Consider the following 44,601-nt stretch of genomic DNA (forward strand, 5'->3'; position numbering starts at 1 on the left):
CTCGCATCTCGCATCTCGCAAGCATAAAAAAACGCACAACCTAAGTCATGCGTTTTATATTTAAGCCTTTGATTTATCAATCACTTCGTTAGTGCATGACCTCTTCTTTAGCACCAACATAGATGAAATCCAATTCGTCTTTTTTCAGGGATACTTTAACCGTACCGCCATCAACCAAGCTACCGAACAGTAACTCGTTAGCAAGTGGTTTCTTAAGCTTCTCTTGAATCACACGTCCCATTGGACGAGCACCCATGGTCTTGTCATAGCCTTTATCAGCTAACCAGTGACGAGCATCCTCAGAAACCTCTAAAGACACGCCACGAGCGTCCAGTTGAACCTGAAGCTCGACAATGAACTTATCAACTACTTGGCTAATCACACTTGGGTCAAGGCTGTTGAACCAAATGATATTATCAAGACGGTTACGGAACTCAGGAGTAAATACCTTCTTGATTTCGCCCATCGCATCTGGCGCATGATCTTGTTGGATCAGGCCGATCGATTTCTTCTCGGTTTCAGCCACACCTGCGTTGGTCGTCATCACTAGAATCACATTGCGGAAGTCCGCTTTGCGACCATTGTTGTCAGTTAGCGTGCCGTTATCCATTACCTGCAGTAGCAAGTTAAAGATATCTGGGTGAGCTTTCTCGATTTCATCCAGTAACACAACAGAGTGCGGGTTCTTGATTACGGCATCCGTTAGCAAACCACCTTGGTCGTAACCAACATAACCAGGAGGCGCACCAATCAAGCGGCTCACTGAGTGTCGCTCACCGTACTCAGACATATCAAAGCGCAGAAGCTCAATACCCATCAACTTAGACAGCTGAACAGTCACCTCTGTTTTACCGACACCAGTAGGACCAGCAAACAAGAATGAACCAACAGGTTTATTGTCTGCACCCAATCCAGCACGGGTCAGCTTAATTGCTTCACTCAATACATCGATTGCAGGGTCTTGTCCGAATACCAACATTTTCATGCGCTCATCCAGTTTCTGGAGTGTATCTTTGTCTGAAGACGATACTGACTTTTCAGGAATACGCGCCATTTTCGCAACCATTGACTCAATATCAGCCACGCTTACCGTTTTCTTACGACGGCTTGCAGGTGCCAAACGACTACGAGCGCCCGCTTCATCGATTACGTCAATGGCCTTATCAGGAAGGTGGCGTTCATTAATGTATTTAGCTGACAGTTCCACAGCGGCACGCAACGCTTTGTTGGTGTAGCGCACTTCGTGGTGAGCTTCGTATTTTGGCTTCAAGCCAATCAGGATCTTGGTCGTATCGTCTAGCGATGGTTCAATAATATCTATTTTCTGGAAGCGACGAGCTAAAGCACGCTCCTTCTCAAAAATACTGCTGTACTCTTGGTACGTTGTTGAACCGATGCAACGTAATTTGCCACTGCTTAGTAGTGGTTTAATTAAGTTTGCCGCATCAACCTGGCCACCCGATGCAGCCCCGGCACCGATAATGGTGTGGATCTCATCGATGAACAGAATCGCGTCTTCTTCTTTCTCCAGTTGCTTAAGAATCGCTTTAAAACGTTTCTCAAAGTCACCACGATATTTGGTTCCGGCTAACAGTGAACCGATATCTAGAGAATAAATTACGCTGCTCTGAATGATTTCAGGCACTTGTCCTTCAACGATGCGCCATGCAAGACCTTCCGCGATGGCAGTTTTACCTACCCCCGCTTCACCCACTAACAGAGGGTTGTTCTTACGACGACGACACAGAACTTGGATAGTGCGTTCTAGCTCTTTGTCACGACCGATTAGTGGGTCAATATTGCCCTGCTTTGCGACTTCGTTAAGGTTAGTAGCAAAATTTTCTAAACGGTCTTCAGAGTTAGCTTCTTCAGCATTTTCTGCACCACCAAATGAATCGGATGATGAAGGACTGTCGCCTTCGTTGCTGGCTTTGGTAATACCGTGTGAGATGAAGTTAACAATATCTAAGCGACTAATGTCGTTTTTCTTAAGAAGATATGCCGCGTGAGATTCTTGCTCACTAAAAATAGCCACAAGTACGTTAGCACCTGTTACTTCGCTGCGACCTGAAGATTGAACATGAAAAACAGCGCGTTGAAGTACTCGTTGAAAGCTCAACGTAGGCTGAGTTTCGCGAGTTTCATCGCTTTCAGGGATAAGTGGGGTCGTTTGATCGATAAAAATATCGAGCTCATTGCGAAGAGCATCGAGATCAGCCTGACAAGCTTGGAGCGCTTCCTTGGCCGCATCATTTTCTAATAATGCTAGTAGGAGGTGTTCAACAGTCATGAATTCATGTCGCTTGTCTCGCGCACGAGCAAATGCGCCATTTAAACTCGTCTCTAATTCTTTATTTAGCATAAGTACCTCCTAAGGGAACAACAGTGTTGTTCGAGCAATTTATACTTGCTCCATTGTACATAGTAGCGGATGCTCATTTTCCTTTGAGTACATCGTGACCTGCGCTACCTTTGTTTCCGCTATTTCAGCACTGTATGTGCCGCATATAGCTTTACCTTCATAATGAACCTTGAGCATCACTTCCGTTGCTTTTTCGATATCTAGTGAGAAGAATCGCTCTAGGATCTCGATTACAAAGTCCATGGGCGTGTAGTCATCGTTATTCAACACAACGTTATACATCGCCGGTGGCTTTACTTTTGTTGCTTCTTTCTCCAGTAAATCTGAGCCTGGAGATGCCCATTCAAAGTTTCTGCTCATATCGCTTTGCTAAGGGTTATTTTTCGGAAGTCGTGAGTGTTTACCTAACTCAAATTTACCACATTCACGCTTTACCGTGTACTAAGAAACTGCACCTAGAAACAGTACCAAAAAATATTCCTCTATACTGAGCCTAATCCACCATTTCCATCGCTGCAAATAAAAGATCTCGATTAACAAGATTAACATATGTGATTGATTAAAAAGACGCCATAACTATTGATACTAACGATAAGATTACCGCTAAGTTACTATTTAGTTAATAGTTTGCGGTTAATCTCGAATGTGATTTGTTATTAAAATTGATCACTTTTATACCAATTTACTATTGACTGTGCTCAATCATTAGCTACATTGGAGCTAAAAGGTTTTTTAATACACTTTTGCAACATGAATTAAAATCAGTAACACGCTTCAAAAATTAACAATAAGGAATAATTACGCAGGGTAGCGTTAATTTCCGTAAGCAATGTACGAGATTCAAGCTATTAGCTGAAATTCTTTAGCTGGTAGGAATGATATCAATCGCACTTACAACAATTGATATAACAACGTTAGTAACAAAATGCATGAGGGATGTATAGCATGGCTACAGGTACAGTAAAATGGTTTAACAATGCCAAAGGGTTTGGCTTTATTTGTCCAGAAGGTGAAGACGGCGATATTTTCGCGCACTACTCCACAATACAAATGGAAGGTTATCGAACCTTAAAGGCTGGTCAGCAGGTCGACTATGAAGTAGAAAGTGGACCTAAAGGCTCGCATGCTAGCTCCGTTGTTCCTGTAGAAGGCAGCGCCGCAAAATAGGCGAATGCAAACTCATGTTAACCTCCATCAATCGTCATTAACGGCTGACAGGTAAACAGAATATTGAAACCGCTCATTTAATACCTGTAACACAGGATTACGTGAGCGGTTTTTTTCGTTTTGGGGGCTCTAAAGTTGCTCACTGGACAATGAGCTCGAAGAGCTACTCCCCTTAAGCTAGGTCTTAAGAAGTATTAGACAGAAAAAAGACGCTTTAACATTATCGTTAAAGCGTCTTTCGTTTTGACTTTATCTATAACTTAGCTATCAGCCTAAGCAACTCGTTAGCAAATCACGTTCATGAGTGACTAACGATGAGTCCAATCACTATGCATCAATAAACGCGTTTAGCGTTGAGCTTGGGCGCATTAGTGTTGAAACCAATGCATCGTCAAGTAGGTAGTAACCACCTAAGTCGCCAGCCACACCTTGAGCGTTGTTCAGCTCTGCAACGATCGCTTCTTCACTTTCAGCCAGTTGACTTGCCACACCTGCAAACTCAGCAGCAAGATCAGCGTCAGCCGTTTGCTCAGCAAGCGCCTTAGCCCAGTATGCCGCTAGATAGTAGTGGCTACCACGGTTATCAAGCTCACCTACTCGACGTGAAGGAGACTTGTTGTTATCAAGGAACTCACCCGTCGCTTTATCAAGCGCATCAGCTAGAACTTGTGCTTTAGCGTTACCTGTTACTACGCTCAGGTGCTCTAGAGATGCCGCTAGTGCCAAGAATTCACCTAGAGAATCCCAACGCAGGTGGTTTTCTTTCTCTACTTGTTGAACATGTTTAGGAGCAGAGCCGCCAGCACCTGTTTCAAACAGACCACCACCGTTCATTAGTGGAACAATCGATAGCATCTTAGCTGATGTACCAAGCTCTAAAATCGGGAACAAGTCAGTTAGGTAATCACGTAATACGTTACCAGTAACCGAAATAGTATCTAGGCCTTCTTTGATACGAACCAGTGAGTATTGAGTCGCTTCAAGTGGAGCAAGGATCTTAATTTCAAGACCATCGGTATCGTATTCAGGAAGGTATGCTTCAACTTTCTTGATAAGCTGAGCATCATGTGCGCGTGACGCATCTAGCCAAAATACCGCTGGAACACCCGATGCACGAGCACGCGTTACCGCAAGCTTAACCCAGTCTTGGATTGGTGCATCTTTAACCTGACACATACGGAAGATATCGCCTTCCTCTACGTCTTGCTCAAGAAGCACAGCGCCTGAAGCGTCAACAACTTGAACCTGACCAGCAGCTTCAAGGATGAAAGTCTTATCATGAGAACCGTACTCTTCCGCTTTTTGAGCCATCAAGCCAACGTTTGGTACGCTACCCATCGTTGTTGGATCGAACGCGCCGTTCTCTTTACAGAAATCAATAACCGCTTGGTAAATGCTCGCGTAGCTACGATCTGGGATCATTGCTTTGGTATCTTTTTGCTTACCTTCTGGATCCCACATTTGACCAGAAGAACGCAGCATTGCAGGCATAGATGCATCCACAATGATATCGCTTGGTACGTGTAGGTTAGTAATGCCACGGTCCGAATCAACCATCGCTAGTGGTGGCTGAGTCTCGTATACCGCTTGCAGGTCAGCTTCGATTGCTTCTTTCTGCTCTTGAGGAAGCGCATCAATCTTCGCGTAGACATCACCGATGCCGTTATTTACATCAACGCCTAGCTCTTCAAACAGCTGACCGTGTTTAGCAAATACGTCTTTGTAGTAAACCTTAACCGCGTGACCAAAGATCACTGGGTCAGATACTTTCATCATCGTCGCTTTCAAGTGAAGAGAAAGCAGTACACCTTGCTCTTTAGCCGATGCGATTTCTTTTTCGAAGAATGCAACCAAAGCGGCCTTATTCATCACTGACGCATCAATGATCTCTTTATCTTGCAGTGCAAAAGCTGGCTTCAATGTTTTCTTCGCACCATCTTTGCCAACGAATTCAATGCTAACTTCTGTAGCACCTTCAATGGTTACTGACTTTTCGCTACCGAAGAAGTCTTTGTCGTCCATACTTGAAACGTGCGACTTAGAATCTGCAGACCAAGCACCCATTGAGTGTGGGTTCTTCTTCGCGTAGTTTTTAACAGAAAGTGGAGCGCGGCGATCCGAGTTACCTTCACGCAATACTGGATTTACTGCACTGCCTTTGATTTTGTCGTAAGTCGCTTTTACTGCTTTCTCTTCGTCAGTGTTTGCTTCTTCTGGGTAATTAGGAAGTGCGTAACCTTTTGACTGTAGCTCTTTGATTGTTGCTTGAAGCTGAGGTACAGATGCAGAGATGTTTGGAAGTTTGATAATGTTTGCTTCTGGTGTCTTAGCCAATTCACCTAGTTCTGCTAATGCATCACCAATACGTTGCTCTTCGTTCAAATAGTCAGGGAAGTTGGCAATAATACGCCCTGCAAGTGAAATGTCGCGAGTATCAACGTTAATACCAGAAGAAGCTGTAAAAGATTGAATGATAGGCAGCAGAGAGTATGTTGCTAGCGCCGGAGCTTCGTCTGTAATGGTATAGATGATCGTTGGTTTTTCAGTAGGCATGAAATTTCCCTATAGTTCTTACAAGCTCATTTAAAGTAGTGAGCGTGTTATAAATTGACCAGTAAGCCACTCTAAGAGTGAAAACTGCTTACTCGATAGTCGTACTCTATCTTATTTTTCATACAATCTTGATGACAGCATGAACCAAATCCGTGAGTGCGTTGTTATAATAAAACACGAAGGTATAATTAAACAAATCAGGCTTAAGAGTCCATCAACTTGTTCTATTTTGTGTCTTTTAGGCGCGCAAATGATAGCTCAATTCCGTTTCAGTGAAAACTTTTCAGCACACTTCGTTTACATTTTTGCAAGGTAGTTAACATGTCTACTCGCTCACGCAGCGCATCTCGTTCAGACAAACCGGCTCGTTCTGGTGCAACATTAAAACAAAGCGGTAATAGACAAAGCCGAAGCAGTGATAAGAATAACACTGGCAATTCGCACAACAAATCTCACTCAAGCAAGCACCGATATAAAGGCAAGCCTACCAATGCAAAACCTAAGGTTGCGCTCGAAGATCGCAAAGTAATTCTGTTCAACAAGCCTTTCGATACTCTAAGCCAATTTACAGATGGCGAAGGGAGAAAAACGCTAGCGGACTTTATTCCAGTGAAAGACGTTTATGCTGCAGGTCGCCTTGACCGCGACAGCGAAGGGTTAATGGTCTTGACCAACGATGGTATTTTTCAAGCTAAGCTAACTCAACCAAACTCAAAATCCCCAAAGACTTACTGGGTACAGGTTGAAGGCGCACCTTCTGAGGAAGATTTAGATAAATTGAGAAAAGGTGTCGAACTAAAAGACGGCATGACACTGCCCGCTCAGGTTGAGGTGATGTCTGAACCTGTTGTGTGGGATAGAAATCCTCCAGTACGCTTCAGAGCCGCGATACCGACAACATGGTTGGCTATTACAATCATTGAAGGACGTAACCGTCAGGTAAGACGAATGACAGCCAATATCGGCTTCCCTACCCTGCGTCTTATCCGTTACTCAATGGGTAATATGAATGTGGGGCAGCTGCAGCCTGGTGAGTGGAAAGAGATTTAACTCATAGCAATATATTAAAGCGAGATTTACGTCTCGCTTTTTTGTACGTGAAGATTGATTACTTTTGGTCAATTAACCATTTTTGGAATGCTTTACGCTCTTCTTCATTTGCTCTTGAATACCATAGCTTAAGTTGAAGCGTATTTTCAGACTCTTGCACAGTACTGTCGCCAGCTACCGTTGCTCCAACTACTGCACCAGTTTGTACCGCCGCTAGCTCTTCTTTCAACGAACGAATCTTGCCTGAATCAAAAACTAAGCCTCTTTCTTGGTTGTAGTCTTTAACCAACTGAGGGATATCGCTGTAAGGCAGTGCACCTTGAGATGGAGGCAAAACTTCTTGCACGACTTCTGCATCATCACCGTTTACAGAGATACTGAATATAGGAAGTTCTCTGTCTACATTTTTTTCGATTTTAGCGTACTTTCTACTTAGAAGATCAATATCAACATCAGCATTTTCGGGAACATTAACTACCATAATGTAAGGAACTGTACTGATAAACTCGCGTTTGCCTTTATCGCTCAAATACCCTGTGTAATCTAAAACGAGTTGGTTTTCACCTGAGGTGAATACAGCGTCTTCCACACTTTCAACAACCTCACCGTTCAAAGTATTTAGCGAAATACCAGAAGCCAAATCAAGAGCAGCCGTTGCGTATGGTGCAGAGAATAGACAGACAAAACTCAAATACCACTTGTTCATGTACGATTCCTTAATCAATAAATGTAAAAAAGCCAGCTAATAGCTGGCTTTTGTATAGCATAGTTAACTACAGATTAGAATGTGTAGTAAACACCAGCGATAACGCCGTCAGCATCTAGAGTTTGTGATGCGTATTCGAAATCAGCAGTTTGGTATTCAGCTAGGAATAGGATGTTGTCACGGAATGCGTAATCAACACCAACAACTAGGTTAGTAGAGTCGATATCAGAGATCTTAGAAGTACCCGCTGCTGTAGCGATTTCGTCAGTTGTTGCTACAGAGTATGTAGCGTATAGACGAACAGCGTCGATTTGGTAAGCAGCTGCGATACCCATAGTTTCACCGTTGCCGTAAGAATCAGCAGCGATGTCAGATAGGTCCCAGTAACCGTAACCTTGGTTGCCTTCAAACTGTGCGTAAGTAAGCGCTAAGTAAAAACCACCAAATTCAGCAGAAGCAGAAACACCAGCAAGAGAGTAATCTACATCTTTAGCAGCGTCACCAGTGATGTAAGAAGCACCGATAGAGAAGTTGCTGAATGCGTAATCTGCAGAGATACCGTAAGTGTTGTCAACGTCTTCAGTAGAATCAGTGTTAACGTCAGCTACGATGGTGAAACCTTCAACGAATTGACCTTTGAATACAGCGCCGTGGCCAGAAGACTCGCGGTGGTGACCACCAGTAGAGCCCATGTAGTTACCTTCGTTTGTGATATCATCTTTCTGGATAGCGTCAGCAGATTCTGCTAGGTCGCCAGTTTCACCGAAAGCCATACCCCAAGTGTCAGTTTTAAAACCAGCTAGAACGTCATCGAACTTAGCGTTGCTGCCGTCAGTTTCGATTTCGAAAGATGCGAATGCTGTGAACTGGTCGTTAAGCTTCTGCTCAGCGTCTAGTTGAATTTTAGCCCAAGTAGAAACGTCAGCTTCGTTTTTAACTGTTTTAGTTAGAGTCTCGTCTACTTCAGATTGTTGTAGGTAGATATCTACCTCGCCTTTTAGGCCAACTTTAGTATCGTCGTTAGAGTAAATTTCTGCTGCGTTTACAGAAGTTGCTGTAGCTGCGATAGCTAGCGCTAATAGAGTCTTTTTCATAATAAATCCACTGCCTTTTCTAAGAATGGGAGATCCTTGCCCGGTTCCCTTTTATTTTTATGACTGGTCATTACCACTCTTTGTTGGTTAATCACCGTCACTAAATTTCGAGGTCTAGATTGCAAAAGATTATCCTGCGTGTCAAATAAACTAAAAACAAACCTAAAAAAAACACAAAGCAATCAAAATCAACCACTTACATTTTTTTTCATAGTTTTACGAGCAGCTTATCCTTAGTTTTATCAGGAAATATAATAATCCAAAAAAAGAACAAAACAGCATTTAACACCACAAACAACTTGTAAAAACGCCACATCTCAGGATTTAACACCTACAAGCAAGTCTTTTTTAATATTTATATTTCGCAACATAAATAAAATAGTTAAGTTCCTGATGGTTCAGTTTTTTTTTGTGAACAAGATCTACCTTTGATTCAAAAGCAAGCTATTTCACCGTAAATGTACCGACTAGTGATATGTGCTACTATCCTCGCTCCGTTACGTAGGTCACAGTATGCTAACTACTAAAATTCAAAAATCTATTCGCACCAGTTATCAAAACCTCCAAGATCAGTTGGACAACTTTGTACCTCGACGTGCTCAAAATTACCTTGTTGCAGAAATAGCGAAGACACTTTGTGGTCAATACCACAAAAGTAATCGCATGATTGTTGCAGAAGCGGGAACCGGGATCGGGAAATCACTGGCTTATTTAATGGCAACTATTCCTGTCGCTGTGCTCAATAACCGAAAAATAGTCATATCAACGGCGACGGTTGCGCTACAAGAACAGCTCGTCAATAAAGATCTCCCTCTATATAGAAGACTGACTGATCGAGAGTTTTCTTTCATATTAGCGAAGGGCAGACAGCGTTATTGTTGTTCCGAAAAGCTAGCCGCTGCCTGCGGGGTTGATGGCGGACAAATGGCCATGTTCGAATCTAAGCCAAAGAAGAAGGATATCGACCAACTTCAAACCATGTATCGTAGCCTAACCCAAGGTAAATGGGATGGTGACCGTGATTCGTGGCCAAAACCCATCGACAACATGATTTGGCAGATGATTGTCAGCGATAAGCACAGCTGTAACAACAGTATGCCTACGCATAGAGACTGCCCTTTCCAGAAAGCTCGCTCAGAGCTAGATAAAGCAGACGTGATTATCGCCAATCACAGTTTAGTGATGGCTGATGCAGACTTAGGCGGCGGCGTGATACTGCCTGAACCAGAAAATAGCATCTATATATTCGATGAAGCTCACCATTTACCGCATGTAGCCAGAGATCACTCTTCTGCGGCTGCGAGCTTAAAAGGCGCAGCATCGTGGTTGGAGCGTTTGAATCAATCAATCACTAAACTTTCAGGCCTCGCTGACGAGAAACGTGTCCATCGATTTCGAAATGAGCTGCAAGACTCAGTGCAACAGCTGATCCCTACCCTGACTCAAATGAGTAAACAGTTTGACGCTAACCACTTTGAAGACGGCTTGTATCGCTTCGAACATGGCGACTTACCTGAGTGGCTTGAGAATGAATCAAAAGACCTCAAGCAACTCACACAAAAGGCGAGCCAAGCAGTTGCGAAGATTGCAGACCTGATTGCGGAACGAGTTAAAGACGGCGAGCTTTCAGCAAAGCTTGCAGAGCCGGCACTGGCAGAAATTGGCTTCTATATACAAAGAACAGAGAACCTTGCTCAAGTTTGGCGCTTAATGGCTGAACCGAAGAGAGAAAAAGGTGCTCCTTTGGCTCGTTGGCTCGAACTTAACAAAGAAAGCGAAGGCGATTTCGTTGTGAATGTTTCGCCACTAGAGGTAGGTTGGCAACTGGATCAACAAATCTGGAGCCGCTGTGTGGGTGCCGTATTAGTATCTGCGACCATGAGGGCGCTCAACTCTTTCAGCTTTTTCTGTCATCAAGCAGGTATCAGCCAAAAAGCAGAAGATGGCGTACAATTTTTGGCTTTGGCATCACCGTTTGATTACCAGAATCAAGCTGAGCTGATCGTTCCGGCAATGAAGTACGAACCACAAGCACCTCAGTTTACCGAATATCTTATTGAAATTTTGCCTAAGGTAATAGAAGACAAAAAAGCCAATCTCGTTCTATTCTCTTCTTACTGGCAAATGAACAAAGTTGCAGAGGCTTTAACAACAGATTTCGTTAAAAAGTCGTGGGCATTGCAGGTTCAAGGCGATACTTCACGAACTGAAATTCTAAAAAAACATAAAAAGCTAATAGACCAAGGTAAAACCAGCGTTCTTTTTGGAACTGGCAGCTTTTCTGAAGGTCTTGATCTACCGGGTGAGCTTCTTGAAAACCTCGTTATTACCAAGATTCCTTTTGGTGTTCCTACCTCTCCCGTAGAGCAAGCACATTCAGAATATATTGAATCACGCGGTGGTAACCCTTTTATGCAGATTACTGTTCCAGATGCGAGTAAAAAGCTTATTCAATCTGTGGGTAGACTACTGCGTAAGGAAAGAGATTCTGGTAAAGTCACGATCCTTGATAGACGCATAGTAACGAAGCGATACGGAAAGTCCCTACTCGATTCACTACCGCCTTTTAAAAGAACAATAAAATACTAATATCCCCTGCCCTTGAGGTAGTTATGGGCCTTCATCGCTAGGCCCTTGCATTCACAACCCAACATGACTAATCCATAGATTTTTCATGTGGCTGCCCTATCAGCCGATAACGAGAACACTAGCTATTTATGGAAATGATTGAGCCAACCATGTTGGTCATACTTGCTCTGGTTGCATTTGCAGCAGGCTTTATTGATGCTGTCGCAGGTGGCGGAGGGATGTTAACCGTTCCAGCTTTACTGTCACTTGGTTTACCGCCACACATCGCATTGGGTACTAACAAGCTTGCAGCAACCTTCGCTTCATCTACAGCTGCATTCACTTACTACCGTAAAAAGCTGTTCAAGCCTGAGTGTTGGGTCAATGCATTCATATCTACTTTAATAGGTGCGACCATCGGCACACTCACTGTTGATGCCATTAGCACCGAGTGGTTAGAGAAGGTATTGCCGTTAGTCATTCTTGCCGCAGCGGTCTATACCATTTTTCATAAGACTCCAGATGTGAGCCATAATGTGTCTCCTAAGCCATGCCCTGTGCTTAAGAGAAAACAAAAGTACCAAGGATTCATTCTTGGCTTTTATGATGGGGTTGCTGGCCCAGGAACTGGCGCGTTTTGGACGGTAAGCTCTATGGCGCTTTATCGCTTAAACATCTTACTTGCCTCTGGTCTATCCAAAGCCATGAACTTTACCAGTAACTTTACCTCTTTGGTGACCTTCGCGATTCTTGGTCATATTGATTGGGTTCTAGGTTTAACCATGGGCCTTTGTTTGATGGCCGGTGCATTTGTTGGCGCTCACTCTGCTATTCGGTTCGGTGCTACATTTATAAGACCTGTGTTTGTTACAGTTGTAAGCGTACTTGCAATTAAACTGGCATACGAAGCTTGGTTTGTGAACTTATAGGCAGTAGCCAACGGGAAGTGAAATGAATCAATTTTCAAAGCTAAAAAGTGTTATTGATACCTTGATTGGCCATTGCTCGCAGGTTGACAAATCTCGAGGGGCTTATCATCAAGCCTTGTTTGACCGAGCCTTATTTAAATGCGGCGCCTCTGTTTTGCTTCCCTATGCACTTGAAACTCAGGCAACGTACCGCACCATTGTACGTGAACAAACCTCAAATCAACTGACCGCGTCCAGAGCCAACTACCTGACAGAAAAGCTGACCAATCAGATTGCAGCAATCCAAAGAGAGTTAGCCAACCACGATTTACGCTTGGACCGAAAAAGCAAGTCAGGGAAAACCCTGAACGACCTATACAACGAACTCGCCCAGCACCAAGACTGGCAAAAGCGATTGGTCGATTTAGTACGAGTACGAAAGTTAACGTTTGATTCTGCGCCTCGCCACAGTAAGAAAAAAGCGGAAGAGGCTTGGCAGTTAGCAAAAGAGCGATTAGAACGCTGTGAAGACTCAATGAAAAATATTGAGAGACTGATTAACTTAGAGAACCCTAAGCGAAATGAACACTGATAACACACCATCACCACTGGATAACGCACCAGAAGAAGTTAAGTTAGCTGTCGACCTGATCTATCTGCTCGAAAGCAACGAAATCGATCCAAAAGTCGCGTTAGAAGCAATCAAAATTGTCCAGCAAGATTTACAAGCCAAACTAGCATCTAGCATCTAGCATCTAGCATCTAGCATCTAGCATCTAGCATAAAAATATACAGGATTCACATGTACCAACTCAGCTTTTCTATGCCCGAGTTTCTTGAAAACTACTGGCATAAAAAACCAACCATCTTAAAGGGTGGCTTCCAAAACTTCGTCGACCCAATTTCGCCGGAAGAACTTGCTGGTTTATCGATGGAAGAAGAAGTGGATTCTCGCTTTGTCTCTAACCTCGACAATCAGTGGACTGCAGAACACGGCCCATTCTCTGAAGAAAAGTTTGGCGAATTAACCGAAACTCATTGGCAACTGATCGTTCAAGCAGCGAACCACTGGCACCAAGGCGCAAATCAGCTGACTGAGGCGTTCCAAGCGTTACCAAACTGGTTATTCGACGATCTCATGATCTGCTACTCAGCACCTGAAGGCGGCGTAGGCCCACATATTGATCAATACGATGTCTTCATCATTCAAGGTCAAGGCAAACGTCAATGGAAGGTTGGCGCTAAAGATGTTGGCCAATACAAAGAGACTGTTCAAGCGTCTGCACTTCGTCAAATTGAAGGTTTTGACCCAATCATTGATGAAACTTTAGAGCCGGGCGATATCCTTTATATCCCACCAGGTTTCCCACATGAAGGGAACACGTTAGAGCCGTCAATAAGCTACTCTATTGGCTACCGCTCGCCTAAAGAACAAGAACTGATCAGCAACTTTGCCGATTTTGTGCTTGCTCATGATATGGGTGACGTACACCTGCACGAGCCAGAATTCAAAATGCAAGAAGGCTACGGAAAAATTCGTTCATCGGATTTAAGCAATCTCACAGACATGTTGAAATCTGCACTAGAGCAACCTGAAACCATCAGTGAATTCATGGGTTGTCTGCTAAGCCAATCACGCCACCAGCTTGATATCGTTGCTCCAGAGCCACTATGGACTCAAGAAGAGATCGCTCAACACTTAGAGTCTGAAGGTGAGATTCACCGAGTATCAGGCTTAAAGGCGCTCTACCACGAAAATGAAAGCAACACCGCTTACATCAATGGCGAAGTGGTTAAGGTTGATGAAGCGGATTCTTCGTTACTCAACATACTTTGCGATGAGACCATGATTACCTCGGCTACTGCCCTATCTCCTTCGGGCATAACTGTCGTGACTGAATTGGTCAACAAAGGCTACTGGTTTATCGAAGAGTAAGCAGCGTCAACCGCTGGTTATTGCATAGCCTCTAAATAAACAATTAAAAAAGGGACAAATGAAATCTTCATTTGTCCCTTTTTCTATTCAAGAACTGGTTAAGGCTTAATGCTTATACCTTGAACTGATTGACCAACTTCTGTTGTTGTTGAGACAGTTGGTCAATTTCATTGCCGACTTGCTCAGAAGCCGCGGCTTGCTCCAAGATCTTCGCACTCAAATCGCGAATATTAACCACGCTTTGATTTACTTCACCGGAAACCGATTGTTGCTCTTCGGCTGCTCGAACGATCTGACTGTTCATATCACTGATCGCCTCAATAGAAGTAAAGATCGACCCCAGATCTTCAACTGCTTTCTGAACGTGTAGTGCTGTATCGTTAGCTAGGATATTGCCTTCTTGTATTGCTTCAACGACATCTTGAGTTCCAGCATGAACCTTGTCGATCACCGCTCTGATCTCACCAACCGATGACTGGGTGCGACTTGCGAGGTTTCTTACCTCATCCGCAACAACAGCAAAACCTCGACCTTGTTCGCCAGCACGAGCCGCTTCAATCGCCGCGTTCAATGCCAGTAAGTTAGTTTGCTCAGAGATCCCTTCAATCACACTTAAGATCTCGGTGATGTTTCCGTTATTTTTTGCCAATTCTTCAACAATAGGAACAGCACTCGACATACGCTCCACCAGCTTTCTCATTTCACCTGCTGAAAGTTCGATGACTTGTTGCCCTTGTTGAGCAGAACGATTCGCTTCGCACGCTGCATCAACGGCCACTTCTGCATTTTGTACCACTAAGCCCGCAGTTTGAGTCATCTCTTCGGCCGCTGTCGCGACTAGATCCACTTCTTTAAATTGAGACTCGCTGCTTTCACGAGTACTTGATGCTGATGCTTTCGCTTGGCTGGTAGTATTTGCCACTTGTTCTGTGGTGTGAATGACTTCTTTGATTGTGTGTTGCAGCTTATCTAGGAACAGGTTAAATCCTTTTGACAACTGACCGATTTCATCTTGAGACTTCACTTCCAAGCGCTGCGTCAAATCACCTTCACCTGAAGCGATGTCATTCAACCTTTCCACAACCTGACGAATCGGCTTCACAATAGACAACGAGGCAAACGCGATAATGGCTAAGCCAAAGATAATAAACACTGTACCGGCGATCACTTCTGTTTTGATGCCTTCACTTAGCTTAGTGCTAATGATGGAATCCAATTTATTTGCGTCAGCGACGACACTGTCTCTTGGGATCTCAAACAACACCCCCCAAGTTTGGTTAGCTGCAACAACAGGTGCAAAGGCAAGTAACCACTCACCGTTCTCGCTCCATTGCGTTGTCACTTCACCACCAAAGATAAAGTCGGTCATTAAATCACTGTTTGTATTGCCACTTTGGAAAGTTGAACCGACTGCAATGCTTGAATCATCAGAAGCGATGACCGAACCATCTAGACTAACCACGTAAGCTTTACCCGCACCGTTAAACAAGCTCTGGTCAGATTGAGTAATCACACTGGTTAAACCATCAAGTCTTAGATCAATACCAAGAAAACCAATAGCAACGTCGTCAACCAAAATAGGGACTGAAATAGAGGACGTAAGTAGTGCTACACCACCGCTGTTCACGACTCTCGGCGTACTAATACACGTTTGCCCTGAAGACAAAGGACAGTAAAAACGTTCGCTATTGCTGTCATCATTCAAGATAGATTCTGAAAGAACGTTCGCTAGAACATTTTCACCGTTATCTGCCACCTTCCAGTAAGGAGCAAAACGACCTTTTTCGTTAGAACCAACATAATCAGCATCGACATAATTCGCATCTTCACTATCGAGCAAGTCAGGCTTGAAAACTAGATACGCTCCTTGAATAGAGTCGAAGTTTAAAACCGAGCGACGAACCATTTCATCCAAGGCGGTACGAAGCTCTTCACTTGGTGTAAAGTTTTCGTCTGCATTGTTTTTTAGAAACTGAGCACTGGCCGCAAGCATCTCTGCGCGGTAAATAGCTTCGTCTACATAACGTTGAGTTTCTTGAGCGTTTAGCTGAGAAACAGACGCCAGCAACTGCTGAGTTTTATTGATAACTGATTCTGAACTTTGAGATTTGATGACTTGTTGATTGCTCGTCGCGTTGTAGATCGAGAAACCAATAAGAGACAGTGACGTAATGATTAAACAACAACCTGCTAAGAGGGTTATTTTCCACTGTACCGATAGAGAGCGCATTTAATATCCTTATTTAAGCCAAAAGACTTCCATAACCATAACTATCACATCGACAACGAATTGCTGTACACAATGTAAATGAGTTAGACGAATAGCTTAGCGGATAATTACAGCACAAATTGCTTACATATAAAACGAAAGTTTATACAAATGTTAATAGAGCGTGTTTTCTTCCTTTTTTCTGTGATTTAAAATGATGTACTCATATAATCATTAGCTGTGTTGCTTAGGTTTTAGCGCTTTGGACATAGCCAAAACATCGATATTTAGAGGAAGCCCACTCCACCCTCTCCCTCTTTAAAATGTAGCGATTTCGGATTAGTTTTTATAATCCAAGTTATAGATTTTTATCTTGCTCAACTTCACACTTTTTGATTGCTAAGCCCGCAATCAAGCTCTAATATCTCGCGCCTAGATTCCCTGATCACTTTATTCATTTGGCTCTCCTTTAATGGAGCGCTAAGGCTTTTTACGTCTTAATTTTTGGAGAGATACGCAAATGTCCGCCTCGTTTCCATTAGCGAAACTTACCTTTTTAATCGCTATTCTGACTGCCGTAGGTCAAATGACTCAAACGATGTACGTGCCTTCTATCGGTCATATGGCAGGTGAGTTCTTAGTTTCGGCATCTTCACTGCAAGCGGTGATGGCGTGTTACTTGATCCCTTATGGTCTGTCGCAATTTGTTTACGGCCCACTTTCTGATCGCCTCGGTCGTAAACCGATCATCGTGATTGGTTTGATCATCTACATCATCGGTACTTTGGTAGCATTGTTCGCTCACGAATATGAATGGTTCTTAGCGGGCAGCTTTATCCAAGGTTTGGGTATCGGTTGTGGTGGTGCGATGTCTCGAACATTGACTCGCGACTGTTTTGAAGGCGCAGAACTGCACCGTGCAAACAGCTTGATTAGCATGTGTGTGATTTTCTCACCATTGATGGCACCTGTATTAGGTGGTTACCTAACCGAAGCTTTCGGCTGGCGTTCTAGCTACTTATTCCTTGCGCTGTTTGGTATTGCTGTTGTGATCACTATGATGACGAGCATGATGGAAACACTGCCGAAAGAACGACGCAAACATGAATCGGTTGCCAACAGCTACAAATTTGTTCTGTCTGACAAGCGTTTCCAAGGTTTCTTATTAGTATTAGTCGCAACCTTTGCTGGTGTAGCCGTATTTGAAGCAGCGGCAGGTGTGTTGCTTGGTGGCGTACTTGGCTTACCGGCAACCACAGTAAGCTTGCTGTTTGTCTTGCCTATTCCAGGTTACTTAGTCGGTGCAGGCTTATCTAGTTACATCGCACAACGTCGCTCTGAGCGCCGTGCATTGAATGTTGGTCTGGTTGCGATATTGGTAGGCTCAACAGTGGTATTGATACCGGGTCTGTTTGGTCAAACAACAGCATTAACTTTGATTGGCGGTGCCACAATTTACTTCTTGGGCGCTGGCATATTATTCCCAGCAGCAACAACAGGGGCACTTTCGCCATTCCCGTACCACGCTGGTACTGGAGGTGCGATTTTAGGTGGTATGCAAAACCTAGGTGCTGGCATCGCAACACTATTGGCATCGTTCTTCCCAGCTCAAGACCAACTGCCACTCGGTTGCTTGATGATTGCAATGTCATTCATCGCTATGCTTGGTTTACGTTGGGTTAATCGTAAACCTGACCACTCAAATGAAATGCCATTGGCTATTTAACGTAAAGCTCGAATCCTGCCCAAACAAAGGAAAGGGACGTACTGAAAAGTGTGTCCCTTTTTGTTGCACATTTATTCCTTCCACTCTCACGTATCAGTAATTTCATTTAACATTGCTTTGATTTTTTGAAAACAATAACAGACACTTACGATGAAGGTGCATATCCAGAATCCAATTATAAATAATATCACTGGAAGAACACCAACGTACCTGAACTCTCACAACAAAGGATGCTGGCATTAAAACGAGTAAGGTACACACTAAGGATATACAGATGCGTATCGCTTTAACCACATTAGCCGTATCAATAGCGCTTGTCGCCGGATGCAGCAATCAAGGAATCTCAACCATGAACCACTACTCTCAATCACAGCTCGTCGCTCAGCAAACCCAAGCACCCGTTGCTAAGAAAGTCCCTCACGCAATGACGATTCATGGTGACTCCCGAATCGATGATTACTACTGGATGCGCGATGATGCACGCCAAGATCCAGAGATATTGCAACAACTTGAGCAAGAGAATCAGTACGCAGATACGGTGTTGAAACATACAGAAGCAGCACAAAAACAATTATTTGAAGAGATTAAAGGCCGAATCGCGAAAGACGACAATTCGGTACCGGTTCGCAAAGGCAGTTACTACTACTCGAATAAGGTGACAGGCGACAACGAATACCCAGTTCACCTGCGTGAAAAAAACTTTTTAGGCACAGACAAGCAAGTCATCTTAGATGTAAACGAGCTAGCAAAAGAGCATGAATTCTTCAGTATTGGTGGCTTAACGATCAGCCCAGACGAAAACTTGTTGGCCTATGGCGAAGATACGCTAAGCCGCCGCATTTACACCATCAAGATCAAAGACCTCACAACAGGTGAATACCTAAAAGATGAAATTGAAGGCGCTTCAAGTGCTATCGCGTGGCAAAACGACAACCAAGCCTTCTACTACATCAAAAAAAATCCACAAACATTGCTGGGTTATCAAGTTTACCGCCACGTGTTAGGCACAGCTCAGGCAAGCGATCAGTTAATCTACGAAGAAGCCGATAGCGCTTACTACACCTCTTTGAGTAAAAGCAAAGATGGAGAACAGGTCTACATTTGGCATTCGAGCACAGAAACCAGCGGTGTCTCAGTCATCGATGCCAACAACCCAAAGGCTACAGCTGAGGCTTTCTACCCAAAAGAGACCGGCATAGAGTACAGCATCGCTAAGCTAGGTGATTGGTATTACATCTACACCAACTACCAAGCGGTCAACTTCCGTTTAATGAAAGTCACAACCGAAGAGATGCATGATCGCTCAAAATGGGTCGATGTCATCCCAGCAGACGATAATACTCAGCTTGTAGATTTCGAGTTGTTTGATGACCATCTTGTCTACGAGCAACGCGCGGATGGCTTGTCTACAGTGAAAGTTCGCCAACTCTCAACAGGCCACGAGTTTCCACTTGAATTTAACGACACCGCATTTGCCGCTTACCTAACGAGTAACTATGAATTAGATAACGCAAAAGTTCGTATCTATTACAGCAGCTTAACCACGCCAGGTACTTACTATGATTTCGACCTAAGTACAGGTGAATCCGAGCTCATGAAGCAAACACCCGTATTAGGTGATTTCGAAGCGGATAACTACCAATCAGAGCGAATCATGATTACGGCTCGCGATGGTAAGCAAGTTCCTGTCTCTTTGGTTTATCGTAAAGACTTATTTAAGAAAGACGGCACTAACCCAATCTACCAATACGGCTATGGGTCTTACGGCTCTACGATTGAACCTACCTTCAGCTCAACTCGCCTAAGCCTACTGGATAGAGGTTTTGTTTATGCCATCGCACATGTCCGCGGTTCAGAAATGCTTGGTCGCCCTTGGTATGAAGATGGCAAAAAACTGACCAAACAAAACACGTTCAACGACTTTATTGATGTAACCAAAGAGCTTGTTGAAGAAGGCTACGGCGCGAAAGATAAAGTGTTCGCCGTTGGGGGGTCTGCTGGCGGTCTATTGATGGGAGCAATCATCAACCAAGCACCAGAACTGTACCGTGGTATTGGTGCACATGTTCCGTTTGTAGACATTGTGACAACCATGCTCGATGAATCGATCCCTCTAACCACCAATGAATATGACGAATGGGGTAACCCGAACGATAAAGCCTACTACGATTACATGCTGGGGTACTCACCGTACGACAACATTAAGGTACAAAACTACCCGAACATGTTGGTAACGACAGGCCTGCATGACTCACAGGTGCAGTACTTTGAGCCAATGAAATGGGTTGCGAAGCTGCGTGAAATGAAAACAGACAACAACGTATTGCTGTTCAAAACCGATATGGAAGCCGGTCACGGTGGCGCTTCTGGCCGATTTAAACGATTAAAAGAAGACGCACTTGAATACGCGTTCTTTTTGGATTTACTTAAGACTCAATAGATTCTACGTAACTGTAAGTATTCACATCATTTAATGTCGCCATTTTGTCTCTACAAAGTGGCGACAGAAATTATTAAGCATGGTTAAATACGATGAACCATGAAATCCACCAAATCAAAAACCTTTAAAAACAAGCAGTGACAAAGGTTTACGAGAGGTATAAAAACAAATGAAAGTAATTAGCTTCAACATCAACGGTCTTAGAGCCCGCCTTCACCAACTGCAAGCTATTATCGACAAACACCAACCCGACGTGATTGGTCTGCAAGAGATAAAAGTGCACGATGAAGCCTTCCCAATTGCTGATGTTGAAGCAATGGGCTATAAGGTTTACTTCCACGGTCAAAAAGCCCACTACGGTGTGGCAATGTTGTGTAAACAAGAGCCTATTTCTGTGCAGAAGGGTTTCCCAACAGATAATGAAGACCATCAAAAACGCATGATCATGGCGACGTTTGAAGATGAAGATGGTGAAAAGGTTACCGTGCTAAATGGCTACTTCCCTCAAGGGGATAACATCAAGCATGAAACAAAATACCCGTACAAACGCCAGTTCTATAAAGACTTAATGACTTACTTAAACGATTATCACAACAAAGATGAGCAAGTGATTGTGATGGGCGACATTAATATCAGCCCTATCGACGCAGACATCGGCATTGGTGAACCTAATGCGAAACGTTGGTTAAAAACTGGTAAATGTTCTTTCCAACCAGAAGAGCGCGAATGGTTGAAAACATTGATGGACTGGGGCTTTGTAGACAGCTTCCGCTTGCTGCACCCTGAAGTGAATGATCAATACTCGTGGTTTGATTACCGCTCAAAAGGCTTCGTAGACAACCGCGGCCTGCGTATTGATGTAGTCCTAGCGACTCAAAAGCTTGCCGATAAGTGTACTGAAGCTGGCATCGATTACGAGCTACGCGGCATTGAAAAACCGTCAGATCACGCTCCGATTTGGTCGACGTTTAAATAAAATCCAAATTAAATTTCAAATCAAAAATGCACAAGCTTTTGTTTAGCTTGTGCATTTTTTTTACTTAGCTCAAATCCACTCAAAAAGCTTGAGATAGTTCACATTCTCGCCACTGCCCATCTATACTATTTGGACAACCAATGGAGAGAGTTTTGTATGGACGCAAAGCCTTGGGCCGGTATAAATCCAATTAATCTGCGTAGTTTACTTCCGATGATGGTGGTCAGCGGAGCGATCAGCGTATTGATGTTAGTCGTTCCCTTATTCAGCCTTCAAGTGTTTGATCGAGTCCTCTCAAGTCAAAGTTTAGATACGCTTCTATTCTTGGCTTTCATTGCTGTGTTCCTACTTACAGCCCAAGCGTTCCTTGACGCGTCTAGAGCCAAGTATGCACAAAAGAAAGCGATCAAATTTGAATTTATCGCGTCTCAGCAGCTATTTGAACAAACCTCCTTCTCATCGAAATCAAAAGAAAAACATCTGTTCAACGATATAAGTGAGGTAAAGAGCCTACTCTCTTCTCCAGCCTACTTTGTCATGTTTGATCTGCCATTCACTCCCCTTTTTCTTATTATTATGTTTGCGATTCATCCATATATAGGATTAGTCGGTGTGGGTGCCGTTGTTTTTATTCTCATGACAACATTGCTTTCTCATTGGGTTAAATCTAAGCACTTTAAAACCACTTACTTAAGCCAGCTCGCAACACAAAGAAAAAACGACGAGTGCTTTCAAAAACACGCCACGATCTTTAGCCAACATCAACAACAAGGTTTAAGTCAGACCTACCAAGAAATATTGGCGGAGAAGAGCTGGTCTCGAAGCCATTTAGATCAAGCCACCTGTTCACTGAGTGCATTTTCTCGTTACATACGTATGGTCCTTCAACTCATCATCATGGCTGTCGGAGCAAGTCTAGTCATTCAAAATGCCATGTCTGCTGGTGGAATGATTGCGGGTTCAATCCTAATGGCGAGAGCACTCCAGCCAATTGAGATGCTCTCTAGTGGTATTCAAGCATGGAAAACTGGTTTGGATGCAAACAAACGCTTAGCTAAGGAATTTGCTTCTCATACTAAACATACCGAGCGAACCGAGTTGGAAACAATTAAAGGTGATCTGGTCATCGACAACGTCACATGGTTCGCGTCTGAAAAACTTAACAAGCCGACTCTTAATGGTTTGAAGCTAAGACTGGAATCAGGAAATCGAGTCGCATTGATAGGCCCTAGCGGGTCAGGTAAGTCTTCCATCTGCAAAATGATCACTAACGGCATATCGCCCTCAAAAGGTGGCATTTCTATCGATGGACTCAATGTTGAGTTGTGGAATCTGAATCAGTTCAAACACACCGTCGGTTATGTTCCTCAGCACATCGACTTTTTACATGGCACTGTCAAACAAAATATCGCCCGATTTGATTCCAACGTTACGGATAGCCAAATCGTCAGATCCGCTATTCAAGCGGGTGTGCATGATGCTGTTGTCGCCTTACCGAATGGATATGAAACGATTATCGGTTCTTTTGGTCATCAGTTATCTGGTGGACAAGCCCAGAAACTTGCCATCGCAAGAGCATTGGTTTTCTCACCTAAGCTACTCGTGCTTGATGAGCCTGATTCCCATCTCGACAAAGAAGGCGAAGAGTTTCTTGTTTCGCTATTACAATTGGCGAAAGAGAAATCCATTTCTGTCGTGATGGTAACGCATAACCCAAGCTTACTCAGACATGTCGATTGGGTTGTTGAATTGAAAAACGGCCAGATAACGCAAGCAGGCGAAGCGAGTAAAGTTGTCCGGTCGCTCTTCAATGTCGCTTCCTCGGAGGTGTCGAATGGCTAGTATTCATCATGACGATAAAGGTATTCACTTCGACGATGGTAGAAAACTGATCTTTTCTACATTCAAAATACAGGTGTTCATCTGGTTAGTTCTTGTGACTACTCTTGGTGGCTTTGCTGCTTGGGCATACCTAGCCCCGCTTTCTTCTGCTGCCATTGCGCCAGGCGTGATTATCGTAGAATCAAAGCGAAAACCCATTCAGCACTTAGAAGGCGGGATTGTAGAAATCGTCCATGTTTCTGACGGCGACCATGTTCAAAAAGACGAACTGCTCATCACGTTAAGTCACACACAAGCTCAAGCATCGCTTCTAAGGCTAAGAGCTCAGTGGCAAAGTGATTTAGCGCGGCTGAACCGCTTACAATCAGAGTTAGCGAGTCATCAAGAAATTCAATTTGATATGAGATTACTCTCCCTTATGAGTGACCCAAACGTATCAAGCTTACTTGATACGCAGAGTAAACTTTTCAGCAAAAGACAATCGTTAAAATCCGGTGAATCCGATGTGTTACAGCAAAAAGTCGAGCAATCAAAACTTGATCTGCAAGGCTTCCAACAACGATTCTTAGCCGGAAATCGAAGCCTGAAGTATTTAGAAGAACAGGTACAAATGCACCAAGATTTGCTTGTTTCCGGTAACACATCCAAATCTCGCTTATTGGATTTACAGCGAGAACGCTCTCAATTACAAGGTAACGTTGCTGACCTCAAAGCTAGAATCGGACACGCCAAGCGCACCATCGCCGAAGCGAAATTAGAGCTGATCAACGCGGATTATACTTACGCCAAAACGCTCGGCGAAGAGATACAAGATTTAGAACGAAAGCTGAATGAAACCAGAGAAGCTATGGTCAATGCTCAAGATATTCTTACCCGGGTTGAAATAAGAGCACCTCAAAGTGGTGTGGTGGTTGGACTTAATGTGGTCTCCGAAAATGCCATTGTTCCACCCGGTGAAACCTTAATGGAATTGGTTCCGCAAAATGACGAGTTGATTGTAGAAGCGTTAGTCAAGCCAGAAGACATTGAAGCCTTACGAATTGGGTTGGATACCCAAGTAAGACTGACTGCATACAGTTTCCGTAAAACACCACCGATTCGTGGAAAATTAGTCCATATTTCGGCTGACCGCATTAGCGATCAAGCTACAGGATCTTCTGCTTACTTAGCGAGAGTATCGTTAGATAAGTCTGAGCTAGAAGCATTAGAAAACATCTCATTGTATCCGGGCATGCCCGCAGAAGTGATGATATTACTTGAGCAACAAACACCGCTCGAGTATCTACTCAACCCACTCTCTGTGAGCGCCTATAAGGCAATGAGAGAAATTTAACCAAGCGCACAAAGAAGATAAAGCCAAACTCATCGTGAGGTGAGGACGGAAAGCTCCAGATCTCAGGGATGAAGCCGAGATGGCTGGGCTGCCTCTATGTATCGAATGATATGTGAGGAAAAAACGATGGCAGAAGTAACCAATACAGCAGCAGGACTGAAAAGTAATGGTAGCAATGATACCAATATACTAGTAGATGGTCCTAACCTCCCCACCCCAGAATCTAGAGATGTCAACAATGACCTTTCTAACCTCAGCGGCGATAACCTCGAAGTACGAGCCGGTAAAGGCGACGACATTGTGCATGCCGGCAGCGGCGATGACTTTATCGCTGCTGGACGTGGATCGGACACAATTAAAGCAGGTGCCGGAAACGATGTGGTTGAAGCTTGGAATCATTCGCTCAATGCTGGTGATGAAGCCGGCGTTAACCGCGATTTAAGCGCGGCACGCGATAAAGATTTAGAAGCGCTAGGAGAAGAGTGTGTTGACGACATTGTGGTTGCAGGTGCCGGTGATGATTATGTTGAAGGCGGTGCGAACAATGACATTATTTATGGTGACAGAGGCGCTGGTGCAGAATTTGGCGAAAACCTAATCAGCGATGGTGATTTTGAAGCTTTTGACCTTGGCAATACATGGGGAACAGCGCCAAGCGCCGGTGCATGGAACGCCGAGGTTGGCAGTATCGAGATTCAAGAACAACTGCATGGCGGTGTCCCAGCTGATGGTTACGGGACTGATATCGCCAGTGGTCACTTCTTAGAATTAGACTCGCATGGCGCGAATTCAAATTCAACCGTCTCCCAAACATTTACGGTCGATGACGACGGTATATATCAACTCGATTTTTCCTACGCTTTCCGTAATAAAGGAGGCGATAGCACCACCGCTCCTTTCACAGTCCAAATAATGGCGGGCACCGACGTTGTATTCGAGAAGTCTTTCCAAGACATTGACGGCGTCGATGATGATTGGGATCTGTTTAGCGAAGATGTCGATCTCTCTTCAGGAAATTACTCACTCAATTTTATTGCCGACGGCGCAGAAGACACCTTTGGGGCTCTGATTGATAATGTGTCATTGAAGCAGGTACTGCATAACGATGTGCTCATTGGTGATAACGGGCCAGACGCTGCAAATGAAGGCGCCGCTGGGAACGACTTGATTCGAGGCGGTAAAGGGAATGACGTAATTATCGGCGATAACTTTGAAGCGCTGTCGTTTAACGAAGGAACCGGCGAGTTTGAATTAGCGGAGCCAACGACATCCGTCGACCTATCAGCAAATTCAACCGCCTACAACGCTGATGGATCTGTCGGTACCGTTGATACAGGTAATGCAAGTTCTGGCGGTACAGGTTATGGGGTAGATGGCGCAGCAGAGGCTGGCGTGCTTGCTCAAATTGGCTTCAGCTACGACGGCGGTTCTGGTGAAGGTGCATCAGAGATGTTTTCTGTCAGCTTAGACGAACATACAATGATTGCTAAAGTCGGTATATCCAACCTCTACTTAAATGAAGGCGACAATGGCGTAGATGAGGCTGGCCATTGGGCAGCATATCGAGAAGGTATTCTGGTCGCTGAGGGCGATTTCATTGCGAGCGATTTAGCGGATGGCAATAACAACAGCGGTTATCTAAACATCGGTCCTGATGAGACTGGCTTTAAAGCCTTTGATGAACTTCAGTTTACTGCCGTTGGTCCTGCATTTGAAAAAAACGGAAACGCTAATGCCGATTCAAGTGACTACTACGTCACTTCTGTTACCACCGATGGCCTAACGGGTGACGGAACCGATATATTGCGCGGTGGTCGTGGCGACGATGTCATTCTTGGTGGCGACAACGCCAAGGGTGGCGTACCTGAACTCGATCCTGATACGGGTTACTACGATGTAAGTAACTTCAGAGGGACTATTGATGTCACTATGGAAGGCACCGAAGCGGGCTTCGAAAATTCGTTTGGTTACTTCACAAAAGACAGTGAAGGCAATGTAAACGCTGAAGTCATTTGGGGAAATGTGAAGGATCACCTTCCAAACTCTGAAGCTGGCAACAGCTTTAGTCTCGATTTGGGGCACTGTGATGATTGCGTTGATACGCTCGGGTTCTTCATTATCCCAGATGGCGGGAATGACGGTTTCGTCTCAGGCGAAAGTATCGCAATTGACTTAAACACTCAACAAGCGACAAGCTCTAACAATAGTGACCACCCCTTCTTGCTGGGCGTACAAGATTTAGTCGGTAGTAACGGCAACCTTACCTTAGATGTTAGCGGCATTAACAACTTCAATCCGGGTACAGAACTCGGAAATCAGTTCTGGAATGACAACCCTGGCGGTGATGGTGACTTCGATGATGTGGTAACCACCGTTGAAATCGACGACCAACCAGAGCAATTGTTTGGTGGTAAAGGCGATGATTGGCTTGATGGCGGAGACGGAATCGACCATATCAAAGGCGGTAAAGGCGATGACATCATCATTGGTGGTGGTGGTGCAGACGAAATCCGTGGGGGTAAAGGCAACGATACAGTAGCCTTTGATGCAGAGGATACTCTAATTCATGGTGGTAAAGGGTTCGATGTACTGGTCGCCAATGACCCTGGTGGTGTCGATATCGACATGTCGAAGGGGTCAAACATCAATGGGTTTGAAGCAGTCATAGGGGGAGACTCAGCTAATGACAAACTGACTATTTCTCTAGGTAAAACCTTCAATCAAAACCATGACCTTGATGGTAATAGAGCAAAGAACGACGACCAAGTTGCTGAATTCTTTGCTTTAGGAATTGAAGATATCGACGCAAGTCATCTTCAAGGATTCCAATACCAAACCGCAACATCAGTGACGCTAGACCAAGATATGCAAGATAAACTTGGACTCGATGGAACTGAAACGATTACCGCTTATAGCTTCACCAAAGGAGGCAAAGAAGTCATCATCTACACTGATGCATCCTTTGATGGTGATTTCATTGGCGTTAATGAAGTTTAATTGCTTTTTGAACTAGTAAATCAGAAACAAAGTTAAAGGACTTATTGCTTGTGTAATAAGTCCTTTTTGCTTCAAAGAGCTACTCAACTAATTCCTATACAAACCCTAAATAAGAACGGCGCTCAATGAGCGCCGTTTTGTTAACTGTGTGAATACCGTGCAATTAGCTAAGGGGTCTTAGATAAGCAAGGAAACGCTTCTCTGCGAATTTGAAAATCGCAATGATGATAAACGTCAACCCCATGTAAAACAGACCTGCCGTTAGGAAAGACTCGAATGGGGCATAGTAACGAGAGTTAACCAAACGAGCTGCACCGGTTAGATCCATAATGGTTACGATACCAGCTACCGCAGAGCCGTGAAGCATGAAGATAACTTCGTTACTGTAAGCCGGTAATGCACGACGTAGAGCACTTGGTAAGATGATACGACGGTAAGTCTTAGGTGTGCTCATGCCGTAAGCTTTTGCTGCTTCCACTTCACCTTTCGGTAAGCCATTAATCGCACCGCGAATGATCTCAGCAGTATAAGCTGACGTGTTAAGAATGAATGCCACCAAAGCACAGAACCACGCGTTTTCCCATAATGTGTCTTTCACTGGGAAGAATTGGTCCATACCGTAGTAAATCAGGTACAGCTGAACCAGTAATGGCGTACCACGGAAGAAATAGATGAATGACCAAGCCGGAGCATTAATCAGCATATTTGGACTGTTACGAGCGATAGCTAGTGGTATGGCGACGAATAAGCCAATGATCAAAGCAACGCAAACCATCCAAGCCGTTGTCCATAAACCACCAAGATAAATCGGCAGGCTTTCAATTATCAATGAAAAGTCCATAACTACCTCGCGTGGATACTGAATTTACGTTCAACCAGCTTAAGTAAGCCCGTTGAAACACTGGTGAAGAATAAGAAGATAATCGCCACAGTCATGTAGAAAGTGAATGGCATTTTGGTTGAACCCGCCGCCAGTGCACTAACACGTACCATGTCTTCTAGGCCAATAATCGAAACCAGCGCAGTGGTTTTAAGTAATACCAGCCAGTTATTCCCAAAACCCGGTAATGCGTGACGAATCATCTGCGGTAGCAGTATGCGGTGAAACGCCTTTACAGGGCTCATACCATAAGCTTTTGCCGCTTCCATTTCACCGCTGTCGACAGCCATGATGGCACCACGGAACGTTTCTGCCATATAGGCACCGAAAATAAAGCCTATGGTTAAGACACCAGCAACAAATGGGCTGACATCAATATAATCAGGTAAGTAAGCGGTCCATTCGTGGTTAGGATCACTGGATGCAAACCACTCGTTGAGCCACTCGTTGATGGAATACAAACTGTTGTTTAAAAGGATTTGTCCACCAAAGAAAATCAGCATCATCAGTACGAGATCTGGAATGCCTCGAATGACGGTTGTGTAGAGGGTTGCAATAGCACGAGCCCAGCGATAAGGCGCGAGTTTTGCTAAGGCACCTAGCATACCAAGAACCATAGCTAAAATTAGCGACAGCAAGGCAACTTCGATTGTGAGCACCGCCCCTTTCAGGATCGACGCTTCATATCCTTGTAAATCAAACATAATGGATTCCAACAGAACTGCGAAAAAGTTGGTAAGACAGGGAGAGGAGAACCTCTCCCTTAAGAATTGACGCTAAAGATTACTGACCGTATACGTCGTAGTTGAAGTATTTAGCCGCGATATCTTGGTAGATGCCTTTTTCACGTAGTGAAAGGATTGCCGCATCTAATTGCTTAGTCAGATCTTTGTCTTGCTTACGTAGAGCAATACCAAAACCTTCGCCGAACCACTTAGGATCAGTTAGTGATGGACCAACGAACTCGTAGTCTTCACCACCAGCTTTGTTTAGCACGCCTTCTTCTAGAGCAGATGCATCACCTAGTACAGCAGCAACACGACCGTTTGCTAGATCAAGGTAAGCTTCGTCGAATGAACCGTAACGAACGATCTCTACTGTATCGCCGTAGTTGTCTGTTAGGTATTTATCGTGAGTTGTTGCACGTTGAACGGCAATCTTTTGACCGCTTAGATCATCAAAGTTAAGGCCTGCACCTTTCTTAGCGATGAACTTGTTTGGGATAAGTGCGTATTTACCTGTGAAGTCGATTTTTTTCTTACGTTCTTCCGTGATAGACATTGCCGCGATGATCGCATCATATTTACGAGCAAGTAGAGAAGGAATGATACCATCCCAGTCTTGTGCAACGATCTTACACTGCACCTGCATTTCAGTACAAAGTGCGTTAGCCATATCGACATCGAAGCCTTTCAGTGACCCGTCAGCTTCTGTCCAGCTAAATGGAGGGTAAGCACCTTCAATACCAAAGCGTACTGTTTTCCATTCTTTTGCTTGAGCTACGCCCGTTGCAGCAGTTGCAGCAAGTGCCGCGACTAATAACCACTTTTTCATATCCCTACTCCTGTGATTTAGGTTTTTATGTTTTGCTAGTTTTAATATTGTGTTTGTTGTTGCTTATTAACTTACTTGTTGTGTTTTATTGTTCACACCGTCGCTGTTTACCGTTGGCAACGGCGTTTCAATTCTGATTAGTAAATCGATGAGATAAATTGTTGTAAACGTTCAGATTCAGGTTCCGTAAACAGTTTAGCTGGATCGCCCTGTTCTTCCACTAGACCTTGGTGCAGGAACATCACATGGTTTGATACGTCACGAGCAAAAGCCATTTCATGTGTTACCACAAGCATGGTTCTTCCTTCTTCTGCTAGATCTCGCATTACACCGAGTACTTCCCCTACTAACTCAGGGTCAAGTGCTGATGTTGGCTCATCAAACAGCATCACTTCCGGATCAACCGCTAACGCTCGAGCAATTGCCGCTCGTTGTTGTTGTCCACCGGATAAATGACCTGGGTAGTAATCTTTGCGCTCATACAAGCCTACTTTTTTAAGTAGTAGTTCTGCATTTTCAATCGCTTGAGCTTTAGGTACACCTAATACGTGAACGGGTGCTTCGATAACATTTTCGAGAACGGTCAGGTGAGACCAAAGATTGAAGCCTTGAAAAACCATCGCTAAGCGTGAACGGATACGCTGTACTTGTTTTTCGTTGGCAGGAACAGATACGCCTTGGCGGTTGTTTTTCATTTGAATTAATTCGCCATTAACCCAAATCTCGCCTGCAGTTGGTGTCTCTAAAAGGTTGATACATCTAAGGAAAGTACTTTTACCCGACCCTGAAGATCCGATAATCGATACAACATCGCCTTTATGCGCAGAAAGTGAAATTCCCTTTAAAACTTCATTTTGACCAAACGTTTTGTGTAGATCCTTTATGTCCAGCGCTGGTACATCTTTCATGCGCTTTCTCTCCCAAGTTTGTGAAAATGCAAGGTACTCCGACCTTTTCATGCGATACAAACTAGCACCACACGAAACAACATGCAACAAATTATTAACCTGATAAATTGGAATAAATAGCGATTCACTCTGACTTATTATGCAAAAGGTAGCGTTTTCGCCTCAATTTAATGAATGAGTTCTATCAATAAGCTGCAATTACACCCCTTACATTGTTTAAATAAAGTTAATCAAAATGAGATTCTCGTAGCTGGATGTCTCACAAGAAAAACACGTTTTGTGAACTTATAAACATTACTGTCGACAAAATATAGCGCACACATTCAGCACACTGCCCTCACCATAAAGCACAATTATTTTAAGGTTATTACATTGTAAGCATTTCACTCGGAACAGTTGGGAAGCAAGTAATAGTGAAATAACTCAGTAAGAATTGAGTATTGAACTCGAGCCATGACGACAAAGGCTCGAAGAAGATAGGTAAACGTCAATTTGTGAAAACTAATTACACGATTCATCAATGGGAAGTTAATGAATCGCTGCGTTTTGTAGCTTTCTTTCACATATACTCATAAAGTGATCAAGATCAATCACCCTAAAGGGTAAGCTTGTTAGACTCCTCAGCAAAGAATAAGGCATTAAAAATGCCAAACATTTCTTTTAACTTAGCTGCATAAAGCACAGCAAAACCGTGCAACATAATGTTAATGAGTTATAACTAAGAAATAACGCAATTACGCAATTACGCGAACTTATAGAATTCAATTTTAGAATTACTAACAAAAAATATGAGGAATCTATGTCAGACGTTGTCAATAATGCGAACTCTGAAGTAGAAGAGAAAAGCTATAAAGAGCTACACCGTCCTGCTTCTGAATTTGAGAGCCGCTCAGATTATCTAGATCACGAACTTCAAATCATGAAGCCTCGCCGCTTCGGTTTAAACCTTCCAGGTCGTGACTTCCGCTTTGAACTTGAAGATCTTGTTCCTGCACTTGCTGGTACTATTGGTATCATTGCGATGTACTCTGCAGTAATGATGTCGTGGGCTGATGGCCTAACTCAAGCTTGGGATCACGTAAACCTAGGTAAAGACTTCGCAATTGAAGTCGCTCGTGTAGAAATGCTTATTCCTGCACTACTGTTTTGTATCCTTGCTTCTGGTTTCTTTAACCCTAAAGCAAACCTTGCCGGCAACCACGGCCCAATGATCCCTCTTATCGGTACCATCGCTCTCGCTGGTGCTCACCCTCTTGCATTGGCCATCCTGATCGGTGTGTTCGGTCTCATCCTAAGTTTCCTAAAAGGCGGATCTAAACTTGTTAACCTAACTTCTGAAGGTACAGCAGGTGGCTTGCTCATATTCTTAGGCTTAACCGGTACCATGAGCCAAATCAACTCAATTCAAGAGTGGGCGGTTGGTCTTCAATCTTCTACCGTTGAAGCGGGCAGCATGGGTTACGTTGGTTTAATCGTTCTTGCTATTACTATTGCTATCTACGCTTTCTTAGCAAAAGTGAACAAGCGTTGGTTAGCTATCCCTGTTTGTGCATTCACAGGCCTTGCTATTGCATTAGTTCTAGGTGCTGGTTTCGACATCGTATTCGAAACTGAAATGGGTATTCCAAACCTAAACCCAGTTTACTGGTGGGGTTCTACTTCTGAAGGTTGGATGCTTGGCTTGCCAAACGTTGAACACTTCATCGCATCTCTACCATTTGCAATCCTTGCTGTAGCAATGTGGTCTCCTGACTTCCTAGGTCACCGTATCTTCCAAGAACTGAACTACCCTAAACGCTCTGAAAAAGTTCTGATGGATGTTGATGACACAATGACTATGTGTTCTGTTCGTCAAATGGTAGGTACTGCAGTTGGTGGTGGTAACATCACATCTTCTTGGGGTACTTACATGATCCCAGCAGCAATCGCGAAACGTCCAATTCCTGGCGGCGCAATCTTGCTTGGTTCTCTATGTATTATTGTTGCGATTCTTGGTTTCCCGATGGACGTAGCAGTATGGCCACCAGTGATGCGTGTTGCGCTACTTGTAGGTGTATCTCTACCTCTACTTGAAGCAGGTATGCAAATGGTTAAGGATTCAAAAGATTCTCAAGCGGCTGGTATCTGTATCTTTGGTTCAGCGGTTGTTAACCCAGTATTAGCATGGGCACTAACTATGCTTCTTGATAATAATGGTCTAATTGGTGATAAAGAGCGTGCAAAGCGTCTATCATTTGTAGATAAGATTGTTATCCCTGTTGGCGTTTTAGTTATCTGTCTAGTGGCAATGCTTGCAGTTGGTATGCTAGAAAGTCAATATGGCCTGAAAGCTTGGCTATAATAGTCCTTACTACACAAAAGTAGTATTAGGATTAAAAAAAAGTTTGGGTGGCAACCCCTGCCACTCAAATTTTTTCAACTTTTTTTGGCATTTATTGATTTAGTTTAAGGTTTGCAGAAATTTTTTAGCGTAGTCTTGAATACATAGAGTAAAGACAACATATAAAAGGTAGTGACAATATATATAACCATATGATGCTTATATGCTCATATATATTGTTATTAATAAGAGTGTACTACCCTTACGAGGGGCGCTGGCTCAACAGTGTTAATGTACGTATTTTTTCTACTAAAAAGGTAGGTATGTCATGGCAGAGCAATTTGCTAAAGCTTGGGAAGATTTTGCTGCAGGTGAGTGGCAAAGCGAAGTAAACGTTCGTGATTTCATTCAAAAGAACTACACGCCGTATGAAGGCGACGAGTCTTTCCTAGTTTCTGAGGGTACTGAAGCAACTAACAAGCTTTGGTCTTCGGTAATGGAAGGTATCAAACAGGAAAACGCAACTAAAGCACCTGTAGATTTCGATACTTCTGTTATCTCTACCATTACTGCTCACGATGCAGGTTACATTGAGAAAGATCTTGAGACTATCGTTGGTCTACAAACTGAGAAGCCACTAAAACGTGCAATCATCCCTAACGGTGGTGTGCGTATGGTTGAAGGTTCTTGTAAAGCATACGGTGAAACTCTTGACCCAATGGTTTCAAAAATCTACTCAGAATACCGCAAAACACACAATGCTGGCGTTTTCGATATCTACACTCCTGATATCCTAAAATGTCGTAAGTCTGGTGTTCTGACTGGTCTTCCTGATGCTTACGGCCGTGGTCGTATCATTGGTGACTACCGTCGTGTTGCACTTTACGGTATCGACTTCCTAATGAAAGACAAGCAAGCTCAGTTTGCTTCTCTTCAAGAGCAATTCGAAAACGGTGAAAACCTAGCAGAAACAATGCAACTGCGTGAAGAGATTTCTGAGCAACATCGTGCTCTAGGTCAAATCAAGCAAATGGCTGAGAAATACGGTTTCGATATCTCTGAGCCAGCTCAAACTGCTCAAGAAGCTATCCAGTGGACTTACTTCGGCTACCTAGCTGCTGTTAAATCTCAAAACGGTGCTGCAATGTCTCTAGGTCGTACTTCGACTTTCCTAGACATCTACATCGAGCGTGATATCGCTGCTGGCAAAATCACAGAAGACCAAGCACAAGAAATGATCGACCACTTCGTAATGAAGCTGCGTATGGTTCGTTTCCTACGTACTCCTGAGTACGATGAGCTATTCTCTGGCGACCCAATCTGGGCAACAGAGTCTATGGGTGGTATGGGTATCGACGGTCGTACGCTAGTAACGCGTTCGAACTTCCGTTTCCTAAACTCTCTATACACTATGGGTCCTTCTCCAGAGCCAAACATCACTGTTCTTTGGTCTGAGCAACTACCTGACGGCTTCAAACGTTTCTGTGCGAAGGTATCTATCGATACTTCTTCTATCCAGTACGAAAATGATGACCTAATGCGTCCTGACCTTGAGTCTGATGATTACGCTATCGCTTGTTGTGTATCTCCAATGATCGTTGGTAAGCAAATGCAGTTCTTCGGTGCTCGTGCTAACCTTGCGAAAACAATGCTTTACGCAATCAACGGCGGTGTGGACGAAAAACTTAAGATGCAAGTTGGTCCTAAAGAAGCTCCAATGACTGACGCTGTTCTTGATTACGATAAAGTAATGGACCGTCTAGATCACTTCATGGACTGGCTAGCTAAGCAATACGTGACTGCACTAAACAGCATTCACTACATGCACGACAAGTACAGCTACGAAGCGTCTCTAATGGCTCTTCATGACCGTGACGTTCGTCGTACAATGGCTTGTGGTATTGCTGGTCTATCTGTTGCAGCTGACTCACTGTCTGCAATCAAGTTCGCGACTGTTAAACCAATCCGCGACGAAGATGGCATTGCAACTGACTTCGAAATTGAAGGCGATTACCCTAAATACGGTAATAACGACTCTCGTGTAGATGATATTGCTTGTGAACTAGTTTCTACGTTCATGAACAAGATCCGTAAGCTTAAGACTTACCGTAACTCTATCCCTACACAGTCAGTTCTTACTATCACGTCTAACGTGGTTTACGGTAAGAAAACAGGTAACACTCCAGACGGTCGTCGTGCTGGCGCTCCTTTCGCTCCTGGTGCAAACCCAATGCACGGTCGTGATGAGAAAGGCGCTGTAGCTTCACTAACGTCTGTAGGTAAACTACCGTTTGCTGACGCACAAGATGGTATCTCTTACACGTTCTCTATCGTGCCAAACGCACTAGGTAAAGAACAAGACAGCCAACGTGCTAACCTTGCAGGCCTAATGGATGGTTACTTCCACCACGAAGCTGGCATTGAAGGTGGTCAACACCTTAACGTTAACGTTCTTAACCGCGAAACTCTTGAAGACGCAGTTAAGCACCCTGAGAAATACCCTCAGCTAACAATCCGTGTATCTGGTTACGCTGTTCGCTTTAACTCTCTAACTGCAGAGCAACAAGCTGACGTAATCGCACGTACATTTACTGAGTCTCTATAAGCTCACGCTCAATAGACAGTAAATAATATTAGCCTCGCCAATGTGCGGGGCTTTTTTATATCTGAAATAAATCGCACTACACTCACCTATCCCGCGAAATGTTAGGTTGAGCAAAAAAGCACCCTGCCATTCACTTTTTTTCCACAAATTCTGTCAAATTACGGTAATATCGCGGTTCATAATTTAAGAGTAACTGCTCCATGAAATACCTGCGTTGTTTACCCCTGATTCTTCTCTCTTTCTCATCTTTAGCCTCTGAGCGTTCTACGTTAACTTTTGCTTTAGATAATGATGGTATTTTTGGTGTCGACCAAGACTATACCAACGGCTTATTTCTGGGTTACACATCATCAAGTATTACGCCATATAACTGGGTAAAACCATTGAGTCTTTCCTACTGGGGCGCAAGCTCTCTAGACAAGTGGGAAATCACCATTGGCCACAAGATGTATACGCCTTCTGACATTGAGTTAGAAACGCCATCGCCTAATGATCGCCCATACGCAGGTTACCTTCACACTGAATTCAATTACATCAGCTTAAACCCACAGCAAGCCCAGCGTTTTAATATCACGTTTGGTACTACGGGCGAACGTGCACTGTCTGAAGATGCTCAAAAGCTGGTTCACTCAATCACTAAGTCGGATGAGCCGATGGGTTGGGAATACCAAGTCGATGATGAATGGGCGGGAAGCGTTGGTTACCTAAGCCATTTGAACCTAATGCGTAATCAAGCTCTTGCGAATACTGACTACGAAATCTCTAACGTTTCTGAAATCAACGTCGGTAACTTTAGAAGTGACATTTCAACGGGCTTCATGTTTCGTTGGGGTACAGACTTAGGCGGTAACTTTGGTGCAGCTAACATCACCACAGAAAACCCATTCAAACCGGGCATGATCGGCGCATCAAACGCTGGTTGGTTTACCTATGCAGGCCTCGAAGGTCGCTACCGATTCAACGACCTGACTATCGAAGGCGATCGCTCAGGTGTTGATGAGTACGCTAATAAAAACAACGAAGATCCAGCGATCTACGATGTGACTTTAGAGAACATTCAAGCAACTGCTGTATTGGGTGTCGCTTGGTATAACCGATACGTTGGTGCCTCTTTAGCGCTAACCGCAAAAACACCGGATTACGAAGAAGCGAAAGAGTCAGTGTACACCACTGGCGGTATCACAATGTTTGCTTTCTTCTAGCCACCAGTAAGGGCTTTCGTCCTTTACTTTTCAAGTTTAATAAAGGCAATCATCTTCACAGGTGGTTGCCTTTATTTTTAAAGGTCTCGTTACCATTTGACCCTATTTTATGTACCGTTTTTGTAATAAAATAAACGGTATAAATTCCTCTACGAGAATAGCTCATGTCTACAACTGGTCGCATTCACTCATTCGAATCTTGTGGTACTGTCGATGGCCCTGGTATCCGCTTTATTGTGTTTCTTCAAGGCTGCTTAATGCGTTGTATGTACTGTCATAACCGTGATACATGGGATCTTCATGACGGAAAGGAAGTAACGGTCGAAGAGATCATCAACGAAGCAAAATCATACCGTCATTTCATGAAAGCATCGGGCGGTGGTATCACCTGTTCTGGTGGTGAAGCGATGCTACAACCTGAGTTTGTTCGTGACTTTTTCCGCGCAGCTCAAGCTGAAGGCATCCACACTTGTCTTGATACTAATGGCTACATTCGTAAGCACACTGAAGTGGTTGATGAAGTCCTAGAAGCCTCTGATCTAGTTATGTTGGATCTTAAGCACATGCGAGATGAGATTCACCACGATTTCATTGGTGTATCAAACAGACGTACTCTGGATTTCGCACGCTACTTACACAAAATCGGTAAGAAGACGTGGATTCGTTATGTGATTGTCCCTGGCTACACGGACACACCTGAAGATGCTCATCTGCTAGGCGAATTCATCAAAGACATGGATAACATCGAGAAAGTAGAGCTGCTTCCATACCATAAGCTGGGTGCACATAAGTGGGAAGCACTTGGTTTTGACTACCCTCTTGAAGGTACAAATCCGCCAAGCAAAGAGAAAATGGATGAGATTGTTGCTGTTCTTAGCCAGTATCATTCAAACGTAAAATACTAATACTGCAGACGATGCTCAACCTCTATTTTAAACGCCTCAATTTCGATTGGGGCGTTTTCTTTTCTAGCGCTAACTATCCTTTCACTTTTCTTTACAACTTTTGTTTATCAATTAAAAAAATCATATTAAATCCGTGTTGAGATCATGTTTCCACGCGTAGGAATGCTGTTACTCTTACTGCAACAAAAGAATATAACATTTAGTTTTTTAGTGAGGCTCATCCCATGGAAATGACCAATGCTCAGCGTCTAATTCTATCAAATCAATACTACCTAATGTCTCAAATGAACCCTGAGAACTCGGCGAAATACCAGCGTCTACAAACGATTGTAGAACGTGGTTACGAACTCCAAATGCGTGAACTTAACAAAGAGTTTGGTTGTTTGACTGAAGCAGAATGTCGCGAAATTATCGACATCATGGAGATGTACCATGCAATGCAAGAGTCGAACAAAATGCTTGCAGAACAAGAGCGTGCTGAAGTAGACCAACGTCGCCTGCAGTTCTTAGGTTTTGATATCGCTTCTGAAGCGCAGATCGTACACTACGTGCGTTTCCTTGTTGATTCTGAAGGTCTTTACCCTCAATTCGACAAAGCCGATCACCACTTCAATAGCCAGATGCCAATGCTAGAGAAGTACCGTCGCATGCTAACAACATGGCGCAACTGCCCTCGTCAGTACCACCTATGTGCGACAGAGCTATCTCAAATCTTTAGCGCTTAATTCGTTAATAGATCAGCGATAACTTTTAAAAAGTTTCAAGAAAAAGGGTTACTCATCATGAGTAACCCTTTTTTTAATGTTCGCACACAAAGAGAAAAACCAAAGCAACTAGAAAACGTAAGCAACACCAACGTTCGCGGCCATGTTGATACCACTTTCAAGTATTGGGCTATTCTCTATATCACCTTCAAGGTTGGTATAACGAACGCCACCAGTTACTCGAACATTTGGCGTAACATGCAGATAGCCACTATTTTGAACCCATTATTCTTCACTACATCTACCTATTTATTGAGCAATTTTTGATAACTTAGCGCATTATATGGTACTCCATTCCAAAAATCAATAGAGCCCAGTTATACATCTAATGCACATAAATCCATTGTGAGTATTGTTAAGCGACCTAAAATCTCAAAACAAACGGCCAGATCCCCTCGAATGTAAAATAATTTGATTCTACGCGCCTCAAGTTGCCTATTGCGCTCGCCACGTTTTTCACACGCAAAATTGTAAATAAATACATAATTGTTAAGCAAAATTGTGGAAGCGGGTCTAACCTTAAAATGTAGGGAGAGCCTATTTTTCAATCGCTCGTCAGTTTTGACTGGTTAACAAGGGGAATGTGACTATGAGTATCTTTGACCACTATCAATCACGTTATGAAGCAGCCAAGGAAGAAGAGCTGACATTGCAGGAGTTCTTAGGGCTGTGTAAAGACGATAAAAGTGCTTACGCTAATGCTGCCGAGCGCTTATTACTAGCCATTGGCGAACCAGAGGTTATTGACACTGCTCAAGACCCTCAACTGAGTCGTATTTTCTCAAACCGTGTCATCTCACGCTACAGCGAATTTAAAGATTTCTACGGTATGGAAGATGCGATTGAACAGATTGTTTCTTACTTAAAACATGCTGCGCAAGGTTTAGAAGAACGTAAACAAATCCTTTACCTACTTGGCCCTGTGGGCGGTGGTAAATCTTCTCTCGCTGAAAAACTCAAAGCCCTGATGCAGAAACTACCAATCTATGTATTGTCTGCTGACGGTGAACGAAGCCCAGTAAACGATCACCCATTCTGTCTATTCGACGTTAACGAAGACGGCGACTTATTGAAGAATGAATATGGCATTGAGAAACGCTATCTTCGCTCAATTATGTCTCCGTGGGCAGCGAAACGTCTGCACGATTTTGGCGGTGATATTTCCAAATTCAAAGTCATCAAACTGCGCCCTTCTATTCTCGATCAAGTTGCGATCGCGAAAACGGAGCCAGGTGATGAAAACAACCAAGATATCTCGTCTCTGGTTGGTAAAGTTGATATTCGTAAACTTGAACACTTCTCTCAAGATGATCCTGATGCCTACAGCTACTCTGGTGCGCTTTGTAAAGCCAACCAAGGTGTGATGGAATTCGTGGAGATGTTCAAAGCGCCAATCAAAGTATTACACCCTCTACTTACGGCAACACAAGAAGGTAACTTCAACGGTACCGAAGGGCTTTCTGCACTGCCATTTGACGGTATGATTCTCGCTCACTCGAACGAATCTGAGTGGCAGACCTTCCGTAACAACAAAAACAACGAAGCATTCCTCGACCGTGTGTACATTGTAAAAGTCCCTTACTGTCTGCGTGTGTCTGAAGAAGTTAAGATCTACAAGAAACTGCTTGAGCACAGTGAGCTATCCCAAGCGCCTTGCTCACCAAGCACACTCGATCTGCTATCGCAATTCAGCATTCTTTCGAGACTAAAAGAGCCTGAAAACTCATCTCTATTCTCTAAGATGCGTGTTTACGATGGTGAGACTCTAAAAGACACCGATCCAAAAGCGAAGAGCTACCAAGAGTACCGAGATTATGCTGGCGTTGACGAAGGCATGTCTGGGCTATCAACGCGTTTCGCCTTTAAGATCCTGTCTCGTGTGTTTAACTTCGACCAAGCCGAAGTGGCCGCGAACCCAGTGCACCTGTTCTACGTTATTGAGCAGCAAATCGAACGGGAGCAGTTCCCTCAAGAGACCGCCGAGAAGTACCTAGAGTTCTTGAAAGGATACCTAGTGCCACGCTACGTAGAGTTCATCGGTAAAGAAATTCAAACCGCTTATCTAGAGTCTTACTCTGAGTACGGTCAGAATATCTTCGACCGCTATGTCACCTACGCAGATTTCTGGATTCAAGACCAAGAGTACCGCGACCCAGAAACAGGCCAACTATTTGACCGTGCTTCTCTGAATGGTGAACTAGAGAAAATCGAGAAGACAGCCGGTATCAGTAACCCTAAAGACTTCCGAAATGAGATTGTGAACTTTGTGCTTCGTGCCAAAGCCAACAATAACGGTCAAAACCCAGTGTGGACGAGCTACGAGAAACTGCGCACTGTGATTGAGAAGAAAATGTTCTCTAACACAGAAGAGCTACTTCCTGTTATTTCGTTCAATGCTAAGACCTCAACGGATGATCAGAAAAAACATGACGACTTCGTTGCTCGTATGATGGAAAAAGGCTACACCGAGAAGCAAGTGAGACTGCTATCTGAGTGGTACCTAAGAGTTCGTAAATCCTCATAACTAAACGGTATTGAGCTGCTCAACTGAGCAGCTCGTATAAACCAATAACTTTTATACCTTAGTAAATCAATAACTCTTATACCCGAATAAAAAGTAGGATCGCGACATCAGCTGAGAGGGAGTTCTTATGGCACAATTTATCGATCGGAGGCTCAATGGCAAAAATAAGAGTGCTGTGAATAGACAGCGTTTCTTACGACGCCATAAAGAGCAAATCAAAGAATCTGTGGCCGATGCAGTTAACCGACGCTCAATCACCAATACAGAAACCGGTGAAGACGTCACTATTCCCCATAAAGACATCAAAGAGCCGAACTTTCACCAAGGTCAAGGCGGCGTAAGAGAGCGCGTTCACCCAGGTAATGATCAGTTCATCACTGGCGATAAAATCGAACGCCCTAAAGGTGGTGGTCAAGGCGGTGGCTCAGGCCAAGGCGACGCAAGCCCTGATGGCGAAGGCCAAGATGAATTTACCTTCCAAATTTCAAAAGATGAGTATCTTGATATTCTCTTTGAAGATTTAGCTCTACCTAATCTAGAGAAAAATCAGGTCAACAAAATCACCGAATGGAAAACTCACCGCTCTGGTTACCAAAGCGCGGGGATTCCATCCAACATCGCTATCGTTCGTTCACTACAGCAATCTCTGGCTCGTAGAACCGCGATGACAGCAGGTAAAAAGCGCGAGCTTAACCTACTGATGGAACAGCTTGACCAAGTTAAAATGACGGAGCCGGCACAACCTTTTGAGGAAGGTCGCCTCAAAGAAGAGATTGCCGAGTTACGTAAAAAGATTGAAAGCGTGCCGTTCATTGACACCTTCGACTTACGTTTTAAAAACTACGAGAAGCGCCCTATTCCATCTAGCCAAGCCGTGATGTTCTGTCTAATGGATGTATCGGGCTCAATGGATCAAGCCACGAAAGACATTGCGAAGCGCTTTTATGTCCTTCTGTATCTGTTCCTAAACCGCACCTACGAAAACGTCGATGTTGTGTTTATTCGTCACCATACTCAGGCTAAAGAAGTCGACGAACATGAGTTTTTCTACTCACAAGAAACTGGCGGCACGATCGTTTCTAGTGCACTGAAACTAATGAAAGAAATTGTCGCAGATCGTTATCCTGCTAATGAGTGGAACATCTATGCAGCACAAGCCTCTGATGGCGATAACTGGGCTGATGACTCTCCTCGTTGTAAAGAGCTATTAGTCAATACACTTCTGCCAACTTGCCAATATTACTCTTACATCGAAATAACACGCCGCTCTCATCAAACACTTTGGCACGAATACGAAAAACTCGAGAGTAGCTTTGACAACTTCGCCATGAAAAATATTAAAACGGTGGATGATATTTTTCCTGTGTTTAGAGAACTGTTCCAGAAAGAGACAGCGTAAGGGGGCTTGCCATGACAGCGAAATCAAACGTTGCAGAGAAAGATAAAGCGACACAGAAGAGAAACGACAAGATGCTGCCTGATGGTCCAGATTGGACATTCAACCTCTTGGAACAATATCACGTAGAAATCAAGCGTGTGGCGCAGCATTACCGTTTAGATACTTACCAGAACCAAATTGAAGTGATTACTTCTGAGCAGATGATGGATGCTTACTCGAGCATCGGTATGCCTATCAATTACAATCACTGGTCATTTGGCAAAAAATTCATTCAAACCGAGCAAAACTACAAGCATGGTCAGATGGGATTAGCGTACGAAATCGTGATCAATTCAGATCCTTGTATCGCATACCTGATGGAAGAGAACACGGTCACGATGCAGGCGCTCGTAATGGCTCATGCTTGTTACGGCCATAACTCTTTCTTTAAGGGCAACTACCTGTTCCAAACCTGGACCGATGCCAGTTCCATTATCGACTACCTATTATTCGCTAAAAAATACATTACTGATTGTGAAGAAAAATACGGTGTTGCCGAAGTCGAACAACTTCTCGATTCTTGTCATGCCCTCATGAATTACGGCGTAGACAGATACAAACGCCCTGAGAAGATTTCCATAGCTGAAGAGACAGCAAGGCAAGAAGAACGTGAAGCGTATCTGCAATCTCAAGTCAATGAGCTGTGGAGAACTGTGCCTAAAAATCAAGACAAGGAAAAAGAGACCAAAATCCGCTTTCCTAGCGAACCTCAAGAAAACATTCTCTACTTTATCGAGAAGAACGCACCACTACTTGAACCTTGGCAGCGTGAGTGTGTTCGCATTGTTCGCAAGGTGAGCCAATACTTCTACCCTCAAAAGCAAACTCAAGTAATGAACGAAGGCTGGGCAACCTTCTGGCACTACACCATTCTTAACCACCTTTACGACGAAGGCTTGGTGAGTGACAAGTTCATATTAGAATTCCTACACAGCCACACCAGCGTAGTCGCACAACCCGCCTACAACAGCCCTTATTTCAGCGGGATAAACCCTTATGCGCTTGGCTTTGCGATGTTTAGAGACATCCGACGCATCTGTGAAGAGCCAACCGATGAAGATAGAGAGTGGTTCCCTGAGTTAGCCGGAAGTGATTGGTTAGAAGCGGTGCACTTTGCGATGCACAACTTCAAAGATGAAAGTTTCATCAGCCAATACCTTTCTCCAAAGATCATTCGAGACTTTAAACTGTTTTCTGTGCTCGACGACGACCGCAAAAACACCATTGAGATAAGTGCTATTCACGATGACCCAGGCTATCGCTTGATTCGTGAAAAGCTTGCGGCGCAATACAACCTAAGTAACCTTGAACCGAATATTCAGGTGTTTAACGTCGATGTTCGTGGTGATCGCTCGATGACACTGCAATATGTGCCTCACGGCCGTATCCCGCTTGATAAAGGCTACGACGAAGTGATGAAACATCTCTATCGCTTATGGGGCTTTGATGTAATTTTGGAAGAGCTCAAAGATACGGGTCACAGAGAGATTCTGACTACTTGTCCAAAACGTAATGATTATGGAGCCAAGATTTAATATCAATCACAGTAAGTCAGTGCTTGGTATAAAACTCCGCTCCCCCTACAACATAGTGGTCACCCGCTCGGAAGTGGAGCAATAAAAAAGGTTCATCGC

Annotated in this window: 31 protein-coding genes, 1 pseudogene and 1 riboswitch; of the genes and pseudogenes, 21 read left to right on the top strand and 11 right to left on the bottom strand. The window is 43.9% G+C overall.

Translation table 11 applies throughout. From position 1 onward, the window contains the following. Nucleotides 1-88 precede the first annotated feature (88 nt). Together clpA and clpS are read right to left on the bottom strand one after the other, a co-directional pair. Nucleotides 89-2,362, bottom strand: coding sequence for an ATP-dependent Clp protease ATP-binding subunit ClpA (gene clpA, locus AB4274_RS13005; protein ID WP_017062108.1), 2,274 nt, complete (start codon nucleotides 2,360-2,362; stop codon nucleotides 89-91). Nucleotides 2,363-2,401: 39 nt separating this feature from the next. Further along, nucleotides 2,402-2,722 (bottom strand): ATP-dependent Clp protease adapter ClpS, encoded by a 321-nt coding sequence (gene clpS, locus AB4274_RS13010; protein WP_004737430.1) that lies wholly within the window; start codon nucleotides 2,720-2,722, stop codon nucleotides 2,402-2,404. A gap of 585 nt (nucleotides 2,723-3,307) precedes the next feature. Here clpS and cspD point away from each other — a divergent pair. Then, nucleotides 3,308-3,529 (top strand): cold shock domain-containing protein CspD, encoded by a 222-nt coding sequence (gene cspD / locus AB4274_RS13015; protein ID WP_004736548.1) that lies wholly within the window; start codon nucleotides 3,308-3,310, stop codon nucleotides 3,527-3,529. Between the two features lie 327 nt (nucleotides 3,530-3,856). Here cspD and AB4274_RS13020 read toward each other — a convergent pair whose 3' ends face one another. Next, nucleotides 3,857-6,082: an NADP-dependent isocitrate dehydrogenase gene (locus AB4274_RS13020; RefSeq protein ID WP_017067848.1), complete on the bottom strand. Its 2,226-nt coding sequence runs from the start codon at nucleotides 6,080-6,082 to the stop codon at nucleotides 3,857-3,859. A gap of 321 nt (nucleotides 6,083-6,403) precedes the next feature. Here AB4274_RS13020 and AB4274_RS13025 point away from each other — a divergent pair, with 321 nt between their 5' ends. After that, the gene (locus AB4274_RS13025; RefSeq protein ID WP_136973574.1) at nucleotides 6,404-7,132 is read left to right on the top strand and encodes a pseudouridine synthase; all 729 of its coding nucleotides are present in this window, start codon (nucleotides 6,404-6,406) and stop codon (nucleotides 7,130-7,132) included. Between the two features lie 58 nt (nucleotides 7,133-7,190). Here the strand turns inward: AB4274_RS13025 and AB4274_RS13030 are convergent, their stop codons facing one another. Then, on the bottom strand, nucleotides 7,191-7,838 hold the full coding sequence (locus tag AB4274_RS13030; protein ID WP_102398103.1) for a DUF2057 family protein: 648 nt from the start codon (nucleotides 7,836-7,838) through the stop codon (nucleotides 7,191-7,193). A gap of 74 nt (nucleotides 7,839-7,912) precedes the next feature. After that, on the bottom strand, nucleotides 7,913-8,932 hold the full coding sequence (locus tag AB4274_RS13035; RefSeq protein WP_017070022.1) for a porin: 1,020 nt from the start codon (nucleotides 8,930-8,932) through the stop codon (nucleotides 7,913-7,915). A gap of 513 nt (nucleotides 8,933-9,445) precedes the next feature. Between AB4274_RS13035 and dinG the strand changes: the two genes are divergently transcribed. From dinG to AB4274_RS13060, 5 genes are all read left to right on the top strand, one after another. Further along, nucleotides 9,446-11,521, top strand: a complete 2,076-nt coding sequence (dinG, locus tag AB4274_RS13040) for an ATP-dependent DNA helicase DinG (protein WP_136978344.1) — start codon at nucleotides 9,446-9,448, stop codon at nucleotides 11,519-11,521. 128 nt (nucleotides 11,522-11,649) lie between these two features. Then, on the top strand, nucleotides 11,650-12,429 hold the full coding sequence (locus AB4274_RS13045; RefSeq protein WP_017062114.1) for a TSUP family transporter: 780 nt from the start codon (nucleotides 11,650-11,652) through the stop codon (nucleotides 12,427-12,429). Nucleotides 12,430-12,451: 22 nt separating this feature from the next. Beyond that, nucleotides 12,452-13,000, top strand: a complete 549-nt coding sequence (locus tag AB4274_RS13050; protein ID WP_017062115.1) for a primosomal replication protein — start codon at nucleotides 12,452-12,454, stop codon at nucleotides 12,998-13,000. Then, nucleotides 12,990-13,160 (top strand): pleiotropic regulatory protein RsmS, encoded by a 171-nt coding sequence (gene rsmS / locus AB4274_RS13055; protein WP_017055021.1) that lies wholly within the window; start codon nucleotides 12,990-12,992, stop codon nucleotides 13,158-13,160. The genes AB4274_RS13050 and rsmS overlap by 11 nt, the downstream gene beginning before the upstream one ends. Before the next feature lie 50 nt (nucleotides 13,161-13,210). Then, nucleotides 13,211-14,344, top strand: a complete 1,134-nt coding sequence (locus AB4274_RS13060; protein WP_372112222.1) for a JmjC domain-containing protein — start codon at nucleotides 13,211-13,213, stop codon at nucleotides 14,342-14,344. A 112-nt stretch (nucleotides 14,345-14,456) separates the two neighbouring features. On the opposite strand, the gene AB4274_RS13065 is transcribed toward AB4274_RS13060, so the two are convergent. After that, nucleotides 14,457-16,574 (bottom strand): methyl-accepting chemotaxis protein, encoded by a 2,118-nt coding sequence (locus AB4274_RS13065; protein ID WP_017070026.1) that lies wholly within the window; start codon nucleotides 16,572-16,574, stop codon nucleotides 14,457-14,459. 499 nt (nucleotides 16,575-17,073) lie between these two features. On the opposite strand from AB4274_RS13065, the gene emrD reads away from it, so the two are divergent. From emrD to AB4274_RS13095, 6 genes are all read left to right on the top strand, one after another. Further along, entirely contained in the window at nucleotides 17,074-18,279 is a 1,206-nt protein-coding gene (emrD, locus tag AB4274_RS13070) for a multidrug efflux MFS transporter EmrD (protein ID WP_017072247.1), read from the top strand. Nucleotides 18,280-18,628: 349 nt separating this feature from the next. Further along, nucleotides 18,629-20,719 carry a S9 family peptidase gene (locus AB4274_RS13075; RefSeq protein ID WP_372112229.1) on the top strand — a complete coding sequence of 697 codons (2,091 nt, stop codon included), beginning with the start codon at nucleotides 18,629-18,631 and terminating at the stop codon, nucleotides 20,717-20,719. A gap of 169 nt (nucleotides 20,720-20,888) precedes the next feature. Next, nucleotides 20,889-21,695: an exodeoxyribonuclease III gene (gene xthA, locus AB4274_RS13080; RefSeq protein WP_017070028.1), complete on the top strand. Its 807-nt coding sequence runs from the start codon at nucleotides 20,889-20,891 to the stop codon at nucleotides 21,693-21,695. A gap of 156 nt (nucleotides 21,696-21,851) precedes the next feature. Continuing rightward, nucleotides 21,852-23,537 (top strand): type I secretion system permease/ATPase, encoded by a 1,686-nt coding sequence (locus tag AB4274_RS13085; RefSeq protein WP_017062120.1) that lies wholly within the window; start codon nucleotides 21,852-21,854, stop codon nucleotides 23,535-23,537. Further along, nucleotides 23,530-24,870: an HlyD family type I secretion periplasmic adaptor subunit gene (locus tag AB4274_RS13090; protein ID WP_017070029.1), complete on the top strand. Its 1,341-nt coding sequence runs from the start codon at nucleotides 23,530-23,532 to the stop codon at nucleotides 24,868-24,870. Before AB4274_RS13085 ends, AB4274_RS13090 begins: the two co-directional genes overlap by 8 nt. Nucleotides 24,871-24,882: 12 nt before the next feature. Further along, nucleotides 24,883-24,966: riboswitch (cyclic di-GMP riboswitch) on the top strand. A gap of 30 nt (nucleotides 24,967-24,996) precedes the next feature. Continuing rightward, the gene (locus tag AB4274_RS13095; RefSeq protein WP_372073690.1) at nucleotides 24,997-27,867 is read left to right on the top strand and encodes a hypothetical protein; all 2,871 of its coding nucleotides are present in this window, start codon (nucleotides 24,997-24,999) and stop codon (nucleotides 27,865-27,867) included. Nucleotides 27,868-28,030: 163 nt separating this feature from the next. Here AB4274_RS13095 and AB4274_RS13100 read toward each other — a convergent pair whose 3' ends face one another. The 4 genes from AB4274_RS13100 to AB4274_RS13115 form a co-directional block, all read right to left on the bottom strand. Continuing rightward, nucleotides 28,031-28,708 (bottom strand): ABC transporter permease, encoded by a 678-nt coding sequence (locus AB4274_RS13100; RefSeq protein ID WP_017063494.1) that lies wholly within the window; start codon nucleotides 28,706-28,708, stop codon nucleotides 28,031-28,033. Nucleotides 28,709-28,710: 2 nt separating this feature from the next. Then, nucleotides 28,711-29,451, bottom strand: a complete 741-nt coding sequence (locus AB4274_RS13105) for an ABC transporter permease (RefSeq protein WP_017062124.1) — start codon at nucleotides 29,449-29,451, stop codon at nucleotides 28,711-28,713. A gap of 79 nt (nucleotides 29,452-29,530) precedes the next feature. Then, a complete protein-coding gene (locus tag AB4274_RS13110; RefSeq protein WP_010437364.1) occupies nucleotides 29,531-30,301 on the bottom strand; it encodes an ABC transporter substrate-binding protein in 771 nt (256 codons plus the stop codon). 137 nt (nucleotides 30,302-30,438) lie between these two features. Further along, nucleotides 30,439-31,209 carry an ABC transporter ATP-binding protein gene (locus AB4274_RS13115; RefSeq protein ID WP_004736532.1) on the bottom strand — a complete coding sequence of 257 codons (771 nt, stop codon included), beginning with the start codon at nucleotides 31,207-31,209 and terminating at the stop codon, nucleotides 30,439-30,441. A gap of 799 nt (nucleotides 31,210-32,008) precedes the next feature. Between AB4274_RS13115 and AB4274_RS13120 the strand changes: the two genes are divergently transcribed. The 5 genes from AB4274_RS13120 to AB4274_RS13140 all read left to right on the top strand — a co-directional run bounded on the left by AB4274_RS13120 (nucleotide 32,009) and on the right by AB4274_RS13140 (nucleotide 38,966). Beyond that, entirely contained in the window at nucleotides 32,009-33,550 is a 1,542-nt protein-coding gene (locus tag AB4274_RS13120) for a DUF3360 family protein (protein WP_102398095.1), read from the top strand. A gap of 307 nt (nucleotides 33,551-33,857) precedes the next feature. Then, a complete protein-coding gene (gene pflB, locus AB4274_RS13125; protein WP_017062127.1) occupies nucleotides 33,858-36,134 on the top strand; it encodes a formate C-acetyltransferase in 2,277 nt (758 codons plus the stop codon). Nucleotides 36,135-36,334: 200 nt separating this feature from the next. Then, nucleotides 36,335-37,336: a lipid A deacylase LpxR family protein gene (locus AB4274_RS13130; RefSeq protein ID WP_372112225.1), complete on the top strand. Its 1,002-nt coding sequence runs from the start codon at nucleotides 36,335-36,337 to the stop codon at nucleotides 37,334-37,336. A gap of 164 nt (nucleotides 37,337-37,500) precedes the next feature. Next, complete coding sequence (gene pflA, locus AB4274_RS13135) at nucleotides 37,501-38,241, top strand: pyruvate formate lyase 1-activating protein (RefSeq protein WP_010437353.1); 741 nt, start codon at nucleotides 37,501-37,503, stop codon at nucleotides 38,239-38,241. A gap of 224 nt (nucleotides 38,242-38,465) precedes the next feature. Continuing rightward, entirely contained in the window at nucleotides 38,466-38,966 is a 501-nt protein-coding gene (locus AB4274_RS13140) for a YfbU family protein (protein ID WP_017070032.1), read from the top strand. A 108-nt stretch (nucleotides 38,967-39,074) separates the two neighbouring features. On the opposite strand, the pseudogene AB4274_RS13145 reads toward AB4274_RS13140, so the two are convergent. Continuing rightward, a pseudogene (locus AB4274_RS13145) lies at nucleotides 39,075-39,215 on the bottom strand (MipA/OmpV family protein); the annotation flags it as partial. A 379-nt stretch (nucleotides 39,216-39,594) separates the two neighbouring features. On the opposite strand from AB4274_RS13145, the gene AB4274_RS13150 reads away from it, so the two are divergent. The 3 genes from AB4274_RS13150 (at nucleotide 39,595) to AB4274_RS13160 (ending at nucleotide 44,502) form a co-directional block, all read left to right on the top strand. Further along, complete coding sequence (locus tag AB4274_RS13150) at nucleotides 39,595-41,529, top strand: PrkA family serine protein kinase (protein WP_017062132.1); 1,935 nt, start codon at nucleotides 39,595-39,597, stop codon at nucleotides 41,527-41,529. A 127-nt stretch (nucleotides 41,530-41,656) separates the two neighbouring features. Beyond that, nucleotides 41,657-42,928 carry a YeaH/YhbH family protein gene (locus AB4274_RS13155; protein WP_017062133.1) on the top strand — a complete coding sequence of 424 codons (1,272 nt, stop codon included), beginning with the start codon at nucleotides 41,657-41,659 and terminating at the stop codon, nucleotides 42,926-42,928. An 11-nt stretch (nucleotides 42,929-42,939) separates the two neighbouring features. Continuing rightward, on the top strand, nucleotides 42,940-44,502 hold the full coding sequence (locus AB4274_RS13160) for a SpoVR family protein (RefSeq protein ID WP_372112227.1): 1,563 nt from the start codon (nucleotides 42,940-42,942) through the stop codon (nucleotides 44,500-44,502). The last annotated feature ends 99 nt before the right edge of the window (nucleotides 44,503-44,601 follow it).

Source organism: Vibrio sp. 10N.261.55.A10 (assembly GCF_041470825.1).
In the GTDB taxonomy this organism is placed as follows: Bacteria; Pseudomonadota; Gammaproteobacteria; order Enterobacterales; family Vibrionaceae; genus Vibrio; species Vibrio crassostreae_C.

Excerpts from the sequence above, each read along its gene's own strand:
- AB4274_RS13155 (WP_017062133.1), top strand. The coding sequence starts at position 41,657 with ATGGCACAATTTATCGATCGGAGGCTCAATGGCAAAAATAAGAGTGCT.
- rsmS (WP_017055021.1), top strand. The coding sequence starts at position 12,990 with ATGAACACTGATAACACACCATCACCACTGGATAACGCACCAGAAGAA.
- AB4274_RS13105 (WP_017062124.1), bottom strand. The coding sequence starts at position 29,451 with ATGTTTGATTTACAAGGATATGAAGCGTCGATCCTGAAAGGGGCGGTG.
- AB4274_RS13160 (WP_372112227.1), top strand. The coding sequence starts at position 42,940 with ATGACAGCGAAATCAAACGTTGCAGAGAAAGATAAAGCGACACAGAAG.
- cspD (WP_004736548.1), top strand. The coding sequence starts at position 3,308 with ATGGCTACAGGTACAGTAAAATGGTTTAACAATGCCAAAGGGTTTGGC.
- pflA (WP_010437353.1), top strand. The coding sequence starts at position 37,501 with ATGTCTACAACTGGTCGCATTCACTCATTCGAATCTTGTGGTACTGTC.
- AB4274_RS13090 (WP_017070029.1), top strand. The coding sequence starts at position 23,530 with ATGGCTAGTATTCATCATGACGATAAAGGTATTCACTTCGACGATGGT.
- clpA (WP_017062108.1), bottom strand. The coding sequence starts at position 2,362 with ATGCTAAATAAAGAATTAGAGACGAGTTTAAATGGCGCATTTGCTCGT.
- dinG (WP_136978344.1), top strand. The coding sequence starts at position 9,446 with ATGCTAACTACTAAAATTCAAAAATCTATTCGCACCAGTTATCAAAAC.
- AB4274_RS13020 (WP_017067848.1), bottom strand. The coding sequence starts at position 6,082 with ATGCCTACTGAAAAACCAACGATCATCTATACCATTACAGACGAAGCT.
- AB4274_RS13060 (WP_372112222.1), top strand. The coding sequence starts at position 13,211 with ATGTACCAACTCAGCTTTTCTATGCCCGAGTTTCTTGAAAACTACTGG.
- AB4274_RS13100 (WP_017063494.1), bottom strand. The coding sequence starts at position 28,708 with ATGGACTTTTCATTGATAATTGAAAGCCTGCCGATTTATCTTGGTGGT.
- AB4274_RS13025 (WP_136973574.1), top strand. The coding sequence starts at position 6,404 with ATGTCTACTCGCTCACGCAGCGCATCTCGTTCAGACAAACCGGCTCGT.
- AB4274_RS13035 (WP_017070022.1), bottom strand. The coding sequence starts at position 8,932 with ATGAAAAAGACTCTATTAGCGCTAGCTATCGCAGCTACAGCAACTTCT.
- AB4274_RS13075 (WP_372112229.1), top strand. The coding sequence starts at position 18,629 with ATGAACCACTACTCTCAATCACAGCTCGTCGCTCAGCAAACCCAAGCA.
- AB4274_RS13130 (WP_372112225.1), top strand. The coding sequence starts at position 36,335 with ATGAAATACCTGCGTTGTTTACCCCTGATTCTTCTCTCTTTCTCATCT.
- AB4274_RS13115 (WP_004736532.1), bottom strand. The coding sequence starts at position 31,209 with ATGAAAGATGTACCAGCGCTGGACATAAAGGATCTACACAAAACGTTT.
- AB4274_RS13050 (WP_017062115.1), top strand. The coding sequence starts at position 12,452 with ATGAATCAATTTTCAAAGCTAAAAAGTGTTATTGATACCTTGATTGGC.
- AB4274_RS13095 (WP_372073690.1), top strand. The coding sequence starts at position 24,997 with ATGGCAGAAGTAACCAATACAGCAGCAGGACTGAAAAGTAATGGTAGC.
- pflB (WP_017062127.1), top strand. The coding sequence starts at position 33,858 with ATGGCAGAGCAATTTGCTAAAGCTTGGGAAGATTTTGCTGCAGGTGAG.
- AB4274_RS13085 (WP_017062120.1), top strand. The coding sequence starts at position 21,852 with ATGGACGCAAAGCCTTGGGCCGGTATAAATCCAATTAATCTGCGTAGT.
- AB4274_RS13065 (WP_017070026.1), bottom strand. The coding sequence starts at position 16,574 with ATGCGCTCTCTATCGGTACAGTGGAAAATAACCCTCTTAGCAGGTTGT.
- AB4274_RS13140 (WP_017070032.1), top strand. The coding sequence starts at position 38,466 with ATGGAAATGACCAATGCTCAGCGTCTAATTCTATCAAATCAATACTAC.
- AB4274_RS13110 (WP_010437364.1), bottom strand. The coding sequence starts at position 30,301 with ATGAAAAAGTGGTTATTAGTCGCGGCACTTGCTGCAACTGCTGCAACG.
- clpS (WP_004737430.1), bottom strand. The coding sequence starts at position 2,722 with ATGAGCAGAAACTTTGAATGGGCATCTCCAGGCTCAGATTTACTGGAG.
- AB4274_RS13150 (WP_017062132.1), top strand. The coding sequence starts at position 39,595 with ATGAGTATCTTTGACCACTATCAATCACGTTATGAAGCAGCCAAGGAA.
- AB4274_RS13045 (WP_017062114.1), top strand. The coding sequence starts at position 11,650 with ATGGAAATGATTGAGCCAACCATGTTGGTCATACTTGCTCTGGTTGCA.
- emrD (WP_017072247.1), top strand. The coding sequence starts at position 17,074 with ATGTCCGCCTCGTTTCCATTAGCGAAACTTACCTTTTTAATCGCTATT.
- xthA (WP_017070028.1), top strand. The coding sequence starts at position 20,889 with ATGAAAGTAATTAGCTTCAACATCAACGGTCTTAGAGCCCGCCTTCAC.
- AB4274_RS13030 (WP_102398103.1), bottom strand. The coding sequence starts at position 7,838 with ATGAACAAGTGGTATTTGAGTTTTGTCTGTCTATTCTCTGCACCATAC.
- AB4274_RS13120 (WP_102398095.1), top strand. The coding sequence starts at position 32,009 with ATGTCAGACGTTGTCAATAATGCGAACTCTGAAGTAGAAGAGAAAAGC.